Annotated in this window: 43 protein-coding genes and 2 pseudogenes; 18 read left to right on the forward strand and 27 right to left on the reverse strand. The window is 62.3% G+C overall.

Annotated elements, in window-relative coordinates; translation table 11 throughout:
- Window positions 1-167: 167 nt before the first annotated feature.
- A complete protein-coding gene (locus tag AC3A5O_RS22140; RefSeq protein WP_487753719.1) occupies window positions 168-1,724 on the reverse strand; it encodes a carbohydrate porin in 1,557 nt (518 codons plus the stop codon).
- A 169-nt stretch (window positions 1,725-1,893) separates the two neighbouring features.
- Here AC3A5O_RS22140 and AC3A5O_RS22145 point away from each other — a divergent pair, with 169 nt between their 5' ends.
- The 6 genes from AC3A5O_RS22145 to AC3A5O_RS22170 all read left to right on the forward strand — a co-directional run bounded on the left by AC3A5O_RS22145 (window position 1,894) and on the right by AC3A5O_RS22170 (window position 8,729).
- Window positions 1,894-3,168 carry an ABC transporter substrate-binding protein gene (locus AC3A5O_RS22145; protein WP_487753720.1) on the forward strand — a complete coding sequence of 425 codons (1,275 nt, stop codon included), beginning with the start codon at window positions 1,894-1,896 and terminating at the stop codon, window positions 3,166-3,168.
- A gap of 21 nt (window positions 3,169-3,189) precedes the next feature.
- Window positions 3,190-4,152, forward strand: coding sequence for a carbohydrate ABC transporter permease (locus AC3A5O_RS22150; RefSeq protein ID WP_305470657.1), 963 nt, complete (start codon window positions 3,190-3,192; stop codon window positions 4,150-4,152).
- On the forward strand, window positions 4,149-4,991 hold the full coding sequence (locus tag AC3A5O_RS22155) for a carbohydrate ABC transporter permease (RefSeq protein WP_305470656.1): 843 nt from the start codon (window positions 4,149-4,151) through the stop codon (window positions 4,989-4,991). The genes AC3A5O_RS22150 and AC3A5O_RS22155 overlap by 4 nt, the downstream gene beginning before the upstream one ends.
- 31 nt (window positions 4,992-5,022) lie before the next feature.
- Window positions 5,023-6,162 carry an ABC transporter ATP-binding protein gene (locus AC3A5O_RS22160; protein ID WP_122566354.1) on the forward strand — a complete coding sequence of 380 codons (1,140 nt, stop codon included), beginning with the start codon at window positions 5,023-5,025 and terminating at the stop codon, window positions 6,160-6,162.
- A gap of 29 nt (window positions 6,163-6,191) precedes the next feature.
- Window positions 6,192-7,661: a glycoside hydrolase family 32 protein gene (locus AC3A5O_RS22165; protein ID WP_487753721.1), complete on the forward strand. Its 1,470-nt coding sequence runs from the start codon at window positions 6,192-6,194 to the stop codon at window positions 7,659-7,661.
- A gap of 75 nt (window positions 7,662-7,736) precedes the next feature.
- Window positions 7,737-8,729, forward strand: coding sequence for a LacI family DNA-binding transcriptional regulator (locus AC3A5O_RS22170; protein WP_122566352.1), 993 nt, complete (start codon window positions 7,737-7,739; stop codon window positions 8,727-8,729).
- Between the two features lie 16 nt (window positions 8,730-8,745).
- On the opposite strand, the gene AC3A5O_RS22175 is transcribed toward AC3A5O_RS22170, so the two are convergent.
- Window positions 8,746-9,333 (reverse strand): TetR/AcrR family transcriptional regulator, encoded by a 588-nt coding sequence (locus AC3A5O_RS22175; RefSeq protein WP_487753722.1) that lies wholly within the window; start codon window positions 9,331-9,333, stop codon window positions 8,746-8,748.
- A 166-nt stretch (window positions 9,334-9,499) separates the two neighbouring features.
- Between AC3A5O_RS22175 and AC3A5O_RS22180 the strand changes: the two genes are divergently transcribed.
- Window positions 9,500-10,288 (forward strand): SDR family NAD(P)-dependent oxidoreductase, encoded by a 789-nt coding sequence (locus tag AC3A5O_RS22180; protein WP_122566350.1) that lies wholly within the window; start codon window positions 9,500-9,502, stop codon window positions 10,286-10,288.
- A gap of 90 nt (window positions 10,289-10,378) precedes the next feature.
- A complete protein-coding gene (locus tag AC3A5O_RS22185; RefSeq protein WP_487753723.1) occupies window positions 10,379-11,395 on the forward strand; it encodes an NADP-dependent oxidoreductase in 1,017 nt (338 codons plus the stop codon).
- A gap of 9 nt (window positions 11,396-11,404) precedes the next feature.
- Here the strand turns inward: AC3A5O_RS22185 and AC3A5O_RS22190 are convergent, their stop codons facing one another.
- The 15 genes from AC3A5O_RS22190 to AC3A5O_RS22260 form a co-directional block, all read right to left on the reverse strand.
- Window positions 11,405-13,015 carry a gamma-glutamyltransferase family protein gene (locus AC3A5O_RS22190; protein WP_122566348.1) on the reverse strand — a complete coding sequence of 537 codons (1,611 nt, stop codon included), beginning with the start codon at window positions 13,013-13,015 and terminating at the stop codon, window positions 11,405-11,407.
- A 42-nt stretch (window positions 13,016-13,057) separates the two neighbouring features.
- Window positions 13,058-13,837, reverse strand: a complete 780-nt coding sequence (locus tag AC3A5O_RS22195) for an amino acid ABC transporter ATP-binding protein (RefSeq protein WP_122566347.1) — start codon at window positions 13,835-13,837, stop codon at window positions 13,058-13,060.
- Window positions 13,838-13,839: 2 nt separating this feature from the next.
- Window positions 13,840-14,616, reverse strand: coding sequence for an amino acid ABC transporter permease (locus tag AC3A5O_RS22200; RefSeq protein WP_053179085.1), 777 nt, complete (start codon window positions 14,614-14,616; stop codon window positions 13,840-13,842).
- Between the two features lie 12 nt (window positions 14,617-14,628).
- Window positions 14,629-15,435, reverse strand: coding sequence for an ABC transporter substrate-binding protein (locus tag AC3A5O_RS22205; RefSeq protein WP_305470652.1), 807 nt, complete (start codon window positions 15,433-15,435; stop codon window positions 14,629-14,631).
- An 80-nt stretch (window positions 15,436-15,515) separates the two neighbouring features.
- Complete coding sequence (locus AC3A5O_RS22210) at window positions 15,516-16,184, reverse strand: GntR family transcriptional regulator (protein WP_305470651.1); 669 nt, start codon at window positions 16,182-16,184, stop codon at window positions 15,516-15,518.
- Between the two features lie 227 nt (window positions 16,185-16,411).
- Window positions 16,412-17,353, reverse strand: coding sequence for a helix-turn-helix domain-containing protein (locus AC3A5O_RS22215; RefSeq protein ID WP_122566516.1), 942 nt, complete (start codon window positions 17,351-17,353; stop codon window positions 16,412-16,414).
- Between the two features lie 204 nt (window positions 17,354-17,557).
- Window positions 17,558-18,340, reverse strand: a complete 783-nt coding sequence (locus tag AC3A5O_RS22220) for a 2-keto-4-pentenoate hydratase (protein ID WP_305470649.1) — start codon at window positions 18,338-18,340, stop codon at window positions 17,558-17,560.
- Window positions 18,337-19,944 carry a bifunctional 3-(3-hydroxy-phenyl)propionate/3-hydroxycinnamic acid hydroxylase gene (locus AC3A5O_RS22225; RefSeq protein ID WP_305470648.1) on the reverse strand — a complete coding sequence of 536 codons (1,608 nt, stop codon included), beginning with the start codon at window positions 19,942-19,944 and terminating at the stop codon, window positions 18,337-18,339. Before AC3A5O_RS22225 ends, AC3A5O_RS22220 begins: the two co-directional genes overlap by 4 nt.
- Before the next feature lie 2 nt (window positions 19,945-19,946).
- The gene (locus AC3A5O_RS22230) at window positions 19,947-20,810 is read right to left on the reverse strand and encodes an alpha/beta fold hydrolase (protein ID WP_122566342.1); all 864 of its coding nucleotides are present in this window, start codon (window positions 20,808-20,810) and stop codon (window positions 19,947-19,949) included.
- Between the two features lie 27 nt (window positions 20,811-20,837).
- The gene (locus tag AC3A5O_RS22235; RefSeq protein WP_122566341.1) at window positions 20,838-21,440 is read right to left on the reverse strand and encodes an amino acid synthesis family protein; all 603 of its coding nucleotides are present in this window, start codon (window positions 21,438-21,440) and stop codon (window positions 20,838-20,840) included.
- A gap of 14 nt (window positions 21,441-21,454) precedes the next feature.
- Window positions 21,455-21,904 carry a VOC family protein gene (locus tag AC3A5O_RS22240; RefSeq protein ID WP_109753211.1) on the reverse strand — a complete coding sequence of 150 codons (450 nt, stop codon included), beginning with the start codon at window positions 21,902-21,904 and terminating at the stop codon, window positions 21,455-21,457.
- An 11-nt stretch (window positions 21,905-21,915) separates the two neighbouring features.
- Window positions 21,916-22,956, reverse strand: coding sequence for a VPS10 domain-containing protein (locus tag AC3A5O_RS22245; RefSeq protein ID WP_122566340.1), 1,041 nt, complete (start codon window positions 22,954-22,956; stop codon window positions 21,916-21,918).
- Between the two features lie 12 nt (window positions 22,957-22,968).
- Entirely contained in the window at window positions 22,969-23,763 is a 795-nt protein-coding gene (locus AC3A5O_RS22250) for an SDR family NAD(P)-dependent oxidoreductase (RefSeq protein WP_122566339.1), read from the reverse strand.
- Window positions 23,764-23,789: 26 nt separating this feature from the next.
- Window positions 23,790-25,280, reverse strand: coding sequence for an aldehyde dehydrogenase family protein (locus AC3A5O_RS22255; protein WP_122566338.1), 1,491 nt, complete (start codon window positions 25,278-25,280; stop codon window positions 23,790-23,792).
- A 10-nt stretch (window positions 25,281-25,290) separates the two neighbouring features.
- A complete protein-coding gene (locus AC3A5O_RS22260) occupies window positions 25,291-26,832 on the reverse strand; it encodes an acetolactate synthase large subunit (protein ID WP_122566337.1) in 1,542 nt (513 codons plus the stop codon).
- A 273-nt stretch (window positions 26,833-27,105) separates the two neighbouring features.
- Here AC3A5O_RS22260 and AC3A5O_RS22265 point away from each other — a divergent pair, with 273 nt between their 5' ends.
- On the forward strand, window positions 27,106-27,858 hold the full coding sequence (locus AC3A5O_RS22265; RefSeq protein WP_305481406.1) for an IclR family transcriptional regulator: 753 nt from the start codon (window positions 27,106-27,108) through the stop codon (window positions 27,856-27,858).
- A gap of 142 nt (window positions 27,859-28,000) precedes the next feature.
- On the opposite strand, the gene AC3A5O_RS22270 is transcribed toward AC3A5O_RS22265, so the two are convergent.
- From AC3A5O_RS22270 to AC3A5O_RS22285, 4 genes are all read right to left on the reverse strand, one after another.
- Window positions 28,001-29,326 carry an alginate export family protein gene (locus AC3A5O_RS22270; protein WP_487753724.1) on the reverse strand — a complete coding sequence of 442 codons (1,326 nt, stop codon included), beginning with the start codon at window positions 29,324-29,326 and terminating at the stop codon, window positions 28,001-28,003.
- Window positions 29,327-29,408: 82 nt separating this feature from the next.
- Entirely contained in the window at window positions 29,409-30,758 is a 1,350-nt protein-coding gene (locus AC3A5O_RS22275) for an aminotransferase class III-fold pyridoxal phosphate-dependent enzyme (protein ID WP_305470645.1), read from the reverse strand.
- Between the two features lie 11 nt (window positions 30,759-30,769).
- Complete coding sequence (locus tag AC3A5O_RS22280) at window positions 30,770-32,191, reverse strand: aldehyde dehydrogenase family protein (protein WP_487753725.1); 1,422 nt, start codon at window positions 32,189-32,191, stop codon at window positions 30,770-30,772.
- An 82-nt stretch (window positions 32,192-32,273) separates the two neighbouring features.
- Window positions 32,274-33,722 carry an APC family permease gene (locus AC3A5O_RS22285; RefSeq protein WP_122566332.1) on the reverse strand — a complete coding sequence of 483 codons (1,449 nt, stop codon included), beginning with the start codon at window positions 33,720-33,722 and terminating at the stop codon, window positions 32,274-32,276.
- Window positions 33,723-34,202: 480 nt separating this feature from the next.
- On the opposite strand from AC3A5O_RS22285, the pseudogene AC3A5O_RS22290 reads away from it, so the two are divergent.
- The 4 genes and pseudogenes from AC3A5O_RS22290 to AC3A5O_RS22305 form a co-directional block, all read left to right on the forward strand.
- A pseudogene (locus AC3A5O_RS22290) lies at window positions 34,203-35,396 on the forward strand (PDC sensor domain-containing protein); the annotation flags it as partial.
- A 261-nt stretch (window positions 35,397-35,657) separates the two neighbouring features.
- Window positions 35,658-36,254: pseudogene (locus AC3A5O_RS22295) on the forward strand (methyl-accepting chemotaxis protein); the annotation flags it as partial.
- 95 nt (window positions 36,255-36,349) lie between these two features.
- On the forward strand, window positions 36,350-37,519 hold the full coding sequence (locus tag AC3A5O_RS22300) for an efflux RND transporter periplasmic adaptor subunit (RefSeq protein WP_122566329.1): 1,170 nt from the start codon (window positions 36,350-36,352) through the stop codon (window positions 37,517-37,519).
- A gap of 3 nt (window positions 37,520-37,522) precedes the next feature.
- Window positions 37,523-40,618, forward strand: coding sequence for a multidrug efflux RND transporter permease subunit (locus tag AC3A5O_RS22305; RefSeq protein ID WP_122566328.1), 3,096 nt, complete (start codon window positions 37,523-37,525; stop codon window positions 40,616-40,618).
- A 636-nt stretch (window positions 40,619-41,254) separates the two neighbouring features.
- On the opposite strand, the gene AC3A5O_RS22310 is transcribed toward AC3A5O_RS22305, so the two are convergent.
- The 4 genes from AC3A5O_RS22310 to AC3A5O_RS22325 all read right to left on the reverse strand — a co-directional run bounded on the left by AC3A5O_RS22310 (window position 41,255) and on the right by AC3A5O_RS22325 (window position 45,514).
- Window positions 41,255-42,103, reverse strand: coding sequence for an ureidoglycolate lyase (locus AC3A5O_RS22310; protein ID WP_487753726.1), 849 nt, complete (start codon window positions 42,101-42,103; stop codon window positions 41,255-41,257).
- Window positions 42,104-42,128: 25 nt separating this feature from the next.
- Window positions 42,129-42,869: an SDR family oxidoreductase gene (locus tag AC3A5O_RS22315; protein ID WP_487753727.1), complete on the reverse strand. Its 741-nt coding sequence runs from the start codon at window positions 42,867-42,869 to the stop codon at window positions 42,129-42,131.
- The gene (locus AC3A5O_RS22320; RefSeq protein WP_122568392.1) at window positions 42,866-44,248 is read right to left on the reverse strand and encodes an MFS transporter; all 1,383 of its coding nucleotides are present in this window, start codon (window positions 44,246-44,248) and stop codon (window positions 42,866-42,868) included. Before AC3A5O_RS22320 ends, AC3A5O_RS22315 begins: the two co-directional genes overlap by 4 nt.
- Window positions 44,249-44,575: 327 nt before the next feature.
- On the reverse strand, window positions 44,576-45,514 hold the full coding sequence (locus AC3A5O_RS22325) for a LysR family transcriptional regulator (protein ID WP_122568391.1): 939 nt from the start codon (window positions 45,512-45,514) through the stop codon (window positions 44,576-44,578).
- Window positions 45,515-45,628: 114 nt separating this feature from the next.
- On the opposite strand from AC3A5O_RS22325, the gene AC3A5O_RS22330 reads away from it, so the two are divergent.
- Window positions 45,629-46,810: a fumarylacetoacetate hydrolase family protein gene (locus AC3A5O_RS22330; protein ID WP_487753728.1), complete on the forward strand. Its 1,182-nt coding sequence runs from the start codon at window positions 45,629-45,631 to the stop codon at window positions 46,808-46,810.
- A 46-nt stretch (window positions 46,811-46,856) separates the two neighbouring features.
- On the forward strand, window positions 46,857-48,641 hold the full coding sequence (locus AC3A5O_RS22335; RefSeq protein WP_487753729.1) for an IlvD/Edd family dehydratase: 1,785 nt from the start codon (window positions 46,857-46,859) through the stop codon (window positions 48,639-48,641).
- A gap of 530 nt (window positions 48,642-49,171) precedes the next feature.
- Here AC3A5O_RS22335 and AC3A5O_RS22340 read toward each other — a convergent pair.
- On the reverse strand, window positions 49,172-49,639 hold the full coding sequence (locus tag AC3A5O_RS22340; RefSeq protein WP_305470636.1) for a DUF1203 domain-containing protein: 468 nt from the start codon (window positions 49,637-49,639) through the stop codon (window positions 49,172-49,174).
- Window positions 49,640-49,897: 258 nt separating this feature from the next.
- Here AC3A5O_RS22340 and AC3A5O_RS22345 point away from each other — a divergent pair, with 258 nt between their 5' ends.
- Both AC3A5O_RS22345 and AC3A5O_RS22350 read left to right on the forward strand, forming a co-directional pair.
- Window positions 49,898-50,116, forward strand: a complete 219-nt coding sequence (locus AC3A5O_RS22345) for a tautomerase family protein (protein WP_122568387.1) — start codon at window positions 49,898-49,900, stop codon at window positions 50,114-50,116.
- A 98-nt stretch (window positions 50,117-50,214) separates the two neighbouring features.
- Complete coding sequence (locus tag AC3A5O_RS22350; RefSeq protein WP_487753730.1) at window positions 50,215-50,697, forward strand: DoxX family protein; 483 nt, start codon at window positions 50,215-50,217, stop codon at window positions 50,695-50,697.
- A 51-nt stretch (window positions 50,698-50,748) separates the two neighbouring features.
- On the opposite strand, the gene AC3A5O_RS22355 is transcribed toward AC3A5O_RS22350, so the two are convergent.
- The gene (locus AC3A5O_RS22355) at window positions 50,749-52,974 is read right to left on the reverse strand and encodes a TonB-dependent receptor (protein WP_487753731.1); all 2,226 of its coding nucleotides are present in this window, start codon (window positions 52,972-52,974) and stop codon (window positions 50,749-50,751) included.
- 246 nt (window positions 52,975-53,220) lie between these two features.
- Between AC3A5O_RS22355 and AC3A5O_RS22360 the strand changes: the two genes are divergently transcribed.
- A complete protein-coding gene (locus tag AC3A5O_RS22360; protein ID WP_354336581.1) occupies window positions 53,221-54,465 on the forward strand; it encodes an MFS transporter in 1,245 nt (414 codons plus the stop codon).
- Window positions 54,466-55,121 lie beyond the last annotated feature (656 nt).

Here is a 55,121-nt window from a genome sequence, read left to right on the forward strand (position 1 = left end):
TTTCAACGGACCGGGTAATCAAGGCCGCCAAAACGAAAAGACCTTGAAAGGGATGGCCGTAAGGGCGGAACCCTAAGTAGCGGTTACCGCAGCAACGGATATGTACCCAGTCAACAAAATCCATGTCGACTGACACCCCGCCATCTTCAGGTTTCAACGAGCTGGCGTCAGAACCAGGTTTCCATCTGAATGCCGTACTGCCAAGTGCCGCCGGCGTTGAAGTCGGTCTTGCCGAAGGAGTCCGTGCTGCTGTACCTGTCCAGGTCCGACGACCAGTTCATGACGCTGGCGAACAGACGCAGCTCAGGACGCGTGAGCAGATCGCCCAAGTCGGGCTTGAAGGTCGGGGCGACCGTGAACTTCCAGAAGTTACCGTCGACCGCATTGCGTTGCAGGTAACCCTTGGGATCGAGCTGCATGGTTTGCCAGCTCATCTCGTAGGCCATCTCGAAATTGCTGTTGATTTCGTTGGCCAACCGCACGTTCAGGGTCATCCAACGGTAGTCGTCGCCCTTGACGTAGCGATCCTTGCTTTGCTCGGCCAGCAAGCTCGGGCCGATGCGCCAGTTGGGCGCCAGAGGCGTTTCACCGTACAACGCCACACGCAACGCACGGGCATCGTCGATCAATTCGCCATCGGCGCCGACGTTCTTGACCTCAGCCCCCAACCCCTGGCCATAGAGCAGCGCCGTCTTGAAGAAGCCTTCGCGACCGAAAAAGTTGTTCTGGTGATTGGCGACCATGCTGTGCAAACCGGAATCGGCCGGCGCCAGTCCCGCTTCATTGACGCGAGTGCCGAAGTCGTTTTTCTTCGAGCCGATGGCGTTGAACATCCACTGCCACTGCCCACCGTCGAAAAACTGGTTGGACGTCAGGATGTAGCTTTCCACATCGGCATTGACGCCGCCCTCGCTGAAATCCCCGTAGTTGCGACCGATCAACGAATAGTTCGAGCGCCAGTCCTTGGTCATCTGCACGTCGTAGATGCCACCCCCGGTGCCGGCCAGATAGACCACGTCAGAGTCCAACCAGTGGATGTCGAAATTGTCCCTGTCGAAGCGCTTGCCAGCCCACAGGGTGGAGTTTTCGAACATCGCGTTGCCCTTGAATGCCGCCAGGTGATCGAGCTCGGTGAACACCTGGCGCACGTTCAGGTTGCTTTCCTCGGCGGTCCAATCGTTGGAGCTCTCCACGCCATCGGCGATGGACACCGTGAATTTGGAGCGGGTGCCGTTCTGCGCGTACAGCTCTTTCGACAGGTCGATGCGCATGTAGGTGTCGTCCTCGTTACCGAGTCGCCCGACAGCGCCACCGACGGAACCGGCCGGGGTGGTGTACGGACCGCCGCGCCCACCGCCCAGCCCATCGTTGATCAGCAAGCCGGAGCGGGCGTAGCCCTTGAAGCTGAAACCGTCGGTAAGGTGCGCACCACTGCCCTGCTTTTCCGTGCTTTGCTGGCGGGCTTCGAGTTTTGCCAGACGAGCATCGAGTGTGGGTGTCGCAACGGCGGACACTGTCGGTTGCGGGGCGGGCGTGGCGAGTTTGAGTTGCTGCAGTTCCCTGGCGAGTGCCTGGGTTTGTTGTTCGGCGGCGGCTGCACGTTTTTCCGCTGCGCTGGCACGGGCCTCGAAGGCGGCCATGCGCTCTTCCAGCGTCGCGGCCTGAGAAGTGGTCGCCGAGACGCCGAGCACGCTTGCGAGTAGCCAGCTTGATGCTTTCTGCATGTGGATTTCCCTGTTTTGTTTTTATTGTTCTGCTGCCGCGACCGGCCTTTTTCGCCCTGGTTCTGAATTGTCAAACCAGAGGAAAAAAAGGATGCCTCATCGCAAATACACTGCTACATTTGGCGATGTTAACGTTAACTTTTCTAAAAACAAAAATAAAGAGGGCTTTATGAAACAGCTCAAATCGCTCCTTCCAGCGGCGCTGCTCGGCCTTTGCGTCGGGTTTCCAGCCCTGTCGACGGCCGCCAACCTGACGATTTCCTGCGGTGCCGTGGGTGCCGAATTGCAACTGTGCAAAGAGGCCGTCGAGGCGTGGTCGAAGCAGACCGGCAATAGCGTCGAAGTGGTTTCCACGCCGAACTCCGCGACCGAACGGTTATCGTTCTACCAACAGATCCTCAGTGCCCAATCCAGCGACATCGACATCATCCAGATCGACATGGTGTGGCCGGGCATGCTGGCCAAGCATTTGATGGACCTGCGCGAGGTACTTCCTGCCGATGCCACCCAGGGTTACTTCCAGGCCCAGGTGGATAACGCCACGGTGAACGGACGCCTGGTGACCATGCCGTGGTTCACCGACTCGGGCCTGTTGTACTACCGCAAGGACTTGCTCGAGAAATACAACAAGCCCGTGCCCCAGACCTGGGAAGAAATGACCACCACCGCCAAGGCTGTCCAGCAAGCCGAGCGCGATGCCGGGAACGCCAATGCCTGGGGTTATGTATTCCAGGGCCGCGCCTATGAAGGCCTGACGTGCAATGCCTTGGAGTGGATCAGCAGCCAACCGCAAGGTGGGCTGGTCAACGCGCAAGGCGATATCGTCGTCAACAGCCAGGCCTCAAGGACGGCGTTGACCCTGGCCAAAAGCTGGGTCGGAGACATCGCCCCCCGTGGCGTGCTCAATTACACCGAGGAAGAAGGACGTGGCGTCTTCCAGTCCGGCAACGCGCTGTTCATGCGTAACTGGCCGTATGTCTGGGCCCTGGTGCAGAGCCAGGACAGCGCCGTCAAAGACAAGGTCGGCGTCGCGCCCCTGCCCCGCGGCGGCGCGACCGGCACCCACGCGTCCACCCTCGGCGGCTGGGGCCTGGCGGTGTCGCGCTACAGCGCCAACCCCAAGCTCGCCGCGGAACTGGTGAGCTACCTGAGCAGCGCCCAACAGCAGAAACACCGCGCCCTGGTTGGCGCCTACAACCCGGTGATCGAGTCGCTCTACCAGGATCCCGAACTGCTCGCAGCCATGCCTTACTACAGCCAACTGCACAGCATTCTCAACGATGGGGTCATGCGCCCCGCCTCGATCACCGCCGATCGCTATCCACGGGTCTCCAATGCCTTCTTCGATCAAGTGCACGGCGTGCTGGCGGGCGAGCGGCCAGTGGATCAGGCCCTGGCCGAGCTGGAAAGCGAACTGACGCGGATCAAACGCCGGAACTGGTAAGCCACACGGAAGGAAATCACCATGTCTGTCTCCACCACACTCGTCCCCGACGACGAGTACCTGCTCACCCGGGAAACGCCGGTACAGCGCCGTCGCGTTCGCGCCGCCTGGCTGTTCCTGACCCCGATGCTGCTGTGCCTGGCGCTGGTGGCGGCCTGGCCGCTGTTGCGCACCTTCTGGTTCAGCCTGACCGACGCCAGCCTGGCCGACACCGGCGATGCGACCTTTGTCGGTTTGAGCAATTATCTGTTTCACAGCAGTGCCGGTTGGTCAGGCCTGCTCGTCGATCCACAGTGGTGGAATGCGGTGCGCAACACCTTGCATTTCACCGTGGTGTCGGTGGGGCTGGAAATCGTCCTGGGGCTGCTGGTGGCGTTGCTGCTCAACGTCCAGTTCAGCGGACGCGCCCTGGTGCGAGCGTTGATCCTGATTCCCTGGGCGATCCCGACCATCGTCTCGGCGAAAATCTGGTCATGGATGCTCAACGACCAGTTCGGCATCATCAATCACCTGATGCTCGGCCTCGGCCTGATCGACGCGCCCCTGGCCTGGACCGCCGACGCGGACCTGTCGATGTGGGCGGTGATCATCGTCGACGTCTGGAAGACCGTGCCTTTCGTCACCCTGCTGATGCTGGCGGCCTTGCAGATGCTGCCCAGCGATTGCTACGAAGCCGCCAGGGTCGATGGCATTCACCCGGTGAAAGTGTTCTGGCGGGTCACCCTGCCGCTGCTGATGCCGGCCTTGTTGGTGGCGGCGATCTTCCGGATCCTCGACTCCTTGCGGGTGTTCGACGTCATCTACGTGCTGACCTCGAACTCGTCGAGCACCATGAGCATGTCGGTCTATGCCCGCCAGCACCTGGTGGAATTCCAGGACGTCGGTTACGGCAGCGCCGCCTCGACCTTGCTGTTCCTGGTCGTTGCGGTGATCGCCATGGTTTATCTGTACCTCGGACGTCGTCAGCTGGAGGTCCGCTCATGAGCCCGCGCCTGCTGAAAAAAGCCCTGTTGCGCCTCGGGTTCTGGTGCCTGATCGGGATCTTGCTGGTGTATGCAGTCTTCCCGTTCTACTACGCCATCGTGACGTCGCTCAAACCGTCCAGCGCCTTGTTCCAGGTGAGCTACTGGATCGATAAACCGGACTTCTCCAACTATGCCGCCGTGCTCAACCAAGCCTCGTTCCTGCGGGCCATCGGCAACTCGCTGGTGGTGGCGCTGTGCGTGGTCACGCTGGCGCTGTTCCTCAGCCTGACCGCCGCGTATGCCTTGGGCCGGGTGAAGTTCCGCGGACGCGGCCCGGTGTTGATGATGGTCCTCGGTGTCTCGATGTTTCCCCAAGTCGCGGTGCTGTCGGGATTGTTCGAGGTGATCCGTGCCCTGGGCCTGTACAACACCTCCTGGGCGTTGATCCTGAGCTACACGATTTTCACCCTGCCCTTCACCGTCTGGGTGCTGACCACCTTCATGGGGCAGTTACCTCATGAGCTGGAAGAGGCCGCCATCATGGACGGTGCGTCACCCTGGGTCACGCTGACCCGCGTGCTGTTGCCGCTGCTCTGGCCGGCACTGGTCACCACTGGCCTTCTGGCCTTCATCGCCGCGTGGAACGAGTTCCTCTTCGCCCTGACCTTCACCCTGACCGACTCGCAACGCACGGTCCCGGTTGCCATCGCGCTGATTTCCGGTGGCAGCCCCCATGAGTTGCCTTGGGGCCTGTTGATGGCGGCGTCGGTGCTGGTCACGGTGCCATTGGTGATTCTGGTGCTGATCTTCCAGCGCCGCATCGTTTCCGGCCTCACTGCCGGTGCGTTAAAGGGTTGAGGCCCAACACAGACAAGAAAGGAACAGCATCGTGATCAAGTTGAAGCTGGACAACGTGAACAAACAATTGGGCGGCGCACGCATTCTTCGTGACGTCAGCCTGGAAATCTCGGCCGGCGAATTCGTGGTCTTCGTCGGCCCTTCGGGCTGCGGAAAGTCGACCCTGCTGCGGCTGATTGCCGGGCTGGATTCGATCTGTGGCGGCGACCTGCTGATCGACGGACGTCGGGTCAACGACTTGGAGCCGCGCGAGCGTGGTGTCGGCATGGTGTTCCAGTCCTATGCGCTGTACCCGCACATGAGCGTCTACGACAACATCAGCTTTGGCCTCAAGCTGGCCAAGACCGAAAAAACCAGCCTGCGCGAACGGGTGCTGAAAACCGCGCAGATCCTGCAATTGGACAAACTGCTGCAACGCAAGCCACGGGAACTGTCGGGCGGCCAGCGCCAGCGCGTGGCCATGGGCCGGGCCATGGCGCGGGAGCCGGACATCCTGTTGTTCGACGAGCCACTGTCCAACCTCGACGCCTCCTTGCGCGTGCAGATGCGCAACGAAATCGCCCGGCTGCACGGGCGACTGGGCTCGACCATGATCTACGTGACCCACGATCAGGTCGAAGCGATGACCCTGGCCGACAAGATTGTCGTGCTCAATGGCGGTCGCATCGAGCAGGTCGGCTCGCCGCGGGAACTCTATGAGCGTCCGGCCAGCCGTTTTGTCGCCGGTTTCCTGGGCTCACCGAGGATGAATTTCATCGCTGCATTCCTGCATACGCCAGGCGAAACCAGCCAGGTTGAGAGCCTGGTGTTGGGCATGACATCCCTACCCTTCGACAGCTCGGGTCTGGCAGAGAATGCGCAACTGAGCCTGGGGATTCGTCCGGAACATGTCGCCCTCAAGCCGGCACAGGGAACGGCCGGCCTCGTGGTGAGCGGGGTCGAATACCTCGGGAGTGAGACCTATGTGCACCTCGATACCGGCCAGGACGACCCCATGGTCTGTCGTTGCGAGGTCAACGCCGGATGGCGGGTGGGCGATCGGGTCGAACTGCAACTGGATATCGACAACCTGCACCTGTTCGACGCGCACGGCACGGCGTTGAAGCGCCACGCCATCGACAGCCTGCCCGATGACATCGCCCCGCGCCCGGCACATGCGGGCGCCCTATGACTGTGTCTTTGAATACCCTGAGCAATCCCATGCCCGCCTCTCTTGAACGTGCGCAGCAGGCCCTGAGTGATGGCCTGTCTCGTCTGATCCACGATTATCGACCCGACTATCATCTAGCCCCGCCCACGGGATGGATGAACGACCCTAACGGAGTCGTGTTTTTTCGGGGCGAGTACCACGTGTTCTACCAACACCACCCCTTCGACGCCAAATGGGGCCCGATGTACTGGGGCCACGCCAAGAGCGCCGACCTGGTGCATTGGCAGCACCTGCCCATTGCCCTCGCGCCGGGCGACGACTTCGACCGCGACGGCTGTTTTTCCGGTAGCGCGGTGGTGTGTGGCGACACCCTGGCGCTGATCTACACCGGCCACGCCTGGTTGGGAGAGGTGGGTGACGAACGCTTCATCCGCCAGGTCCAGTGCCTGGCCACCAGTGTCGACGGCGTCCGGTTCGCCAAGCAGGGCGCGGTCATCGAGGACGCACCGCAAGCTGCGATCATGCACTTTCGCGACCCCAAGGTCTGGCAGGAGGATGGTTATTGGTACCTGATTGCCGGGGCACGCCTGGGCGACACGCCGCTGCTGCCGCTGTACCGCTCCACCGACCTGCGCGCCTGGGAGTTCCTCGACTACGTGTCCAGCGGCACTGACGGCGATGGCTACATGTGGGAATGCCCGGACCTGTTTCGCCTCGATGGACGCGACATACTGCTGTACTCCCCCCAGGGCATGCAATCGGCGGGTTACGAACGACTCAACAAGTACCAGACCGGTTATCGCATTGGCCACCTCGACAGCGAATGGCACTTCAGCGGCGGGCCGTTCATCGAACTGGATAACGGTCACGATTTCTATGCCGCGCAGACCTTGGTGGCCGCTGACGGTCGGCGCCTGGTGTGGGCCTGGCTGGACATGTGGGAAAGCCCGATGCCGAGCCAGGCCCATCACTGGTGCGGCATGCTCGGCTTGCCCCGCGAGCTGGAACTGCAGGGTGATCGCCTTGGCGTGTTTCCGGCGCGGGAACTGGTTGCGCTGCGCCAGGCGCCCTTGCCGAGCGTCGCGCCATGGGCCGAGTCCGGCAGTCGCCGGGTGCCGCAAGTGACGGGCGACCGGCTGGAAATCCATGTGCAGCTGGACCTGCTCGGTTGCACCGAAGGTCAGTTGGGCATCGCCTTGCGCTGCAGTGCCGATGAGCAAGAACAAACCCTGCTGTACTACGACGCGTCACTGCAGCGCCTGGTGCTCGATCGCAGCCGCTCGGGTGCGCAAGTGAGCGGCCAGCGCAGTGTGTCGATCGAGCAGGCGCAAACGCAATTGCACCTGCGGGTGTTTCTCGATCGGTCATCCATCGAGGTATTTGAAGAAAGCGGCCGCTTCAGCCTCAGCAGTCGCCTCTATCCGCGGCCCGATAGCCTCGGGGTGAAGCTGCTGGCGAGCGGGACTGGCGGGCGCGTCGCCATTGCCAACGCCTGGCCCCTGGGCTCGGGTTGGCTGTGAGTCACGTCATTCGAGTCGCGAGAAGCCCGGGCGCTGTGTCATGATTCTGCGTCAACCTGACTGGCCGCACTTCGCATGACTTCCGTGAAAGACGTTGCACAGCTGGCCGGCGTATCCCTGATGACGGTTTCGCGCGCGCTCAACACGCCGGAAAAACTGAGCCCCGAAACCCTTCAGCGGGTACGTCGCGCCATTGATGAACTGCAATTCGTACCGAGCCTGTCGGCGCGCCGAATGCGCGGCGACAACCTGCAGGCGCGCACCATCGGTGTGTTCGCACTGGACACCGCCACCACGCCATTCGCCGTTGAGTTGCTGCTGTCCATCGAACAGACTGCGCAGCAGGCTGGCTGGAACGTCTTCATCCTCAACCTGCTGAGCAACCCGCCCACCGACCAGAACATCGACCTGATGCTGTCGCACCGCCCCGACGGCTTGATCTTCAGTGCCATGGGGTTGCGCCAGGTGAGCATTCCCGAGCGTCTCAAGAGCAAGCCGCTGGTACTCGCCAATTGCCTGGCCGATGACCGCCAACTGGTCAGTTATGTACCGGATGATGAGGCCGGGCAGTATCGCGCCGTGCATCATGCCTTGAGCCAAGGCTATCGGCGCCCGCTGTGTATCAATTTACCCAGGAAGAGTGTTGCCTGGCGCCTGCGCCAACAAGGCCTGCAACGCGCCTGCCAGGCATTCGGGCTGGCGCCTGAAGCACTTTTGCAATACGACCTTTCCGATCACGATGCCTACGGTGAAACCGCCGCCATTCTCGACCGGCATATCGTCGACGGCCGTCCGCAATTCGACATCCTGGTCTGCGGCAACGACCGCATTGCCTTTTGTGCCTATCAACTGCTGTTGGGCCGTGGCTTGAAAATCCCTGATGATGTCGCGGTGCTGGGCTATGACAACATGATCGGCATCGCCGAACTGTTCATGCCGCCGCTGACCACGGTCCAACTGCCGTACTACGAGATCGGTCGCCAGGCGGCCCGACATCTGATCGAGAGCCTTGAAGTGTCGGGCGCCCAGCCGGTGGATTGCCCGTTGGTGGTCAGGGCATCGCTATAAGGCCAACCGTTATCCGTCAAGGCTGCTGCGCGGGCGATGGCGGCAGCGAGGCGATGATCCGGGCGCGGCAAATCTCGAGGATTTCATCGGCCAGCGCGGAATCGTCCGGGCAGGCCCGCGACAACATGATCGCGCCGACGGCATGGGCCAACATGTCGAGCATCTTCGCCCTGACCTCTTCCTGCGCCACATCTTGCCCGGTCTCGTACCGGCTTTCGAGCGCCGCCAGCATATTTTCGATGCCGCTGGCAAACGTCACCTTCAGCTCGGGCGATTGACGGGCAGCGTCCCCGCACAGTGCCGCCAGGGTGCAACCGCCGCCCGGGGCGTCACGGTGATTCCTGGACACGTAAAGATTGACGAACGCAGGCACGTCGATGTCCGCGCTGTCGGTCAGCGATTGCGCAAGGCTGCTCGCCGCCGCTTCGGCCATCAGGTCAGCCTTGGACCCAAAATGTTTGTAGAAGCCGCCATGGGTGAACCCAGCGGCCGCCATCAGGTCCGCAACACCCACACCGTCAAAGCCGCGCTCGCGAAACAAGACAGAGGCCGTCTCGACGATGTGCTCCCGATTTGCCTGGGCCTGGGCCTTGGTTACCCGCATTTTTTCACTCCTTGGTGCTGCTCAAAATCATGCTCACATCATACATAGATGTCGAGCATAATCAAATTCGTTGACAGTTTAGATTTCGATCATCATCCTAATAACAAGCCACGAGCAATCCAGTGCGCATGACTGACCCATCCATCCTTGAAGAAGAGAATCACCCATGGACACTCGCACAACCGTTCTTATCACTGGCGCTTCCACCGGCATCGGCGCGGTCTATGCCCAGCGCTTTGCTCAACGCGGACACAACCTCGTCCTGGTGGCCCGCGACGGCGCGCGCCTGCAAGCCCTGGCCGCCAAGCTGCGCAGCGAACACAGCGTTACCGTCGACATTCTCCAGGCCGACCTGACCCAGATCAGCGATCTGACAACCGTCGAAGCCCGACTGCGGGACGACGCCAGCATCGGCATCCTGGTCAACAACGCCGGCGCCGCCCAGTCCGGCAGCTTCATCGAGCAGTCCACCGACAGCGTCGCGCACCTTGTCTCGCTCAATACCACCGCGCTGGTCCGGCTGGCGAGCGCCATCGCCCCGCGCCTGGTCAAAGCGGGTGACGGCGCGATCATCAACATCGGTTCCGTGGTCGGCCTGGCACCGGAATTCGGCATGTCGGTCTATGGCGCGACCAAGGCGTTCGTGTTGTTTCTCTCCCAGGGCCTCAGCCTGGAACTGTCGCCTAAGGGCGTCTACGTACAAGCCGTCCTGCCGGCCGCCACCCGTACCGAGATCTGGGAGCGCGCGGGCATCGATATCAACACCCTGAGCGAAGTCATGGAAGTCGGTGACCTGGTCGACGCCGCGCTGGTCGGTTTTGATCGCCGCGAGCCGGTGACCATCCCGCCGTTGCAGGAAGAGGCACGCTGGGATGCCTTGCAGGCCGCACGCCAAGGCCTGCTTGGGCAAATCAAGCAGTCCCATGTTGCCGAGCGCTATCAAGACCTGGCGTGATGGATGTTTAGCCGGCGCCGGCGCGAAGGACAGCGCCGGATGTCTCGATGCCTGGCCAGCCTGCTGCTCCCCTTATGAGAACAAAGCACCATGAAGGCATTTTTAATCGACCGCTACGGCAAGCACAGTGGACGGATCGGCGAGGTAGCGGCCCCTGAAGTGGCTGACCACGACGTCCTGGTTCGCGTGCACGCCGCCAGCGTCAACGTCCTGGACGCAAAGATCCGCAAAGGCGAATTCAAGCTGATCCTGCCCTACTCGTTTCCTTTGGTATTGGGGCATGACGTGGCCGGGGTCGTGATGCGAGTGGGATCCCGTGTCCAGCATTTCAAACCGGGGGATGAAGTCTATGCCCGCGCCCCGGATGGGCACATCGGCACTTTCGCCGAACAGATTGCAGTGAACGAAAACGCCCTGGCCCTGAAACCCGCAAACACCAGCATGGAAGAGGCCGCCGCCCTGCCCTTGGTCGCCCTGACAGCCTGGCAGGTACTGGTTGAAACCGCCCAGTTGAAGAAAGGCCAAAAGGTGTTCATCCAGGCCGGTTCCGGTGGCGTGGGCACCCTTGCCATCCAGCTTGCCAAGCACCTCGGCGCCTTCGTTGCGACCACCACCAGCACCGCCAATGTGCCCTGGGTCAAAGCGCTGGGAGCGGACGTTGTCATCGATTACAAGCAGCAGGATTTCTCAAGCGTTCTGCAGGACTATGAGGTCGTATTGAACAGCCTGGGCGCCGATGAACTGGAGAAGTCGCTGAAGATCCTCAAACCCGGCGGCCAACTCATTTCCATTTCGGGGCCACCCACCGCGCAGTTCGCCCAGGCCCAGGGGTTCTCCTGGCCGCTGCGGCTGATCACGGGCCTGCTGAGCAGCGGTATACGCCGCAAGGCCCGCCGAAAAGGTGTGAGCTACACCTTCGTGTTCATGCGCGCCAGTGGTCCACAACTGAGTGAGATCGCCACGCTCGTCGAGTCCGGCAGCCTCAAGCCGGTGGTCGACCGATCCTTCCCCTTCGACGCGACGACCGATGCCCTGGGCTACGTCGAACAAGGACGGGCCAAAGGCAAGGTCGTCATCAAGGTTCACTCAGGAATGGCCGATGAGTGAAGCCGGTCATCACCACACAGCAATATGGGAATCCGCCCGGGGTTCGGTCCCTCCGCACAGCACACCGCTGACCGGGTCGCGCAGGATGATCTGGCCACGGCCATAGTCGGTCAGGTCGCTGGCGACCTGGACCTCATGCCCCCGTCGCGCCAGGGCATTGGCCAGGTCCCGTGAAGCGCCGTGCTCAATCCCGACCTTCATGTCCCCCAACCATTGCCAACGCGGTGCGTCGAGGGCCGCTTGCGGGTTCAGGCCGAAATCCACCAGGTTCATGACCATCTGCACATGCCCCTGGGGCTGCATGTAGCCGCCCATCACGCCGAAGGGGCCAAGGGCCTCGCCATTGCGGGTCAGGAACCCGGGAATGATGGTGTGAAAGGTTTTCTTGCCCGGGGCCAGGCAGTTGGCATGGGTTGGATCGAGACTGAACTCCTGCCCGCGATTCTGCAGGGCGATACCGCTGTCGGGCAGCACCACGCCGGAGCCGAACCCGTGGTAGTTGCTCTGGATGAACGAGACCATGTTGCCCTCGCCATCCGCGGTCGCCAGGTAAACCGTGCCGCTGGCGTGGGGGTCGCCGGGTTTGGGCGGTTGGGCCTGTTCGCTGATCTGCCCGCGCCGGCGGGCGCTGTAGTCATCGCTGAGCAGGTCCGCCACCGCCACGCGCATGTGCAGGGGGTCGGTGATGTAGTGCAGGCCGTCGCTGTAGGCCAACTTCATCGCCTCCAGTTGGCGATGCCAGGTCTGTTGGCTGTCACGCTGATCGAAATCGAAACCTTCCAGGATCTTCAGGGCCATCAAGGCCACCAGACCCTGCCCGCTCGGCGGGATTTCCCAGACATCCACGCCTCGGTAATTGACGTGGATGGGGTCGACCCACTGGGCGCGATAGTCCCTGAGGTCCGAAGCCCGCAGGTAACCGCCGCTGGCCCGGGAATGGGCGTCCAGGCGCTCGGCCAATGCACCGCGATAAAGGCTTTCGCAGCCAGTGTCGGCCAGTTCCTGAAGCGTGCGTGCCTGGGCCGGGTTGCGGAAAATCTCCCCGGCCCGTGGCGCCCGGCCTTCGATCAGAAAGGTATCGAACCAGGCCTCCAGGACGGCATCGCGATGGGGCGTGAACTCGTTCACCGCGATCTGCCATTGATGGGCAACCACTGGCGACAGCGCAAAGCCGTCCCGGGCCAGGCTGATGGCCGGTTGCAGCAGCTCGGCAAAGGGCAGCTTGCCAAAGCGTCGGGATAACTCGGCCCAAGCCGACGGGCAGCCCGGGACGGTCACCGGTGTCCAGCCATAGATCGGCATCTGCTCATGACCGGCGGCCTTGACCGCCTCGATGCTCAGGGCGGCCGGTGCGTGACCGTTGCCGTTGAGGCCGTGTAACTGGCCCTTGCACCAGACCAGGGCGAAGGCGTCACCGCCAATGCCGCAGCCCGTGGGCTCCACCACCGTCAGCGCCGCTGCCGTGGCGATGGCGGCGTCGATGGCATTGCCGCCTTTTTGCATGATCTCGATGCCCGCCTGGGCCGCCAGGGGCTGGGACGCGGCGACCATGCCCCGACGGGCGAAGACGCTCTGGCGTTGCGATGGATAAGGGTATTCGTGGGCAGAAAATGTCAGCATGGCAAAAACTCTTCAATACAGGAATTCGGTGGCCGGGAACCGTCACAACACGCGGCTGAGAAAAGCCCGGGTGCGCGGGTGAATGGGGTGACAGAAGATCTGCTCCGGTGGCCCTTGCTCGATAAGCTCGCCTTGATCCAGGACCACCACACGGTCGGCCACTTCCCGGGCGAAGCCCATTTCATGGGTCACCACGACCATGGTCATCCCCTCCTCGGCCAACTCCTTCATCACTTCCAAAACCTCGCCAACGGTTTCCGGATCGAGGGCGCTGGTGGGTTCGTCGAACAGCATGGCCTGGGGTTTCATGGCCAGGGCCCGGGCAATCGCCACCCGCTGTTGCTGGCCGCCGGAGAGCATCGAGGGGTAGTGATCGGCCTTGTCCGCCAGGCCGACCCGCTCCAGCAATCCACGGGCCTGTTCCAACGCGGCGGCGCGAGTCACACCGAGCACTTGGATCGGCGCCTCGATGATGTTCTCCAGGGCGGTCATGTGGGGGAACAGGTTGAAGCGCTGGAACACCATGCCGATGTCCCGCCGCTGCCGGGCGATGTTGCGCTCTGACTCACGCACCAGGCTGCCATCGGCCCGTTCGCGATAGCCCATGGGCTGGCCATTGACACGGATGCGCCCGCCCTGGATATCCTCCAATAGATTGATGCAACGGATGAAGGTGGTCTTGCCGGAGCCCGACGCACCGATCAGCACCACCACTTCGCCGCGCCGCACTTGCAGGGAGATGCCCTTGAGAATCTGCAGCTCACCGAAGGACTTATGAACGTCCAGCGCCTCGATGATCAGCTCTTCGCTTTTATGCGCCATGGTTAACGTGCCCTCAGCAGGTTCAGGGTGCTGCGACCGAACATCCGCATCGACGCCGGCGGTGGTGACGAGGGCCGGTCCGATTGGCCGAAACGGGCCTCCAGCCAGCGCTGGAAAAAGCCCCACAGCGTGGTCAGCAACAGGAAGTAGATCGCCACCACCAGGTACAACTCGAACACCCGGAACGTCGCCGACGTGACCATCTGGGTACTGAGCAACAGTTCCTGGACGCCGATCACGCTGACCAGCGTGGTGTTCTTGAGCATCACGTTGAACTCGTTGCCCAGCGGCGGAACGATGACCCGGAACGCCTGGGGCAGGACAATACGGCGCATCAGTTTGGCGAAGGTCATGCCCAGGGAGCGTCCGGCCTCGTATTGGCCCTTGTCCACCGCGCCGATGCCGGCGCGGATGATCTCGGCCATGTAGGCACCCTCATTGAGGCCCAGGGCAATGATCGCCGCCTGGATGTTACCGGGGATCACCAGGCCGAACAGGTCGATGTCTTCGAAGCGGAAAATCCCGCCGGCGGCCAGCGCGGTGTAGAGAAAGACGATCTGCACCAGCAACGGCGTGCCGCGCATCAGCCACACGTAAAAGCGAACGGGCAAATGCAGCAATGGGTTTTTCGACAATCGCAACAGCGCGGCGGCCAGCCCCAGGGCACAGCCCAGCAGCATCGCCAACACACTGATCAGGCAGGTCAGCCAGAGCCCGGTGAGGTATACCCCACTGGGCTGCAGCAGGTACTGCCAGAACACATCCCAATTGAAATTCATCGATGGTTCACCTCAATCAAGTGTGTCACTGGCGACATGCCATTTGCCCAACAGCTGGCTGTAGCTGCCATCGCTGCGCATATCGTCGATCACCTGCTGCACGGCGGCGGTCAGTTGCGGATCGTCCTTGCGAATGCCCAGGCCGGTGAGAATCCGGCTGAAGGCCGGCACCCCTTCCTCGAACAGGTCGGGGGCCATGGTGGCGTAGTAACCGGTGGTTTCCACGGTGGTGCCGTAGGCGTCGACCTGGCTGATGCGCAGGGCCTGGAACGCATCGGTGTCGGTGTTGTAGACCACCAGCTTCATCGGCGGCTTGCCGGCCTTGGCCAGGGTTGCGTTCTCGGCGTCGAGCAGGGTCTTGATAGTGGAACCGTTGAGCACCGCGACTTTGTGCCCGGAGAGCGCCTGCAGCGTCTTGAGCCCCTTCGGATTGCCCTTGGGCACCACCACCGCCTGGCTGGAATACATGTAGTTGACGATGTCGATCACCTCGCGGCGCTCGGGTTTGTCAAACAGTTGGTCGACGATCATGTCGCACTGTCGGGCCAGCAACGCGGGGAGCAACCCGGAAAAGGGAATGACCCGCCACTCCACCTTCTTGTCGCCCAGGCGCTTGGCGATTTCCAGCCCCAGGTCCACGGTCAATCCCTTGGGTTTCTGTGCTTCATCAAAGGCCACCAGCGGCGGCGAATCCATGCCTGAGCAGTAGACGAGTTTGTCGACCTTGAGCAAACGCTCCGGAACAACGGGCGCGGCAACCGCCCACTGCGCACAGAAACCCAAGGATAAAGCGGCAACCAACAGGCGAGGCTTATGCATGACCAGACACTCCAGTTCAGTAATTAACGGGCAGTACTCAAAGTCAAAACACCGGCAGGATTTAGTGACTCCTGCTCTGGTTATTTTTTCGATTGCAGGAACTCGATCAACTCAGGAACGGTGCCTTCGATGTGCGCACGCACCACCGCCTCGGCCTTCTCGGCATCGCCCGCACGCAGGGCATCGAGGATCAGCATGTGCTCCTGACGCGCACTCAGGGGCTTTTCAACGTGCTGCAGCCATAGGCGCATGGGCGCTTCGATCAGGGAGTAAAGCGCGCTGATCTGCTTGAGCAAGCGCGGGCGACCGCTGAGGCTGCACAGGTATTCATGGAAGGCGCGATGGCGGCTGACCCACTCGGCGCTCTCCTCACGGTAATCGTCCATCTCGTCCAGCAAGCGCTCCAGGGCAGCCAGCTGGCGCTCACCAATTCTTGCTGCCGCGACACGGACCGCCAGGCCTTCCAGGGCGCTGCGCATTTCGAAGACTTCGTGCAGCTCGTCGATGTCCAGGCCGCTGACCACCGCCCCGCGATTGGGCCGCAAGGTCACCAGGCCCTGGGCATCCAGACGGCGAAAGGCCTCGCGCACCGGCATCCGGCTCATGCCGATCTCGTTGGCAATATCCTCGGCAATCAGTCGGTCGCCCTTGCGTAACCGACCGCCACAAATGGCATCGAGCAGGAAGTTGTAGGCCTCCTCCTCGGCGGTCATGGGCGGACGTTCAGCGTACGTCGGGGCAAATTGCATGGCAGCACCTTCTGCATTTTTGTATCCAATTATCCACGGATTCAAAAAAGCAGAATGCGTGCCAACCTCATGCGCAATCGTGCAAGCGATTGATTTGAAGGAATTTGCCGAGGAAAACGACTGCCAGCCTTAAGACCTGCGTCGCGCAGGTGTGCTACCAAACAGCTCAGCGGCTGCCTTTTATAGGTGCAACAGGGCGCTTCGGTAACACCGCAAACGGCGGCTCATCATGCCGGTGCCCGGGGCGTATCCGAGGGTGACTCGCCAAACAATGCCCGGTAATGGACCGCAAAATGACTCAGGTGGAAAAACCCCATGGCCATGGCGATCTCACTGACGTTCAGCGCGGCCGCACGGGTCGTGATCAGCCGGCGGCGCACGGCATTGAGCCGCAGGTTGCGCAAGTACTCCACCGGACGCATGCCGGTGACCGCCTGGAAACTGTTCTGCAGGGTCCTGCGGCTGACCCGCAGTTGCTCGCACAAGTCGAGGATGCTCAAGGGCACATCGGCGCTGGCCACCACCAGTTCCTGGCAACGCTTGACCAGGTAGGCACTGACGGCGAAGTTGCCGCGCCGGCCACGCACCTCGTCCGAGGCGTGGCTGAACAGGTCGAGAAAGGCGTTGAGCAGAACGTCTTCGAGGATTTTTTCCGAGGCGGGATTGACCGCGTCGGCCTGTTCCAAAAGGTGACGAAACAGGGGGTGGATCCGTTGTTGCACCCGCCGCAGCACCACCTCATCCACACTGACTTGGGACGCGCTTTTCAAGCGCTTGAGCTGTTCGCTCGACAGCTCGTAGGCCGCCAGCCTGGCGAACCGCGCCGTGTCGACATTGGCCGCGAAGAAGTGCGTACCTTCCGGGGCGTGCAGGACGAAATCTTCGCCATCGCGCAACAGCACGACGCTGTGGGCGCCCACCTGATGCCCCTGGACCACCGGCGCACCGCCCAGCGACATGGCAATGCACAAGCGCCCTTTTGGCGCGCAACCGCGCTGCACCACCCGTTTGTCGAGCACCTCCTGGAAGATCTGGAAGCGCTCGGCGCACACCTGGCGCAGCTCGCTGGACAGGCATCCACGCCCGAGCTGGTCATAGACTTGTTGCCAGCCCAGGATCGAACCGGCGTGTTGCTGAGGATCATTGAAGGTACGGACTTCGGCGAACATGATCATTGTTCCTCGGTGGCCCTGCGCTTATTGCCTGATACGGTCATGCAAGCAAGTCGATAACCCCGTGGCGAGGGAGCTTGCTCCCGCTGGGCTGCGCAGCAGACCCATTTTGGTGAGCGCTTCGCACTGGAGCGCCAGCCCGGTCAAGCGGGAGCAAGCTCCCTCGCCACGAGTGCATCATTTCACTTGCGTAAACAGTTCTTACTGCCGACCGTCTTCACCCGCCTGGAAAACCAAAGCCAGTTCCATGCCAAGCATGTACAACCGATACTCGGCGGCCTTGATCTCCAGGGGCGCCAACAAAGAGCCGGACAGCACCACCTGGCCCGCTTCAACGCACTGCCCATCAGCCAACAAGCGCCGGACCAGCCAGCACAGGTTGGCCTGGGGCGTGTCCTCGCGTGCTTGGGCATTGCCCTCGCCACAGGGCACCCCGTCGCATTCCAGGCGATAGTGCACGTGGGTCAATTGCTCGGGATGGAACCTGACCCGCGACCCCAGGCAATACAGCCCCGCCGCGGCATTGTCGGCAAGAAACGCGCCGACGCCGAAACGCCAGCCCTGCCAACGGCAATCGGCAATTTCGAACGCCGGCGCGACTTCGGAGATGGCGGCGAGGATGTCCTCGTCGCTGTAGAAACCGGGCACCAGCGTACGCCCCAGGACAAACGCCAGCTCGATTTCCAACTTCGGCTGGATCAGCCGTGCAAGCGGCACCGCACTGCCGGGCTCCACGGCCATGGCATCGGTCAACGCACCCAATACCGGCTCATAAATACCGAAACGGTCCTGGGCGGCGCGGCCGGCAAAGGCCACTTTCCATCCGGTCAACCGCTCACCACCGGCCTGGCGCCGGCGCAGCGCCTCACGCTGCAAGGTATAACCCATCGGCAGATCGACGGCCTCCGGCTCCAACGAAGGCAAACCGTGTACGGCCTGCGCGGCATCGTGAAGCCGGACCAGCAGATCATCTTCGCGCCTCATGAAAGTTGCTCCGCCAGTTTGCGCAATACGCCTTCGAGCCGCTCGGGTGTGGTGATCGCGGCAACGAACCGATCCGGTCGCACCACCACGACGCAGTCACGCACCTTGGCAAACCATTCGCCCAGGCGGTTATCGACATCCTCAACGCAAATGGCCCCGCTGACAGACAAGGGTTGGTTGCGCCCCACGCCACTGCGCGAGCGATTGATCTGGATGAACCGCGTCTCCCAGCGCGCCCACCAGGCGGCGGTTTCTTCACTGAGCTGTTCGCTCGGGTTGACCCGATACCCCAGCACCGCATAGGAATGCCCCAGCACCTCGTCCAGGCGTCGACGCTGGCCCTGGGCATCTTCGATGGACGGTTGGATGAACAACTGCCCGACCAGATCATCCTCATGCAGCTCGGCGCGCTCGTGGTACACCAGGCCTTTGGTGATGGTAGCCTTGGGTTTGAACTTGAATTCCAGCAAGTGCGAACGCAGGTTGTCGACGCTGTTGACGGCCTGGAACAGCCAGTCCCGCACACCGGCCATCAACGGGTTGGTCAGCCCCAGGACGGCGCCCATGTTGTCGGCCAGCGCGATGAGATCGGTCGCATGCCCGCGACGCTCCTGGTCGTAACTGGCCAGAATCGCCGGCGACGCCCTGCCCTGGAGAATCGCGGCGAGCTTCCAGCTGACGTTGGCGACATCACGCAGGCCTGAGTTGAGCCCCTGCCCGGCCCAAGGCGGGGAAATATGCGCCGCATCCCCCACCAGTGCCACCCGGCCCTGGACAAAGCGCGCCGCGACTCGGGAGTTATGGGTGTAGGCGCGGATCCGGATGATTTCCAGTTGATCGACCGCATCGCCGATATGCCCACGGATCAAGTCCCGGATCGTTGCTTCTTCGCACATCCGGGTCTCGTCTTCGCCCTCCAGGAGCATGAACTCCCAACGCCGTTGTTGATACGGCAGGTAGATGCAGACGAAAGGTCGCTGAGGGTCGGCATGCAAGGCGGTATACGGTGCGTCGAGGGTGTCGTTGGCCGTATCGATCACCACCCACTTGCGCGGATGGGTCAGCCCCAGCAGTTCAATACCGAGTTTCTTGCGCACGCTGGAACGTCCGCCATCGGCGCCGATCACGTACTGCGCCTGCAACTGATACAGCTCGCCCTGGGCATCGCGCACCTGCAAGGTCACGCCCTCGGCATCCTGCTCCAGATCGAGCATTTCATGGCCCTGGCGCAACGCGACACTGGCGTGCTTGCCCATCTGCTCGCGCAATGTCGTTTCAAGCAACTGTTGCATGAAGATGTTGCGCATCGGCCAGCCATAGTTCGCCGTGCTCGGCTTGACCTCGGCAAAACAGACGCCTCGCGCATTGTAGTAACGCAGGGGCACGTTGCAGATCATGTCGCGCACGGCCAGTTCAGCGATGCCGATGCCCTGCAACACTCGCAGCGCCTCGTCATCCATGCCCACCGCACGGGGATACGGCAGGACGCCGTCGGCCAATTCAAGGACGATGCAGTCGATACCGTACAGCCCCATGTAATGAGCGGCCGTGATCCCGTTCGGGCCACCGCCCACGATGACAACCTGGGTTTTCTCCTGCTTCATCGCTATTCACCGCTTTGTTGTTGTGGTTGTAGGCATTGGTCATATAAATAGTCCATGACGACGAGGTTGAACATTTCGCTCTGGTCATCATGGACATAATGGCTGGCGTCGGCGATTTCCTCTGTCCGCACCCACGCATTGGCCTGCTTGATCGACTCAAGGGTCGCCAACGGCAGGAAATCGGAACGGGCGCCACGAATGAACAGCGTCGGGCAATCCAGCGCCCGGACCGCCGGCCACAAGTCTGTCGGGGTAATACTCAGGCGCGCCTGGGCAATACCTTGCTGGTCGTGACGCCATTCGATGCCAGCCAGGGTTTCCTTCATGGAGTGCATCAATCTGGAAGCCAGCCCCTCCAGAGACAGGCCAGGTCGCGCTTGCCGCCAGAACTGGGCGGCGCTCTCCCAGTCAGGAAACAACAGCGGCGTCTGGCTCATCTCGCGTCGAATGCGCTCGGCGCCATCACCGCTGACCGAAGAGCCAGGGCCGATGTCCTCGATCACCAACGCTTGCAGGCGTCCCGGATTGAGCCGGGCATACTCCAGTGCATTGGTGCCACCAAGGGAGTGCCCCACCAGGACGAAACGCTGCAATCCCAAATGCGCCACCAAATCTTCAAGGTCATTGACGTAGACCTCGGTCCGGTAACTGGAGGCATCCGCCCAGTCACTGTATCCACGACCGCGCTGGTCAAGGGCATAGCAGCAGTACCGCTCGCCCAGCGCATTGGCCAAACCATCCCAGGTCTGGGCATAGGATCGCAGCCCGTGCAGCAGCACCACCGCAATGCCCGACGGGTTGCCCCACGACAAATAGTGCAGGCGCATCCCCGAACGATTGGTGAAGAACTGGCTGTTTGCAGACATTCGTTGGCTTCCCACGATCAGCGCACCTCAATACAGGCCGTCATTGCCCTTGACGTCGGCAGCCTGGAGACCACCCAGGCGGGCATGCAAACGCCCACGCGTGGCGAAGGCCCAGATAATGACCAACTCGTCGGCCGAGGGGCCATCGCCGAACGACAGGGAAATGCTGTCGTAGTGCGAACGGACATACAACGCATCCTTGTGGGCCAGCGGCACATCGATGGTCACGCCAGGCCCGCCACGCTTGCCGGTGGAAGGCACCCAGGACTTGCCCCCGCCCAACGCGACACGGATCGGATCCGCCGCCGGATTGGTCAGCAGCGCATTGCCATGCTCGTACTCGCCCTGGCTGCCCACCAGGCACGCCTTGCCGTAGCTGACAATCTCACGCTCGCCGGCCAACGCCTGGATGCGCCGACCAAACTCCTGGCCCAGCAAGGGTGACGGCTCTATCAGCTCGGCCAGGCTTTCGCTGAAACGGCCGGCGTAAGGGTTGGCGATCACCGCGCCAATGGCGTATTTGAACAGCGGCTCGCCATCGGCTAACTGGCCGGTTTCGTTGGCCAGGGTTTCCTCGACGAAGCTGTACCATTTGCGGATGTGATAACTGGCGAAATTCGCGGTTTTCATAAGAAAAGTCTCATTCAAAGTGGGTCGAGATCGAAATGCCGGCTGGGAGCCCCAGCGGCCTTGAAGCGGGCCTTGCCGCGCGCGTCGTCGTGTTCGGACTCGAGGAAAAATTCCATGCGATTGCCATCGGGGTCGTTGAAATACACGCCGTTGCCGATCTCGTGGTCGGTGATCTTTACCACCTCAACGCCCTTTTTCAGCAACATGCCGTAGAGCTTGCGCAGGGTGGTCATGTCGCCCGCGATCTCCAGCCCGTAGTGCTGCAACCCCAGGCCGCCCTGGTGGGCTCCGGGTTCCGCGCGGAGCAACGCGATGTCGTGATGCTTGGCACCAAACGCCATCATGATCCAGCTTTCACCCCGGGCGCTTTCATGCATGCCCAGCACATCGGCGTACCAACGTGCCGACACTTCAGGGTCGCTCACGAACAACGACAGGTGCGTACGAACGACTTCGACTTTCATCGCGCGATCCCTCAGTTCTTCTTGATGATGGATTGATGCCCGGACTTGATTTGCGCCACGGCGGGCGTCCAGAGCACATCAGCGATTTCACTGAATTCACGCCACTGCTTCTGCCAGCCGTCACCACCGTTCTCGGACGTGAACAGATGCCCGTACTTGGTACCGGCGACGATCTGGCGAGGGTCGGCAGGGTTCAAGGCAATCGCCCAGACACAGGAATTGGGTTGTTGCGGCAGCGGCAGCACTTCCCAACTGAGGGCGGCATCCCGGGAGACCAGCACCTTGCTGGTGGTGCCGGGGGTGCCGTCGGAGATGCTCAGGTAGAGCGTATCCTCACTGCCCAATGCGGCATTCATGGCGCGCACGTAGTACAGGCCGAAGGTTTCCCGGGCAACGATGCCGGTCCAGGTCTGCCCCTCGTCGAGGCTGCGGTACACGGCGTTGACGCACACCACGACGATGACCTTCTGTCCATGGTTGGGCAGGACCACGATGTTATGCACGTCCGAGTTGTAGTCCCACAGCAGTCGGTCATCGACGCGGGTCCAGCTATCGCCACCGTCACGACTGTGGAACAGCCCGCCCTCCTCCAGGCCGAACCAGAGCTGGTTGCGGTCCGTCGGGTCGTAGGCGAACGCCAGCAAGCGTGGACGACTGACGCCGTCGCAGAACTCCGGGATCTCCACGGGGGCGCGATCCCAGCTCTGGCCACCGTCAAGGGTGCGCCACAGTACCGCGCGCGAAGGCGCACCGGTGCCGACGAAAATGCGCTGCGCATCCTGCGGATCCACGGCCACCTTCCACACGGTTTGCCCGTTGAACGGCGAATCCACCCGCTGCCAATGGCCGCCAGTGTCATGGCTGATGCACAGGCCGACGTCGGTGCCGGCATAGATCACCTCAGGCGTACCCGGGTGGAAACTCAGGGATCGGGTGATCGCATCGAACTCCAGATCCTGGCCCAGGCCCAGGCGATGCCAGGTACGGCCATCGTCGGCGCTGCGGATCACCGCTTGCCCTACGGTGGCGACCAAAAGGGTTCCGTTACTCATCACTGCTGCTCCTCAAATGAAGATGCCGCGGGTCAAGCCGCCATCGATGCCAATGGATTCCCCGGTCACGGCGCCCGCCTTGGGCGATGCGAGGAAACCGATCAGCCAGCCCATTTCGATGGGCGCCAGGGTGCGTCGGATCGGCGTCGCATCGATGTAGGCCTGCTCCACCTGCTCGGGCGTCTTGCCCTGCTTGACCCCTTCGCGCTCGTACAGCTCCTGGATGTGCGGGGTGTCGACCACGCCGGGGTGGATCAGGTTGACCGTGATGCCGGAGGGGCCGAGTTGGTCGGAGAGGGTCTTGGTCATGTGGGCGATGGCCAGGTTGCGCATGCCCGAAAGGACTTTGCTGCCACGCCCGGTCAGGCCACCGATGTTGATGATGCGACCGAAGCCACCGGCCTTCATGTGCGGGGTCACCGCCTTGGCGCAGCGGAAATAGCCGATCACCTTGGTGTTGAGGTCCGAGAGCAATTCGTCGTCGCCGGCATGCTCGATGTCGTTGCGCACCACGCCGGACGGTGCCGCGGCGCCGTTGACCAGGATGTCGATGCGGCCAAAGTGCTTGTGGGCCGCCTCGACCATGTCGGATACCGCCGACATCTGGTTGGTGTCACAGAACAACGGCAGCACTTCGTTGCCGGTCTCTGCGGTGATTTCCTCGGCGGCTTGCTGGAGAAACTCCATGCGCCGCGCGCAGATCACCACCTTGCAACCTTCCTGGGACAAAAAGCGCGCGACTTCCTTGCCGATGCCCATACCACCGCCGGTGACGATCGCCACGCGGCCTTGCAATTCCAGATCCATAGCAGTTCCTCTTGTGATTATTCGGCTCAGGCCAGATCGACGAAGACACTTTTGGTTTCGGTGTAGGCATCGATCACGTTCTTACTCATTTCCCGACCCCAGCCGGATTGCTTGTAGCCGCCAAATGGCGAGGCCGGGTCGACGACGTTCCAGCAGTTGATCCACACCGAGCCGGCCTTCAACTGCGCCGCCACGCGATGGGCGGAACGCAAGTCGCGGGTCCAGAGCCCGGCCGCCAGGCCGTAAGGCGAGTCATTGGCGCGCAGCACCAGTTCATCGATTTCGGTCCAGCTCATGACGGTCAGCACCGGGCCGAAGATTTCTTCCCGGGCGACACAGGCGCGCTCGGCGCGGTCGAGAAACACGCTGGGGCGGATGAAGTGGCCGCGCTCCAGGTGGGCCGGCCGGTCACCGCCGCAGATCAGTTCGGCGCCTTCCTCCTGACCCCGTTGCAGGTAGCCACGCACCGTGCCCAGTTGCCGGGCCGAGACCAGCGGGCCCATGCTGCTGGCCGGATCCAGGCCTGGCCCCAACACATGGGCGGTCGCGTGGCGCTGGAGTTCTTCAAGCACCTGATCGAGGACGCTGGCGTGCACGTACAAACGTGATCCGGCGGTGCAAACCTGGCCCTGGTTGTAGAAAATGCCATCGGCGGCGCCTTTGGCGGCCCGGACGATATCGGCGTCCGGCAGGATGATGTTGGGGGACTTGCCACCCAGTTCCAGCGACACCTTCTTCATGTTGCCGGTGGCCGCTTGGGCGATCAGGCGGCCCACCTGGGTCGAGCCGGTGAAGGCGATCTTGTCCACGTCCGAGTGCTGGGCCAGCGGCGCGCCAGTCTGCGCACCCAGGCCAGTCAGCAGGTTGACCACCCCGGCCGGGAAACCGGCGGCCTCGATCAGTTGCACCAGGCGAATGGCAACCAGGGGCGTCTGCTCGGCGGGCTTGAGCACCGCGACACAACCGGTCGCCAGCACCGGGCCGAGCTTCCACACGCACATGGTCAACGGGAAGTTCCACGGCACGATCAAGGCGCAGACGCCCACCGGCTCGCGCAAGGTGTAGTTGAGCATCGGCGCGCCGCTGGAGGGCGACACCGGATGCGTGCTGCCTTCGATCTTGGTCGGCCAACCGGCGAAGTAACGAATGATGTTGGCCGCGCTGGCCGCTTCCCCGCGGGCCGCGGCGATCGGCTTGCCGTTTTCCAAAGTGATCAGTTGCGCCAGTTCTTCGCGATGCTGGTCGAGCAGTTCCGCCAGGCGAAACAGCAACAACCCGCGCTGGGCCGGCGACTGTTGTGCCCAGGTCCCCGTGAAGGCCGCACGGGCAGCAGCGACGGCGGCATCCACGTCGCGCTCGCCGCCTTCGGCGACTTCAGCCAGGATGGATTCGCTGGCCGGGTTTTCCACGGCAAACCGGCGACCATCGGCGGCGTCCTGCCAGGTGCCACCGATAAACAGGCGCCCGGGTTGCGACAGGAACTTCTCGACCGCAGGTAACAATTGAATCTGATTCATATCCGCTCCTTCACAGCGCCATTTCAATCAGGCAAGGACCGCCGTCGGCCTTGGCATTGGCCAGGGCGCGGTGCAGCTCACCATTGGTGTGCACGGTGCTGGCCGGCAAGCCGTAGCCCTTGGCCAGGGCCTTCCAATCGATGCGTGGGCGATCCAGCACCGTCAGGCTCAGGGCCTCGGGGCCCAGCTCGGTCATGCCGAAGCGACGCAGTTCGTTTTGCAGGATGGCGTAGCGATGGTTGGCCGCGATCAGGATCACCACCGGCAGTTGCTCGCGGGCGATGCTCCACAAGGTCTGGATGGTGTACTGGGCACTGCCGTCCGACTGCAGGCAAAACACCTTGTTGCCAGGCTCGGCCATGGCAGCACCAAAACCCACCGGGATACCCTGGCCGATGGCCCCACCGGTGTTGGTCAACACCCGATGCCGTGCGGCATGGGCCGAGGCGGTGAAGAACGGATAGCCGCACGTCCCGCCTTCCACCGAAACGATGCAGTCGTCCGGCAGCGACGCGGCCAGCACCTGGCCCACCGACTGCGGCGTCAACGTGGCTTCGCCGGGCGGCAGTTCGATACCAGTTGGCGTGGGCACGTAAGCCGGCGCTTCAAGGGCATCGGCCAGCGCAGTGAGCGCCCCGGCAACGTCGTCCCCCACCTCAGCCAGGCACAGCAGACGGTCACGCTCTGCCAGCCGGGAGGCAATGCCTTCGTAGCCGAAGTAGCTGATGGGCTCCGGGACGCCGGCGCAGACCACCGCGTCGTATTGGTCAAGGATCTCGATGGCCACTTCGGGGAAGTACGGCAGGCGATCCAGGTCTGGCAGGCCACCGCCGCGATAACTCATGCGTGGAAAGGTTTCGGCGAACAGGCGCACGCCCGGCAGTTGCGCCAGGCGCCCCGCCGCTTCCAGGCCGGCGACGGACAAGCCATGGTCGCCAACGATAAACACCAGGCGCCGACCCTCGCGCAATGCCTGAGCGACCGCCTCGATGCGATCACCAGCAAAACGCCGGACCGGAGCCTGCAATGCCGTGAAGGCTTTCTCGTGCTGCACGGTGTTGGCTTGCAAGTCCATTGGCAGGATCAGGCTGGCGATCTGGCCGTTGGCTTGCCAGGCGGCACGCACCGCCTCCTGGAAATCCTCACCAACGCCCGATGCGGTGCGCGAGGTCCGTACCCACTTGGAAACGCTGCCGGCCAACGCCTGGATGTCACTGGCCAGGGGTGGATCGTAATTGACGTGCCAGGACGCGTGATCGCCGATCACGTTGACGATCGGGGTGTTGGCGCGACGCGCGTTGTGCAGGTTGGCAATGCCATTGGCAAAGCCTGGGCCGAGGTGCGTCAGGGTCATCGCCGGCTTGCCGGCAATCCGGCCGTAGCCGTCCGCCGCGCCGGTGCACACGCCTTCGAACAAGGACAACACTGGCTTGAGGGCTGGCGCGCTGGCCATGGCTGCCACCAGGGGAATTTCAGTCGTTCCGGGATTGGCGAAGCAGTATTCGATACCGCTTGCCACCGCCGCCTTCACTATCAGTTGCGCACCATTCATTTCCAGCCCTCTTCATCGAGCGTTTGCAGTGGCTGAGATTTATCACACAGCACAACCGACAAAACAAGCTATTTTTCTGCATTAAAATCATATTTTGAGATTAATGCATATTTTAAAAGAGTAAACGGCTGAAAATACGCTTGTATTTCTCAAGCATTGGGTTACCGTGGCAACGCGCTCCTGAGCGAGCCCGCGGGCTTTTCATCGCCGCCGTGGCTACCTATAGTGCTCACCCAACGACCCCCTACGCGCCATTCCCCCTTTAGGAGCGAAATGAGCAGTCTGAGCAAAATGCTGAGTGTGCTGGACCTTTTCGGCCCGGCATCGCTGAAGATCGACCCCGATACCATCGCCGAGCACATGGGCCTGTCACGGGCGACCGTGTACCGCTACGTCAAGGATTTGTGCGACGCCGGCCTGCTGGTGCGGGTGGATGCCGGCAGCTACGGCCTGGGGCCACGCATCATTGAGCTGGACTGGATGATGCGGCAGTACGACCCGATCCTCGTGGCCGGCCGCGAGTTGATGCACGAGCTGTCCGACGCCACTGGCCTGGCGGTGTTCGCCAGCGTTTTCTACGACGGTCGCATCATCAACACCTACATTGCCGAACCCAGTGACACCTACCAGTTTTCATTCGGCCGTGGCCAACCGCTGCCGTTTTTTCGCGGTGCGCAATCCAAGGTGTTGATCGCCTTTCAGAAGGGTCGGCGCCTGCAACGCCTGTTCGAAGAACACCTGGCCAACGACCCCGACAGCGGCCATGACTGGACAAGTTTTTCCAAGGCCGCGAAAAAGATCCGCAAGGACGGCTATTGCATGACCCACGACGAACTCAACCTGGGCCTCACCGGTATCGCGGCGCCGATCGTCAACCCGGAGCTCGACGAAGTGGTGGGCAGTCTCTCGGCCGTCGGCAGCACCGACAGCTTCAAGCTGCTGCGCCAGGAAACCGTGGTTGAAATGGTGATGGACACCACCCGGCGGATTGCCGAGCGGATGCAACATCCGCCCGCCGTCGGCTAGAAACCGGAGGTGCGGCCATACCGGTGCCCTGTGGGAGCGAGCTTGCTCGCGATAGCGGTGGATCAGTTGAGATGGGTGTTGATTGGGCCGCCATCATCGCGAGCAAGCTCGCTCCCACAGGGCTTACTGAACACCCCCCTGCTTAGAACGGCACGGCCACCGTCACCTGGCTGTACACGTTGGTGCCATTGCCCGCCACTTGATTGCCCCCCGTCGTTGCATCCCGATCAGGTTTGTAGAGACCGATCAGCGGAGTGATGATCAAGTGCTCGTTCACGGCCCACTCGGCATACAGGTCCAGCTCACGGGCATCCAGGTTCAGGGCGTTGTCTTTACGCACGGTGTTGTAATCGAAGTACAACGCACCGAGGGTCAGGTTCTCCAACGGCGTGGCGGTCAGGCCGACATGATGAATGCCCGTGTTGCTGTTGAAGGGTCCGGCATAATTGCCCGCGACTTCGCCCTGGAACCAGGTGCCATAACCCGTGCTCTGCCCGGTGAACAGCGAATCCCACTTCTGCGAGTAGCGGGTGTAGCGGTACGTCAGCTTGGGGGCCCAGGCCAGATCGGCAAAGGTGTAGCCGGCCTCGGCGTACCAGGCGCTCTGCGGGCCGGCGTCCTTGTCCTGCCAGGCGTATTCAAATGCCAGGCTGGCGTTCTCGATGCCCGCGTCGCCTTCCCCACGAATGCTGTAGACGTCCATGCCCTCGCGTTGCTTCTGCAAATCGCTGGCCCAGCGATCATTCACATCAAGGCCATGGATCCAGGTCAAGCCCAATGTCCCGGCCTTGGCGGTGTAGTCCAGCGTGCCGGCGGTCAGTTCGGTTTCGGCCTGGGCGCGGTTGTCGGACTTGAGCCAGACCACACTGCCATGCAGCCCGTCCTGCCCACCCAAGCGCAACACCGCGGTCTGATCGAACGCGTGCCGGGCGGCCAGGTAATAGGCACCACCGCGATTCAAGCGACCATCGGCCGGCCCTTTGCCCAGGTTCGGCCCGTCATCGTTGATCAAGAAACCCCGGCCCAGCTTGACCACCTGGCGACCGCCGGAAATATCGACACCGTCCTGCCCCAGCACGGGGAACAGGTCGGCGGAGCGCCAGCCCAGGTAAGCGTCTTCGATCTTGGTGGTGCGTTCGGACCCAAGGGAATTACCGGCCGAATCGCCATCGCCCCAGGTGGCGGAACTGACCAGGCTGAACGCCCCGTAGGCGGTGCCATGGCCGGCCAGGCCCTGGTCGCCGCTGACGCCATACTTGATAAAGCCTTCGCGCCAGGTTGAACCGCCGGGCCTGCCATCGTAGTTCTTGCGACTGTTGAAGTGGCCGAACACCGCCAGCATGTCGGCGTTGAGGTGCGTGTCGTCATCGGCATACAACGCATAGGCCTGGACCTGACTCGCGGCGCAAAGCGCCAGCGTACAGGCCAGACCACTGCCGAAAAATTCCATACAGGATAGGTTCCGCATGGCTGGAGCTCCTTGTGGTGCGCCTTTGAAGGCTGTCTTTATATTCAGGAGCCGGCGCAGCAGGCTGCGCCGGCTGGCTGGGCTAGCGGCAGTCGGCGAGCGCGCTGTCCAACACACCGACCATCAGGGCGGCCTCGTCGCAGGTGAGGGTCAGCGGTGGCGACATCACGATTTTGTTACCGATCGGGCGCAGCAATACGCCGGCGCGCCGCGCTTGCTCGGCGATACGCGAGGCCAGGCCGTTGGCCGGGTCCAGCGGCTCGCGGGTGACCTTGTCCGCCACCAGGTCCACGGCGATCATCAAGCCCTTGCCCCGCACTTCGCCCACCACCGCATAGCGCTCGGTCAGCGGCTGCAGCTGCTCCAGCAATTGGGCACCGACTTTCCCGGCATTGCCCGGCAAGTCCTCGGCCTCGACGATGTCCAGCACCGCCAGGGCCGCCGCACAGGCGGTCGGGTGTCCGCTGTAGGTGTAGCCGTGCATGATCACGTTGCTGAAGCCCGGGCCGTTCTCGATGACATCGACGATGCGCTGGTTGAAGACCGTGGCGCCCATGGGGATGTAGCCGGCGGTGATGCCCTTGGCCAGGCACAGCACGTCGGGGGCGACGCCCCAGCCCCGACTACCGAGCATGCAGCCGGTGCGGCCGAACCCGGTGACCACTTCATCGGCGATCAACAGGATGCCGTGGCGGTCGCAGACTTCCCGCAGCTTCGTCCAGTAATGTGCCGGCGGCACGATCACGCCACCGGCACCTTGCACCGGCTCGGCGATCAGCGCGGCAATGGTCTGCGGACCGAGCAGCGCAATCTGGTCTTCCAATTGACGAATGCAGTGAGCGGTCAGTTCGTCTGGATCGCGGCAGTCCCAGGGATTGCGGTACAGCCACGGTGTATCGAGCAGATGACAGCCGGCCAATAGCGGCCCGTGGTTGTAGTGATAGACCCCATTGCCACCCACGGAAGTGCCGCCCACGTGCACGCCATGGTAGCCATTGCGCAACGATAGAAAGCGCGTGCGCCCGGGTTCGCCGCTGGCGATCCAGTATTGGCGGGCCATTTTCAGGGCTGTCTCCACCGCATCGGAACCGCCGGAACTGAACAGCACCCGCGCCATGTTCTCCTGGGCGAACATCGACGTCAGCCGCTCGGCCAGGTCGAACACCCGCGGATGGGCGATGCCGTCGAAGGTCTGGTAATAGGCCAGTTCGTCCAGTTGCGCGGCGATGGCCGCCTTCACCGAAGGCCGGTTATGACCCACGTTCACGTTCCACAGGCCGCCGACACCATCGAGCATGCGATGACCTTCGATATCGGTGATGTAGTTACCGTCGCCACGGGCGATGATCAACGTCTTGGAGCGATTGGCGGGCGCCGAAGAACTCATCGGGTGCCAGAATTTCTTCTGGGCTGTCTTGTAGTGCTCGTACATGGTTGCCGTCCTCACTTTGTTTCACGCTTGCGTACGTACAGCAGCTGCTGGCCGGTAAACTCCAGCAACCCTTCAAGGCCGAACTCGACGCCGAACCCGGACATCTTGCTGCCGCCAAACGGCGTATTCGGCTGGATCTGCGCATGGCAGTTGACCCAGGCCATGCCACATTCCAAGCGACTGGCCAGTGCCTGTGCCTGCTCGCTGTCGCCGCCCCAGACCGATCCACCCAGGCCCATGTCACCGGCATTGGCGCGGCGCAGGACGTCCTCGACATCCTCATAGGCGATCAGGGGCAACACCGGGCCGAACTGTTCCTCGTCCACCAGGCGCTGCCCGTCGGTCACATCGGCCACCAGCGTCGGCGGATAGAAAAAGCCCGGGCGGTCCAGACGGGCACCGCCGCACAACACCCGCGCTCCATGGGCACGGGCATCGGCCACCAGGTCCTCAACCAGCTTCAACTGCTCGAGGTTCTGCACCGGGCCAAACGTGACCCCAGGCGTCAGGCCGTCACCCACCACCTGACGCTGGGCGATCTTGGCCAGGGCCTCGGCAAAGGCCTCGTACTGGGATTGGTGGATGTACAAGCGCTTGAGGGCGGCGCAGGTCTGCCCCATGTTCAGGAACGCCGCCTGGAAAATGTCTTCGACCACCGCCTCGACCGGCGTGCCGGGCAGCACGATGGCGGCATCGTTACCGCCCAGTTCCAGGGTCAGGCGCTTGAGGTTGCCAGCGGCGCCGCGCATCACGCTTTGGCCGGTGGCGGTCGAGCCGGTGAAGACGATTTTCTGGATGCCGGCATGGGCAGTGATCGCGCTACCGAAACCTTGTTCGCCGGTCACGCTATTGATCACGCCCCGCGGGACATGGCGCGCGATGATCTCCACCAGGCGCAGGGTGCTCAAGGGGGTCAGGCTGGACGGCTTGCTGATCACGCAGTTGCCGGCCCGCAACGCCGGCATGATGTGCCAGACGGCGATCATGAATGGCCAGTTCCAGGGCGTGATCGACGCGACGACGCCCAACGGCTTGCGGTGCAGTTCAATGCGCTGGCTCGGGGTCTCCTCCACCAACTCCACGGGAATCTGTTGTTCGGCGGCGTAACGCGTCCAGGCCACCGCGCCCATCACTTCGGAGAACGCCAGTTCCAGCGGTTTGCCCTGCTCCAGGACAATCAGCCGGGCCAACGACTCGGCGTCCTGTTCGATGTCCGCCGCGATGCTCAGCAGGCGCTGGCGGCGATCTTCATGGGTGCTGTGGCGCCACTCGACAAAGGCCGATTGCGCCGCTTCGACGGCAAGGTCCAGTTGCGCCAGGGAACCGGCCGCGCAGCGGGCGCACACCGTAGCGGTCGCCGGATTGACCACATTGAAGTGACCGTTTTCGCCGTCGACCCGGGCCCCATTGATGAGCATTTGATAATCGTGCATAGCTTCTTCCTTTCGCGCGCTGCCGGACCGTCCCGAACGACAGCGCAGTTTTTTTGTGTGGTTTGACGTGGCCCGTGGCGCCCTAGAGCTTGTGGCTACCCAACGCCATGAACCGCTCAGGCGATGCCTTGCGCAATCGGGCGGCGAGGAACACACCGACGATCAGCGCGGCGGGAATGACGGCGCAAAGGCCGTAGGACAACAGCTGGCTGGCGCCGGTCAGCACGTCGAAATGAATCACTGCAAGGACCAGGACCGCCAGCAATGCCAGGCACGAAAAGCCCGGAAGAATCCGACCGCGCCAGAGCCCCAGCTTCAACTCCGGGTGCGAGCGGAAATAGACGAATACCGCCGCCGAGGTCAAGGCCATGAGCAGGATCACGCACAACGTCGCCAGGTTGGAGAACCAGGCGAACAATTGCAGGATCGGGTCGGCATCCAACGCGGCAAAGATCAACACCACCACCGCCGCGATCAGGCTTTGCAGGACCGAGCCCATGTGCGGGCTCTGGTGCACGCGATGGGTGGTGCCCAACCGGCTGTGCAACAAACCGTCACGTCCGATGGCATAGAAGTAACGCGCCGCGGCGTTGTGGAACGCCAGCAGCCCGGCGTAGATGCTGACCATGAACAGCACGCGGATGATCTGGGTCAGCTGCGGGCCGACAAAGTGATCGGACATACCGTAGATGAACGTGGTGGGATCCTGGAGCGCCTGCAAGGTCGGCACGATCTTGTCCGCCCCTACACCAATCACCATCGCCCAGACCGACAGGGCATAGAAACCACCGATCAACAGCACCGAACTGTAGGTGGCGATGGGAATCGTACGGTGCGGGTTCCTGGCCTCCTCACCATAGATGGTGGTGGCCTCGAAGCCGATGAACGCTGCGAAGCAGAACAGCAAGCCGATGGACGGCGTGCCGCTGAATACATGGCTGCGATCGAACGAATCGAGATTGATGCCACTGTCGCCACCGGTCTTGAGGATGGCGAAATCCAGCGTCAGGATCGCCAGGTATTCGGCAATGACCACCACCGACAGCACCCGGGCCGACAGGTCGATCTTGCGATAACCAAGAATCGCGATGCTCGCCATCGCCAGGAGCGAATACGTCCACCACGGCAAATCCAGGCCAAAGACGCTGGCCATCGTGCCGCTGACCACACCGCCGAACATGCCGTACAGGCCGACCTGGAGAATGTTGTAGGCAAACATCGCCAACACCCCCGCCGCACCACCGGCCAGGCCACCCAAACCGCGAGCGGTAAATGCATAGAAACCACCGGCGTTGGTCATGTGTCGGGACATGGCGGTGTAGCCCGCCGAGAACGCCAATAACACCAGCAAGGCCAGGATCAGCAACGCCGGTGTGCCGGCGCCGTTGCCCAGCATGATGCCAATGGGGAAGCCGCCGGCGATGACGCTCAAAGGGCTCGCCGCCGAAATCACAAAGAAGATGATGAAGCCGACACCCAGGGCGCCACGCTTCAACTCCGTCGAGCTGCTGATCGGGAAAGATACGCTCATTGTTCTTGACCTTATTGTATGAGGCAGTTGTTGCTGGATCGGAGACGGCCCGCTTCACCGACTTCCAAAAGCTTATTGTTCTGCTTGCACGCTGGATTCGATGCTAGGCCCTGGCCGAAACCCTTCGCTATCCCAAAACGGCAGCATCCGAGGCGGTGCCCCAAAACAGGTCAGCCCTTGTGGCGAGGGGATTTATCCCCGCTGGGCTGCGAAGCGGCCCCCAAACCATGCTGCTCGGTGTGCCAGGAAGGTTGAGTTCGCTGTCTTAGGGCTGCTGCGCAGCCCAGCGGGGATAAATCCCCTCACCACAGGGACGTCGTCGCCCTACTAAGTGAACCGCATTGGCCCCATGCCAGCGCACAACGGCTGCCGATTCGGGATAACGGGAAAATGCCTCCTGCCGCAAGATAACCTCGCCCACCGCTCAGACAGCGCCGGGCCCAAAACAATAAAAGCCCCTAAGCGCAGGAAACTCTCAGCATGTTCTTCGCTCGTCTCTCTATCCAATGGCGGATCACGCTCCTGAGTGGGCTGTGCCTGCTGGCCGTCGTCGGGGCACTGACCGGAGCCTCCCTGTATCAGAACGAGCAAGGCGCCACCCTGCTCAAGCAGCAAAGCAGTCAACTGCTCGGGCGCTCGGCCCTGGAAGGTCTGCAGGCACAGGGCCTGGCACACGGTCAGCGGGTGGAACGGTTTTTCAGCGAAACGGCGATCTATGGGGAAGGCTTTGCCCAACAGGTCCTGCAACTGCGTACCCAGGCGTGGAACGGGCGACTGACGCCAGGGCAACTGCGCCGGGACCTGATCGCCGCGACCCGCCAGGCCCTTCAGAACCGCGAAAAAGTCCTCGGTTTCTACGTGGTGCTGCTTCCCGACGCACTGGTCGGTGAAGATGCCGGTTTCGCTGGACAACGCGATCTGGCCGGCAATGAAAAAGGTCGCTTCGCCCTGTACTGGTCGCAAAGCCAACCCGGGCATCTGGTACAAGAGGTGCTCAGCGAAGCCCAGATCAGCGCCAACACCGCCCCACCAGGCAGCGAGCCAGCCAACGCCTGGTACGTCTGCCCGCAGACCCAGGGGCGCACCTGCGTGACAGAGCCCTACGCGATCGAAGTCGAAGGCCAGAAGACGTTGATGAGCAGCATCTCCATACCGTTGCTGGACCAGGGCAAAGTCATCGGCGTGGTGGGCATGGACATCAGCCTCGATACCCTCCAGCAACTCGCCGCCAGCCTTGCCAACGACCTGTATCCCGGCCACAGCGAGATCAACATTCTTTCCCCGTCAGGACAAATTGCCGGCCATAGCGGCGAGGTTGACGGCACCTCCATCGACGTTCGCCAAGCCGTGCAAACCACTCCCGCCAATACCCCCTGGCAATTGCAGATACGCGTGCCACAAGCGCTTGTGCAAGCGCCAGCCCTGCACATGCAGGCGCAGTTGGACGACAAGCATCGCCAGGCCAATTGGTTCAACCTCAGCCTGGGCTTGCTGGCTGCCGGCCTGGGACTGTTACTCATCTGGCTCACCGCTTACGGCGTGACTCGGCCGCTGCTGCGGGTGGCGCAGATGCTCGATGCGATTGTCGACGGCGACGGCGATCTCACCCAGCGCCTGCCCAACGACCGCCACGATGAGCTGGGCCATCTGGCGAGGGGGTTCAACCGTTTCCTCGACAAACTGCAACCCATCATCCGCGATATCCAGCAAGCCTCCCTGGACACCCGCGACACCGCCGATACGTCGGCGCAAGTGGCCCGGGAAGTCAGCGCGGGCATGCACACGCAGTACCGGGAAGTCGAGCTGGCAGCAACCGCCCTGCATGAAATGAGCACCAGCGCCCAGGAAGTGGCTCGCCATTCCAACCAGGCGGCCGATGCCGCCACCGTCGCTGAGAACGCAAGCCGATCGGGACGGGAATTGTTCGCCAACGCGGTCACCAGCATCGACAGCCTAGACCGGCGCCTGGAAACCACCCTCGAGCAAGTGCAGGCGCTGGCCGGCAACAGCCAGCACATCGACCAGGTGCTGGACGTGATCTGTGCCATTGCCCAACAGACCAACCTGCTGGCCTTGAATGCCGCCATCGAAGCAGCCAGGGCGGGTGAACAAGGGCGCGGCTTCGCCGTGGTGGCCGACGAAGTTCGCCATTTGGCCAGCAACACCCAGAACTCGGTCGAGCAGATACGCACGGTGATCGAAGCACTACAACAGTTGAGCCAGGAGGTCGTGCACAGCACCCAACTGAGCCGCGAACAGGCCAGGGACAGCGTCGCTCAAGTCGAAAAGACCCATGTGGCGCTGCAACACATCACCGACGCCGTGGAAGTGATCGAACACATGAACCAGCAGATCGCCAGCGCCGCTCTGGAGCAAAGCGCTGTCGTGGAAGACATCAGTCATCGCGTCAGCGACATTCGCGGGATCAGCGAGACCTTGACCAGCCGGATGGAAGAAGCCTCGCAGGCCAGCCACTCGCTGCATGCCATGGCCAACCATCAGCAAAAGTTGGTGGGTCACTTTCGGACTTAAGGGGGATTACACAATTTCACAGAGCGCCTACAAAGCTTCACCCCTGGCACTGGCTTCGATCCCTACCATGGGCGGCTCAATAGTGGGGAAGCACCATGTCCAAGATTCCTTTTGTCACACTGAGCCTGTTGGTCGGCGCGCTGCTGCTCAGTGGCTGTGATAGCGCCTCGACTCCGCAAGCCTCCGCCCCGCTGGCAAGCGTGCGTGTCGAAACCGTCCAGGCCCGGCCACTGTCGATCAGCAACGAGCTGAGCGGCCGGATCGCCGCGCCACGGGTCGCCGAAGTCCGGGCACGGGTGGCCGGCGTGGTCTTGCAGCGGGTGTTTCATGAGGGTCGCGACGTCAAACAGGGTGAGGTGCTGTTTCGCATCGATCCGGCACCGTTCAAGGCCGACCTGGACAGTGCCGAGGCGGCGTTGCGCAAGGCCGAGGCCAATGCGTTCCAGGCCCGTTTGCAGGCACAACGTTACGCCCAGTTGATCGACGACAAGGCGATCAGTGGCCAGGATTACGACAACGCCCGGGCCAGCGTACGTCAGACGGCCGCGGACGTCGCCGCCAACAAGGCCGCGGTGGAACGGGCGAAGCTGAACCTGGGGTACGCCACGGTGACCGCGCCGATTTCCGGACGCATCGGGCGCGCCCTGGTGACTGAAGGCGCCTTGGTGGGGCAGAACGAAAGCACGCCATTGGCGTTGATCCAGCAACTGGACCCGATCCACGCCGACCTCACGCAATCGACCCGCGAACTCAACGACCTGCGCCGCGCCTTTCGCGCGGGGCTTTTGCAAGCGGTCGGCCAGGACCAGGCCAAGGCCACCTTGATCCAGGACGACGGCAGCCCTTATCCGTTGCCCGGCAAGTTGCTGTTCACCGATCTCAGCGTTGATCCGAGCACCGGCCAGATCACCCTGCGCAGCGAGTTCCCCAACCCGGACCTGGACCTGCTGCCGGGCAGTTTCATCCGCGTGCGCCTCGAACAAGCAGTCAACAGCCAGGGCATCACCGTGCCGCAACGGGCCATCCTGCGCGACAGCGCCGGAGTTGCCCAGGTCTTGCTGCTGGACGCCGAGCAGAAGGTCAGCCAGCAACCGGTGCAACTGGGCGCTGCGCAAAACGATCGCTGGGTCGTCACCCACGGTTTGAAACCCGGCGACCGCATCGTCATCGAGGGTCTGCAACACGCCCGTCCCGGCGAGCAGGTCCGAGTCGACGATTCCCCTCTTCCCCTCGCCCAGGTTCCCGGGCCACAGGCAGGACACTAAGCCATGCCGCAATTTTTCATCGACCGTCCGGTATTCGCCTGGGTCGTCGCGCTGTTCATTCTGTTGTCTGGTGTCTTGGCCATTCCACAGCTGCCGGTGGCGCAATACCCGGTCGTGGCCCCGCCACAGATCGAGATCTATACCGTGTACCCGGGCGCCTCGGCGCAAACCGTGGACGAAAGCGTGGTCAGCCTGATCGAGGAAGAACTCAACGGCGCCGACAACCTGCTGTATTTCGAATCCCAAAGCAGCCTGGGCAGCGCCACCATCACCGCGACCTTCCAACCCGGGACCAACCCGGAACTGGCCCAGGTCGACGTGCAGAACCGCCTCAAAGCGGTGGAGTCGCGCCTGCCGCAAGCGGTCACGCAGCAGGGCTTGCAGGTGGACAAAGTCTCCGCCGGCTTCCTGCTGCTGATCACCCTCACCTCCAGCGACGGCAAGCTCGACGACGTGGCCCTCAGCGATTACCTGGCGCGCAACGTGATGAACGAGATCAAGCGCCTGGACGGTGTCGGCAAGGCCCAGCTGTACGGGGCCGAGCGAGCCATGCGGATCTGGATCGACCCGCAGAAACTCGTCGGTTTCAACCTGACCCCGGCCGACGTCAATGCCGCCATCGTCGCGCAGAACGCCCAGGTATCGGCCGGCAGCCTGGGGGATTTGCCGAGCCGCAGCACCCAGGAAATCACCGCGACCATCGTCGTCAAAGGCCAGCTCAACACGCCTCAAGAGTTTGCCGACATTGTGCTCAAGGCCAACCCCGATGGCTCGACGGTGCGCATCGCCGACGTGGCCCGGGTGGAAATCGGCAGCCAGGAATACCAGTTTTCCACGCGACTGAACGGCAAGCCGTCCACCGCGGTGGCGGTGCAACTGTCGCCGGGCGCCAATGCCTTGAACACCGCGACCCTGGTGCGCAACAAGATGGACGAGCTGTCGCGCTACTTCCCGGCTGGCGTGGAATACAAGATTCCCTACGACACCTCCCCCTTCGTCAAAGTCTCGATCACCAAAGTGATCTATACCCTCGGCGAAGCGATGCTGCTGGTATTCGCGGTGATGTTCCTGTTCCTGCAGAACATCCGCTACACCCTGATCCCGACCCTGGTGGTGCCGGTGGCGTTGATGGGCACCTTCGCGACGATGCTCGCGCTGGGGTTCTCGATCAACGTACTGACCATGTTCGGCATGGTGCTGGCCATCGGCATCCTGGTGGACGATGCCATCGTGGTGGTGGAGAACGTCGAGCGGATCATGGCCCAGGAAGGCTTGTCGCCCAAAGAGGCCACGCGCAAGGCCATGGGGCAGATCACCGGTGCCATCATCGGCATCACCCTGGTGCTGGTGGCGGTGTTCCTTCCGATGGCGTTCATGCAGGGCTCGGTGGGGGTGATTTATCAGCAGTTCTCGCTGTCCATGGCGACGTCGATCCTGTTCTCGGCCTTTCTCGCCCTGACCTTGACCCCGGCGCTTTGCGCGACCTTGCTCAAGCCGGTCGCCCCGGGTGACCACCACGCCAAAAGCGGTTTCTTCGGCTGGTTCAACCGTGGCTTCGACCGATTCGGCGACCGCTATCAGGGTTGGGTGGCCTATGCGCTGAAACGCAGCGGCCGTTATCTGCTGATCTACGGCGTGCTGCTGGTGGGCATGGGCCTGCTGTTCAGTCGCCTGCCCTCCTCGTTCCTGCCGGTGGAAGACCAGGGCTACACCATCACCGACATCCAGTTGCCACCGGGCGCGAGTAAAAACCGGACGGTGCAGGTGGTGGAGCAGATCGAAGCCCACAACGCCGGCGAGCCGGGGGTCGGCGACAGCACGATCATTCTCGGTTTCAGCTTCTCCGGCAGTGGGCAGAACGCGGCCCTGGCCTTCACCACCCTGAAGGACTGGTCGCAGCGCGGTGCCGAGGATTCGGCGGCGTCGATCGCCGACCGTGCCAATCTGGCGCTGGGTCAAATCAAGGACGCCATGGCGTTCTCGGTGCTGCCACCACCCGTGGATGGCCTGGGCACTTCCAGCGGTTTCGAGTTCCGTTTGCAGGACCGGGGTGGCCTCGGTCATGCCACCTTGATGCAGGCACGCAGCGAATTGCTCGCCGCCGCCGAAAAAAGCCCGATGCTGATGAATGTGCGCGAAAGCGCCCTGGCCGAAGCGCCGCAGGTACAATTGGAGGTCGACCGCAAGCAAGCCAATGCCCTGGGCATTTCCTTTGCCGATGTTGGCAGCGTGTTGTCCACGGCGGTGGGTTCGGCCTACATCAACGACTTCCCCAACCAGGGACGCATGCAGCGGGTGGTGGTCCAGGCCGAGGGCGACCAGCGCAGCCAGGTCGAAGACTTATTGAAGATCCACGTGCGCAACAACAGCGGGAAAATGGTTCCGTTGTCGGCATTCGTCCAGGCCCGCTGGACCCAGGGGCCGGCGCAACTGACTCGCTATAACGGTTATCCGGCGGTGAGCATTTCCGGCGAACCGGCACCGGGCTACAGCACCGGGCAAGCCATGGCCGAAATCGAACGGCTGGTGGCCCAGGGGCCGACGGGCCTGGGCCAGGAATGGACCGGGTTGTCCTTGCAGGAACGCTTGTCCGGCAGCCAGGCGCCGATCCTGTTGGGGCTGTCGCTGCTGGTGGTGTTCCTGTGCCTGGCGGCGCTGTACGAGAGCTGGTCGATTCCGACCTCGGTGTTGCTGGTGGTGCCGCTGGGGGTGCTGGGTGCGGTATTGGCCGTGTCGTTGCGCGGCATGCCCAACGATGTGTTCTTCAAGATCGGGCTGATCACCATCATCGGTCTGTCGGCGAAGAACGCGATCCTGATCATTGAGTTCGCCAAGAGCCTGTACGACGACGGCCACGATCTGATCGACGCAACGCTTGAGGCCGCCCGCCTGCGCTTGCGACCGATCATCATGACTTCGCTGGCGTTCATCCTTGGCGTGGTGCCGCTGGCGATTGCCACCGGGGCCAGCTCGGCGAGCCAGCAGGCCATCGGCACCGGGGTGATCGGCGGGATGATCAGCGCCACGCTGGCGGTGGTGTTCGTGCCGGTGTTTTTTGTGGTGGTGATGAAGCGTGTCAGGCGTGTTGATGCCAAGTGAGGCTAGGCCTTATAGCCGGCCTGGTTCTCCCGGTCGTACTCTGTTCCCATTGTGGGAGCGAGCTTGCTCGCGATGGCGGCCTCGCGGCTGGCCTGGATGTTGGTGATTGAGTACATATCCATTGCTGCGGTAACGGCTGCTTAGGGTTCCGCTTTTACAGCGGGTCACTTTTGAAGAGCCCGGAAGCCGGCCCAGTCAAAAGTAACCAAAACGCTTCTGCCCCACCACTCGGCACCTCGCCTAGGCTCGGTGTGCCCGAACGAAGGCATTGCTCCGTGGGCCCGCCGCGAAGGGCCATCCATGGCCCAGCGCGGCTATCCCGGCATCCATGCCGGGATGCCCACTGCACAATGCCTGCGTTCGGCCAGCGTGGTTAACGGGGCGCCGAGATCAACGTCCACCACGAGGCGGCCTGATAGCCGACCTGGTTCTTGGTGAGACCGCGTTCCCCCTGTGGGAGCGGGCTTGCTCGCGAAGGCGGCCTTACAGCCGACCTGTTTCTCCGGCCATGCCCTGATCCATTGTGGGAGCGAGCCTGCTCGCGAAGGCAGTCTTACAGCCGACCTGTTTCTTGGTGAGACCGCGCTCCCCCTGTGGGAGCGAGCTTGCTCGCGAAGGCGGCAGCAAGCCCAACCATCAGTCCGCCTGCACCGTGACCTGGCGCTGTTCGCCCAACCCCTCGATCCCCAGGCGAATGGTCTGGCCCGGCCGCAGGAACACCGGGTTGGGCTTGATGCCCAGGCCAACACCCGGTGGTGTGCCGGTCGAGATGACGTCGCCGGGTTGCAGGCTCATGCACCGGCTCAGGTAGGCAATCAGCTGCGGCACGCTGAAGATCAGCGTCCGGGTATTGCCGTTCTGATAGCGGTGTCCGTCAACCTCCAGCCACAGGTCCAGCGTATGGGGGTCGGCGATTTCGTCCTGGGTCACCAACCAGGGCCCGAGAGGACCGAAGGTGTCGAAACCCTTACCCTTGTCCCAGGTGCCGCCGCGCTCCAACTGCCACTCGCGCTCGGACACATCGTTAATGACGCAGTAGCCAGCGACATGCTCCATGGCATTGGCTTCGTCGATGTAGCGCCCGCCTTTACCGATGACCACGCCCAGTTCGACTTCCCAATCGGTCTTGAGCGACCCACGGGGGATCTGGATGTCGTCGTTCGGCCCGCAAATGGCACTGGTCCATTTGTTGAAGATGATCGGCTCGTTCGGCACCTCCATGTTCGACTCGGCGGCATGGTCGGCATAGTTCAGGCCGATACAGATGAATTTGCCGACCTGGCCGACACAAGCACCGATGCGCGGCTGGCCGACCACGAGCGGCAAGCTGCGCGGGTCCAGGGCGGCGAGCGCTGCCAAGCTCTCCGCGCCCAGGACCTGTCCGGCGATGTCCGGCACATGGCCCGAGAGGTCGCGGATTTGATTGTCATCATCCAGCAGCCCGGGTTTTTCCGAACCTTTTTCGCCGTAACGCAACAGTTTCATGAAGTGCTCCTGCTCAATTGAAAATTCAGAGGCTCATGCCGCCATCAATCACGTGCACCGCCCCGGTGGTGTAGGCGGACGCATCGCTGCCCAGGTACACCGCCAATTGCGCGATTTCCTCGGTGCTGCCGATACGCCCCATCGGCTGGCGGTCGAGAAATTGCCGGTAGACCTGCGCCTCATCGACGCCCTGTTGCGCGGCCTGGTCGGCGATGCGCTGGCGCAGCGAAGGCGAATCCACGGTGCCCGGGCATATCGCGTTGCAACGGATGCCCTGGCTGACGAAGTCGATGGCGACGGATTTGGTCAGCCCCACCACCGCCGCCTTGCTGGTCGCATAGGCGAAGCGATTGGGCACGCCCTTGATACTGGAGGCCACCGACGACATGTTGATGATCGAGCCACCGCCACGGGCCAGCATGCCCGGCAGGAATACGCGGATCATCCGGTACATGGCCGTGACATTGAGGTCCATCGAACGCGCCCAGGCCGCTTCATCACACTCGAGAATATTGCCGCTGTGCACAAAGCCTGCGCAGTTGAACAGCACATCGAGCCCGCCGATACGTTCGCAAGCGGCGCTGATGGCAGCGGTCGACGTGACGTCCAGGGGCATGGCGGTGATCCCTTCGATCCCCGCCAGTGCATGGATATCGATGTCAGTGGCGAACACCTCGGCCCCGGCCCGGGCGAAGGCAAGGGCGCTGGCCAAGCCAATGCCCTGCCCCGCAGCCGTCACCAGCACGCGCTTGTTTTGTAGACTCATGCGGTCTCCAGTTGCGCTGCCGTGATGGCCTGCTTAGGGGTCCTGCCAAGCATCGAGGCAGGGATGGCCAAGATCAACCCGCCGCTGACCAAAAGACACAAGGCGAGCACATAAGTGCCGTTGTTGATGTTGCCCGTGAGGGTTTCGGCCACAGCGGTGATCATCGAGCCGGTAAAGCCGGACAGGTTGCCGATGGCGTTGATCATGCCAATGCCGGCTGCGGCGGCGACGCCCGACAGCACGGTACCCGGCAGGGTCCAGAAAATCGGCATCAGGCTGAGGATCCCCGAAGCGGAGACGCTGAGGAAGAGCACGGACAACACCAGGTTGTCAGCGAAAAAGGCACTGAGGATCAGGCCGACGCCACCAATAAACGCCGGAATCGCCGCATGCAAGCGCCGCTCACCGGTGCGGTTGGAGTGCCGGGCATTAAGCAGCATCGCCACCACCGCCACCGAGTAAGGGATGGCGGTCAGCAGACCGATGTGCAAGCTGTTGGTGATGCCGGTGCTCTTGATGATCGACGGCATCCAGAACGCCAGGCCATAGAAACCGGTGTTGAAGGTCAGCAGGATCAACACCAGCAACCACACCCGAGGGTTGAAGAACACTTCGCTCAAGCGCGTGGCCTTGCCCTGGTTGTCGGTTTGCAGATTGGCCTTGAGCAGGGCTTTTTCCGCGACGGTCAGCCATTTGGCTTTGTCGATGTTGTCGGCCAGACAGACGATCACCACGAACGCCATGATGATCGACGGAATGCCTTCGATGAGCAGCATCCATTGCCAGCCAGACAAACCATGCACCCCTTGCATGCTGTTCATCAGCCAACCGGAGAGTATGCCGCCCAAGGTCAGGCTGACCGGCAGCGCCAGCAGGAACCCGGACATCACCCGGCTCTGGCGGTGGGTCGGGAACCAGTAGTTGAGGTAGAGGATCACGCCAGGGAAGAAGCCCGCTTCACAGATGCCCAAGAGGAAGCGCAGCACATAGAACATCGTGCTCGATTCGAGGTGGAAGAAAGCCGCCAGCGGTACGGTGTAGGCCACGGCCATGGAGATCACCGCCCAACTGAGCATGATCCGGGCGATCCAGAACCTTGCGCCAAAGCGATGCAGCAACAGGTTGCTGGGCACTTCGAAGAGGAAATAGCCCCAGAAAAACATACTGGCGCCCAAGGCATACACGGTGTTGCTGAATTGCAGCTCGTTGAGCATGTCGAGCTTGGCGAACCCGATGTTCACCCGATCGAGGTATGCCGCCATGTAGCACAACAGCAACACGGGCAGGATCCGCCAGATGACCTTGCGGTAGGTCCGGTCTTCAAAATCGAGCTCGCCGGCTTGCGCCTGAGCGGGCAACTGCTCGGAGATGGTTTGCATGAGGTAACCCCTGATTGTTTTTATTGGGTCACGTCGAATGAACGAATCATCCGGCGATTGAACGAGGACTCTACTGTCGGGAATCGATTCTTTCCCAATGGCATTTTTGGATTAGTCGATAACGTATTGTTATCGAGACTTGGGTTTGGCAAGGGGGCTACTGCGTAGCCCAGCGGGAGCAAGCTCCCTCGCCACAGGGTTCGGTGCAGGCTGATCCTCCGCCATCGCGAGCAAGCTCGCTCCCACAGATGTTTCGTGTTGGCTGAGAGATTCGCGACACTCCCGTCCCCTGTGGGAGCGAACTTGCTCGCGATGGCGGCGGCACATTCAACGGCTCAGACGGGCGTTGTCCTTGAGGATATCGGCAAACTCCAGCGCCGCGCCCACCAATGGCTCATCCTTTCGCGTGAGGATGCCGTAGTCCTGCGGCACCAGGTGCAGCGGAGTATCGAGGGTCTTGAGTTGACCGCTTTCGAGCAGCGGATCGACCATGGCATTGGGCAGCATGCCGATCATGGGCCCGCGTTGCAGGACCTGGAGAAAGGTCTGCATGGAAATGGTATCGATGGTGTTGCGCGGCATCCCCACTCCGGCTTCGGCAAAGGCCAGTTCCATGCGTGCGCGGATCGGCGTACCGATCGGGTAGAGAATCCACGGCAGGTCCACCAGTTGCTGCAAGGATGTCGGCCCGGCATTCGCCAGCGGATGGCGGTCATTGACCACGATGCAGAACGGTTCCGGGGCCAGGGGTTGGAAGTCGTAGCGCTGGTGCTGGCTTTGCTCGGTAAACCGGGCCACCGCCAGATCGAGCTTTTTCTCTTCAAGCATCTTCATCAAATGGTTGCTGGTCTGCTCCACCACCTCGATGGACAGCAAGGGCCAGCGTTGCTTGATCTGCAGGATCGCCTCGGGCAAGGCCACCGCCGTTGCGGCAAAGATACCGCCGACCTTGAGGTAGCCATGGCCACCTTCGCGCAGGCTGCTGATTTGCTCGACGAACGAACGTGCGTCGTTCAAGGCGATCTGCGCGTAACGCAACACATGTTCGCCCAGTGCGGTGGGCGGCATGCTCCGGGGTCGGCGTTCGAACAGGGCGAAGCCGAGCAGGCTTTCGATTTCCTTGAGCATCTTGCTCACGGCCGGCTGGCTGAGGTTCATCTGCTCGGCCGCCAAATGCATGTTGCAGGTGCGCCCCAAGGTATCGATCAGCAGCAGATGGCGGAATTTGAGCCAGCCGCAGAAGCTGGAGAAAGACAGATCGGACATGGGCAATCCTCGACGATGCAATAACCGGACGTTATCAGATACTGAATATATCTCATTGGAGTTCATCAACTGCGCGCCCTAGCTTGAAAGCTTTACGAACCAGGAAGACTGCCCATGTCGCTGATGCTTACTCCCGAGAACACCCTGCCCGTCGATGGCGTCGCCGGCACCCTGATTGGTCGTGCCTGGGTGCCTGGCCGTATCGCCGGACCTTCCCCCGTGGTGCTGCGCAGTGACGGGGTGTTCGACCTGTCAGAACGTTTTGCGACATTGAGTGACTTGCTGGAAACAGAGTCCCCCCTGGCCGCCGTCAGGCAGACACCCGGCACTTTCATCGCCAGCGTCGAAGCGCTGCTGGCCAACACCGGCGTTCATGCCGACCCGACCAAACCGTATCTGTTGCCGCCACTGGACTTGCAAGTGATCAAGGCCGCCGGTGTGACCTTCGCCGCCAGCATGATTGAGCGGGTGATCGAGGAACAGGCCGGCGGCGACGCGGCAAGAGCCGAGGCCGTACGCGCCACCGTACACGGCGTGATCGGCGACAACCTGCGCGCCATCGTGCCGGGTTCCGAGCAAGCCATGCGCCTCAAAGCCTTGCTCATCGAACAAGGCATGTGGTCGCAGTACCTGGAAGTCGGCATCGGCCCGGATGCGGAGATCTTCACCAAGGCGCCGGTCCTGGCCGCCGTGGGCAGCGGCAGCCGCATCGGCATTCATCCGATATCGCAATGGAACAACCCGGAACCGGAAGTGGTGCTGGCGGTGAACAGCCGTGGCCAGATCCACGGCGCCACCCTGGGCAACGACGTCAACCTGCGAGACATCGAAGGTCGCAGCGCGCTGTTGCTGAGCAAGGCCAAGGACAACAACGCGTCCTGCGCCATCGGGCCGTTCATTCGCCTGTTTGACGAACGCTTCAGCCTGGATGACGTCCGCGCCTGCGTGGTCGATCTCCAGGTACAAGGCGAAGATGGCTACCGCCTGCACGGTTCGAGTTCCATGAGCCAGATCAGCCGTGACCCGCAGGACCTGGTAGGCCAGACGCTCAACGCCAACCACCAATATCCGGATGGTTTTGTGCTGTTTCTCGGTACCCTGTTCGCCCCCACCGAAGACCGCGACCATCCCGGCAGCGGTTTCACCCACAAGCGCGGGGACCGGGTCAGCATCAGCAGCCCGTTGCTCGGCAGCCTGCATAACCAGGTGACACACAGCTGCGACGCGGCCCCCTGGACCTTTGGCGTCAGTGCCTTGTTGCGCAACCTCTCCGCCCGCGGACTGCTGGGGCGCTGAACCACGACCGTGACCGATTCATCCCATTACAAGAGAGACCTGAATCATGAGTGACACGCCAAAACGCCGCCTGCGCAGTGAGCAATGGTTCAATGACCCGGCCCATGCGGACATGACCGCCCTGTATGTCGAACGCTACATGAACTACGGCATGACCCGCGAAGAGCTGCAGTCGGGACGACCGATCATCGGCATCGCCCAAACCGGCAGCGACCTGACTCCCTGCAACCGTCATCACCTGGAACTGGCCCAACGGGTCAAGGCCGGCATCCGTGACGCCGGTGGCATCCCCATGGAATTCCCGGTGCACCCGATCGCCGAACAGTCGCGGCGCCCCACCGCTGCCCTGGACCGCAACCTGGCCTACCTGGGGCTGGTGGAAATCCTCCACGGCTACCCGTTGGACGGCGTGGTGCTCACCACCGGTTGCGACAAGACCACGCCCGCCTGCCTGATGGCGGCGGCGACCACCGATTTGCCCGCCATTGTCCTGTCTGGCGGGCCGATGCTCGACGGCCATCACAAGGGCGAACTGATCGGCTCGGGCACCGTGCTCTGGCACGCGCGCAACCTGATGGCCGCCGGCGAGATCGACTACGAAGGCTTCATGGAAATGACCACCGCGGCATCGCCATCGGTGGGTCACTGCAACACCATGGGCACCGCCTTGTCGATGAACGCCCTGGCCGAGGCCCTGGGCATGTCGCTGCCGGGTTGCGCGAGCATTCCGGCGCCCTATCGCGAGCGCGGGCAAATGGCCTATGCCACCGGCAAGCGCATCTGCGAGCTGGTGCTGCAAGACATACGTCCGTCACAGATCATGACCCGCCAGGCCTTCGAGAACGCCATCGCCGTCGCCTCGGCCCTGGGTGCTTCGAGTAACTGCCCGCCGCACCTGATCGCCATCGCTCGGCACATGGGCGTCGAGCTGAGCCTGGATGACTGGCAACGGATTGGCGAAGACGTGCCGCTGCTGGTCAATTGCATGCCGGCGGGCAAGTACCTGGGCGAAGGGTTCCATCGGGCCGGCGGCGTGCCCTCGGTCATGCATGAACTGCAAAAAGCCGGACGCCTGCACGAAGACTGCGCCACGGTCAGCGGCAAGACCATCGGCGAAATCGTCAGCAACAGCCTGACCAGCAACGCCGATGTGATCCATCCCTTCGACACCCCGCTCAAGCACCGCGCCGGTTTCATCGTGCTCAGTGGCAACTTCTTCGACAGCGCGATCATGAAGATGTCGGTGGTGGGCGAGGCATTTCGCAAGACCTACCTCTCCGAGCCCGGCGCCGAGAACAGTTTTGAAGCCCGGGCCATCGTGTTCGAAGGACCGGAGGATTACCACACCCGCATCGACGACCCGGCGCTGGACATCGACGAACGCTGCATCCTGGTCATCCGCGGCGTTGGCACGGTGGGCTACCCCGGCAGCGCCGAGGTGGTGAACATGGCCCCGCCGGCCGCACTGATCAAACAAGGCATCGACTCCCTGCCCTGCCTGGGTGACGGCCGCCAGAGCGGCACCTCGGCGAGCCCATCGATCCTCAACATGTCCCCTGAAGCGGCCGTGGGTGGCGGCCTGGCGTTGCTGCAAACCAACGACCGGCTGAAAGTGGACCTGAACACACGCACCGTGAACCTGCTGATCGACGACGAAGAGATGGCCCGGCGCCGACTCGAATGGACGCCGAACATCGCGCCTTCGCAAACGCCCTGGCAGGAACTGTACCGGCAACTGGTGGGGCAACTGTCCACCGGGGGGTGCCTGGAGCCGGCAACGTTGCATCTGCGGGTGATTGCTCGTAGTGGTGAGCCGCGTCATTCGCACTGACAAGGTTGCGAGGGAGTCAATCGAATCCAAGACTGTTGAGAATGGAAAAAGAGGCCGAAGCCTAATGCCGACCAGTTAAGTGGACGCCACGAGGAAACACACAAACCGTGGCGAGGGAGCTTGCTCCCGCTGGGCTACGCAGCAGCCCCAAAACAGGGCCGCTTCGCGACCCAGCGGGAGCAAGCTCCCTTGCCACAGGATGATTGCCCGGCTTTATTTCAACTAACTGACGTCAGTCAAGGCTGGGCCGTGTAATTGCCCCGCCCACCGTATGCACGTTCAATGTTTATCCAGTAGATGTTGGTAGTCATCCGCCAGCTTGGCGACGATGGGCAGCGTTTTTCGCAGGCTTGCGACCTGGCTCCGTGCCGACTGAATGTCGGCTTGTTGCTGAGCAATCTCACAGCGTCAACAGTGAGAGGCAGGACCATCGGCAAAATCGTCTGCAGCAGCCTGACCAACATCACCGATGTGCTCCAGCCATTTGACACTCCGCTTAAACCAAGCTCTGCAAACATCGGCTCCCCTTTCTACGCCCGATCTATCCGCCCCGAGTAACACCCTTGCTTCGCATTATGAACGTGGATGTAACTGACCTCAGGATTGGCAAACAGCCGGGTGATCACAGGTTCTATTGCCTGTCCGTCCACCACATCGGCGTCGAGCAGCATCCCCTCTTCGGAAAAAGCACGCAGGGACAGTAGTCGAATGCGCATGACCTCAGGCACCTGGTTGACGGCATCGTAAGCCTGGCTCGCGCCCTCCCGGATGAAAACCGCATGAGAGGCACGGTACGGCGAGTTGGCCGGCTGGCTGACATGGTTCAGTAACAGCATGCGTTGCCCCAGCTCCGCGTCTTTCATTTCTATGCGGTCAGGAAAGCCTGGCTGACGGTCAACGACATAACGCCTCACCCCCCGCGATGCAAGTGCTTCATCGGACAATCCAAACAGTGCGCGGAATGGATCGGGGGCAAGGCCTGTGATGCGAAAGTTCATGATGGGCACCTCTTGATGTGAGTGCCTAGAAGAGAACACCTGGGCAGTACCCGCTATCCGGTTCTTGCGGCGAAAATCAATGACGCTGCGAATCCGTAGGGAGACTGGCACGTGAAAGTGATCCGCAGTACCGATTGTTCTCGGTTATTGAATTCAGATGGCAACTCAACAGGGTTTATCTCCCGGGCCCAAACAAGAAAAATGCGCGCCATGGGTTCTTCGCCCGCCCAATCTGTTTCACACCCACGGAGCAAACCGATGCCATTCGCCAACTACAAATTCCCCGAAGGAATCCTGGACCACGCCCGCAAGGAGGAGATCATCCATCGCACCACGCAGATGTTCGTCGAGTACTTCGGCGAGCAGGTGCGACCGTTCACCATGGTCCTTGTCGAAGAGGTCGCCGACGGTGGTTGGGGCCGCGCCGATGAGACATTGACGTTGGCGAAGATGGGATTGCCGGCGAAAGGACAATAACGCCTGCGGATCATCAGCGACGCATCGACCCCGCATCGCCGGGGTCGTTATCGACGTCACGCATCAGCGCTTCAAGCCACCCTGCCAGGGATTCCCCAATGCCAACTCAAGACGTATCCTCGCCGCGCTCCCCGTTGGCGACCGTGACTGCACGGGTCGCCGGTTTCGAACCGTATCTGTACGCCTTGCTGCGAATCATCTTCGCCGTCGTCCTGTTTACCCACGGCTTGCCAAAGGTTCTGCGCACCGCCCATGGCTCGATGGCCGATCCAATGGCCGCGTCTATCAACCTCATCCAGAACGTGATGGGACTGCCTTTCGCTGGGCAGCTGGCCTTTCTGGTCATGCTCCTGGAAACGGCTGGGGCGTTGATGCTGGCGACAGGGCTCGGCACGCGGCTCGTCGCTCTGCTGATCGCCATTCAAATGGTTGCCATCAGCTACGCGTTGGGGCCGACATGGCCCTGGATAGACCGAGGCATCGAGTTTCCGGTGCTGATGGGATTTCTGGCGCTCTACATCGTCGCGCGCGGCGGCGGAGTCTATTCATTGGACGCGCGCTTGGGCACGCGTCTGCGATAGAAACGGCTTAGGCGCGGGTGGCCCTTTGTTTGAACCACCCTTGCCCTATGCTCAGAAGTCGACCGTGGCCGACAACTGCAAGGTACGCGGCGAGCCTGGAGAGAAGGCCCCATACGAGGCAACACCCGACCAGTACTCGCGGTCAAAGACGTTCTGGACCGTGGCCCTGAACGTCGTCGGTCGACCTTCGATCTTGGTGGCATAGCGAGCCCCCGCATCGAAGCGGGTCCAGGCATCCAACTCCTGGGTGTTGGCTTGGTTCACGTATTGGCTGCTGGTGTAGATCGCGCCGCTGGTGAGGGTAAAGCCTTCCACCCATGGGGTGTCCCATTCAGCCCACAAGTTGGCTTGTACGTCTGGCACGCCCACCGGCTTGTTGCCACGGTTGGCCGCCGTCGCGGAATCCGTCAGCTCGCCGTCGAGCAGTGTCACGCCGCCCATCAGGCGTGTGCCGGGGGCCACTTCGCCGAACACGCTCAGTTCCACGCCACGGTTGCGCTGTTCAGCCTGTACCGAGAACACGTTGTTCGCACCGATTTCGCCGCTGGGCTTCTCGATCTGGAACAGCGCCAGGGTGGTCATGAACGTGCCGTGCTCGTACTTGACCCCAATCTCATGCTGTTTGGATTCATAAGGAGCAAACGTTTCGCCCGCATTGCTCGCTGTGCCTGGCGCGACGTCACCTTTACTCAACCCCTCGACATAGTTGTAGTAGAGCGACACGTCCTCCCAGGGCTTGACCACCACGCCGACCAGCGGGGTCGTGGCGCTGTCGTCATAACGAGAACTGACCGAGCCGGCGGCATTGTAATTGCGCGACTCGATATTCTGCCGACGCAGCCCCAGGGTCAGTTGCAGACGTTCATCCAGTACCGACAAGGTGTCGCTCAAGGCGAAGCCGGTCAGCTGCGATTCGGAAACCCGCAGCACCTTGGGCGCATTGATGGCCGGCTTGGGCACGTCCACCGGGTGATAGATGTTCGAGCCGACCACCGGCCCGTTGTTGATCCCCCGGGACAGTTCATCCTGGTAAGTCGTCGCCATCAGCGTGGTCGTGTGGCTGACAGGACCGGTGTCGAACACCCCACGAACCCCCACGTCGGCTGTCGAACGGTCCACGTTGAATTTGTAATACCCCGGCGTGTTGCTGATATCGCCGGCGTCGTTGAGGATTCTTGGTACCTGGTCGGACATCCGCTTGACGTCCGACCGACCACCACCGGCGTGGGCAAACACCGTGACCGCGTCCGTCAGGTCATATTCGCCACCCAGCAAGGCCGACTGCTCCTTGGTGTCCGACCAACCCCATTTCTGTGATGCGTTGGTACGACCGTTGGGGGCTGATGGAATTTCAACGCCAGGCGCGACAGTGAAGGGTCGCGAGGCGCCATCGAAGCTTTCTTTCTGGCTGATGAAGTCGAGGTTCAAGCGCAAACGCTCGCCCCGATAATCAAGGGCGATGGCGCCGATGTCGAGTTCGCGCTCCTGATCATCGATGGCCGTGTCGCCACCTTGGAGACTGCCGTTGAAGCGCACGCCGAACTGGTTTTCCGAGCCGAATCGACGGCTGACATCCAGGTGCCCACCCACGTAGGAATCGGAGGCATAGCTGCCGGTAAAGCGCGTCAGGTCATCCTCCAACGGACGCTTGGGAACGATGTTGATCACCCCGCCCACTCCGCTGTTCGGAGAAATACCGTACATCAACGCACCCGGCCCCTTGAGCACTTCGACCCGTTCGGCGTAATCGGTGAACACTCGGTAGTTGGGTGCCACGCCGTAGACGCCGTCATAGGCCAGCTCGCCGAGGTTGCCCTCGCCGATGGGAAAACCACGGATGAAAAACGAATCGACGATGCCGCCCACCTGGCCAGTGGAGCGCACCGAAGGGTCTCGTTGCAGGGCGTCGGCCACGGTCACGGTCTGCAGGTCGGCCAGGGTCTTTTCGGTGTAGCTGGTCACGCTGAACGGCGTGTCCATCACGTCCTTGTTGCCCATCATTCCCAAGCGCGCACCGCGTGCCACCTGACCGCCGGCCAGCACGGGCGGCATTGCGCTAGGGTTGTTGTGGGTGCCGGTGATGTTGGTCGCGTCAAGGGTCAAGCCTTGACCGTTGTCGACCGCAGGGACGTCCGAGGTTCTATCGGTGGAGGGCTTTTGCCCGGGGGTTTGCGCCCAGGCGGTGGCGCTTCCTGCGACCAGAATGAAACTCAGGGTGGCGGTACGAATCGCGAGGGATAACGCAGACTCACCACAAGGTCGACGTGCAACAGACATGGCTTAAGGATCCTTTCCAGCGAGAGAAAATGGTAATCACTCCTATTGCCAGTCGACCTGCGGAAAAGTATCACCTCCCGGGGTTTATTTTTTCAGGTTGCGCTGGATCCATCAGGCATACAGAGGCTGCTGCGGTATCGACAGCTTGCAACCTCTCGTACAGCCGGGCATCTTGCCGACCGTGTCGTCGCCTGCAGCACATGCTGATCTACCCGCTTGCGAGCGTTTAACCACCGAGGCTGAGTCATGTCCCACGCAGGTGCCATCCAGGGTTCGAACGTCAGAATCCTGATTTACCTTCTATTCGCGATCCAGCTCATCTCCATGGGCGCGATGGAAATGAGCGGGCCGTTCTGGCCGGTCCACCTGCGCGGGCTGACGTCCTCGGAGTCGGTCTTCAGCTTCGCCAGCATCGCCGTGTATGTCGGGCCGATGCTGGGCATCATTCTGACCAGCGCCTTCTGGGGTCGTATCGGCGATCGCTACGGTCATAAGTTGATGATGATCCGCGCCCTGGCGGGCCTGTCATTGACTCAGTTGGGGCTGGCGCTGTGCAGCGATATCTGGGCCATCCTGGTGCTGCGCTTTTTGCAGGGTGCCTTTGCCGGGTACATCGCCCCGGCGCAAGCCTATGGCGTCAGCATCGAAGCCCCGTCGCGACGGGCGCGGCTGTTCGCGATCCTGCAAATATCCACCAACGTCGGTTCATTGCTCGGCGCGGTGGTCGGGGGCCTGATCCTCGATCACGCCACCTTCTTCTGGATCAACATCATCGCCTCGGCCTTGTGCGCGGTGTGCACGGTGGTGGCCGCCGTGACCTTGCCGGACGTGCCGCCGGTGAAGAAACCCGCGATCAGCCAGGCCCCGGCGACAACAAGCCGTACCGACAGCGTCTGGCAAGGATCGCCCTTGCTGTCGTTGCTGTGCGTCATGGGCATCCTGCTGTTGGCGCGGATGCTGCCACAGACCTCATTCTCCTTGTACGTGAGTTCGGTATTCGACGTCAGCAACTCGGTGGTCGGCCTGTGCTACGGCTTGCTGGCGCTGGGTTTCATCCTCTCGGCCACGGCCTGGTCGCGCTATTTCGAGCACCGTACCCAGCAGGACACCTTGCATCGCATCATCTACGTCGTGCTCGGCTGCATCGCCCTGACCGCCCTGGCTGGGGTCACGCGTAATGCCATCGTATTTGTCGTCGTCTACTTCATTTGGGGGGTGCTGCTGGGGGCTACCACGCCGGTGCTGATGGCGCTGATCTCGAAATCCGCCGACAGCGCACGGCAAGGCCACGTGCTGGGCATTGCCCAAGGCACCGCGCAGTTCGCTTCGATCGCAGGCATCTCGGCTGGTGGATTGCTCAGCCAGGTCTACGGCTTGCAGTACACCTACCTGTTCGTTTGCCTGGCTTATGGGTTGGCACTGATTCCCGTTGTCGTCTTGCGCTACTGGCCCGCGAGCCTGCAAGCCAGTCCCGCCCCGCCTGGGGACTGATCGAGGAGGGAGCGAGCTTGCTCGCGATGACGCCGGTACAGTCAACATCCCTGCAAGCTGACATACCACTATCGCGAGCAAGCTCGGCTCCCACACTGATCTCGGGTGTTCATGGAATCGGTGTTCACCGCAGATTTTGTGGGAGCGAGCTTGTTCGCGATGACGCCGGTACAGTCAACATCCCTGCAAGCTGACATACCGCTATCGCGAGCAAGCTCGGCTCCCACACTGATCTCGGGTGTTCATGGAATCGGTGTTCACCGCAGATCTTTGTGGGAGCGAGCTTGCTCGCGATGACGCCGGTACAGTCAACATCCCTGCAAGCTGACATACCGCTATCGCGAGCAAGCTCGGCTCCCACACTGATCTCGGGTGTTCATGGAAGCGGTGTTCACCGCAGATCTTTGTGGGAGCGAGCTTGCTCGCGATGGCGCCGGTACAGTCAACATCCCTGCAAGCTGACATACCACTATCGCGAGCAAGCTCGGCTCCACACTGATCTCGGGTGTTCATGGAATCGGTGTTCACCGCAGATCATTGTGGGAGCGAGCTTGCTCGCGATGGCGCCGGTACAGTCCACATCCCTGCAAGCTGACATACCACTATCGCGAGCAAGCTCGGCTCCACACTGATCTCGGGTGTTCATGGAATCGGTG

This window comes from Pseudomonas sp. Soil_N_39 (genome assembly GCF_057655955.1).

Excerpts from the sequence above, each read along its gene's own strand:
- AC3A5O_RS22200 (WP_053179085.1), bottom strand. The coding sequence starts at position 14,616 with ATGAATTTCAATTGGGATGTGTTCTGGCAGTACCTGCTGCAGCCCAGT.
- AC3A5O_RS22255 (WP_122566338.1), bottom strand. The coding sequence starts at position 25,280 with ATGAATCAGATTCAATTGTTACCTGCGGTCGAGAAGTTCCTGTCGCAA.
- AC3A5O_RS22165 (WP_487753721.1), top strand. The coding sequence starts at position 6,192 with ATGCCCGCCTCTCTTGAACGTGCGCAGCAGGCCCTGAGTGATGGCCTG.
- AC3A5O_RS22270 (WP_487753724.1), bottom strand. The coding sequence starts at position 29,326 with ATGCGGAACCTATCCTGTATGGAATTTTTCGGCAGTGGTCTGGCCTGT.
- AC3A5O_RS22240 (WP_109753211.1), bottom strand. The coding sequence starts at position 21,904 with ATGAAAGTCGAAGTCGTTCGTACGCACCTGTCGTTGTTCGTGAGCGAC.
- AC3A5O_RS22250 (WP_122566339.1), bottom strand. The coding sequence starts at position 23,763 with ATGGATCTGGAATTGCAAGGCCGCGTGGCGATCGTCACCGGCGGTGGT.
- AC3A5O_RS22150 (WP_305470657.1), top strand. The coding sequence starts at position 3,190 with ATGTCTGTCTCCACCACACTCGTCCCCGACGACGAGTACCTGCTCACC.
- AC3A5O_RS22350 (WP_487753730.1), top strand. The coding sequence starts at position 50,215 with ATGCCAACTCAAGACGTATCCTCGCCGCGCTCCCCGTTGGCGACCGTG.
- AC3A5O_RS22220 (WP_305470649.1), bottom strand. The coding sequence starts at position 18,340 with ATGAGGCGCGAAGATGATCTGCTGGTCCGGCTTCACGATGCCGCGCAG.
- AC3A5O_RS22310 (WP_487753726.1), bottom strand. The coding sequence starts at position 42,103 with ATGAAACTGTTGCGTTACGGCGAAAAAGGTTCGGAAAAACCCGGGCTG.
- AC3A5O_RS22195 (WP_122566347.1), bottom strand. The coding sequence starts at position 13,837 with ATGGCGCATAAAAGCGAAGAGCTGATCATCGAGGCGCTGGACGTTCAT.
- AC3A5O_RS22345 (WP_122568387.1), top strand. The coding sequence starts at position 49,898 with ATGCCATTCGCCAACTACAAATTCCCCGAAGGAATCCTGGACCACGCC.
- AC3A5O_RS22360 (WP_354336581.1), top strand. The coding sequence starts at position 53,221 with ATGTCCCACGCAGGTGCCATCCAGGGTTCGAACGTCAGAATCCTGATT.
- AC3A5O_RS22170 (WP_122566352.1), top strand. The coding sequence starts at position 7,737 with ATGACTTCCGTGAAAGACGTTGCACAGCTGGCCGGCGTATCCCTGATG.
- AC3A5O_RS22205 (WP_305470652.1), bottom strand. The coding sequence starts at position 15,435 with ATGCATAAGCCTCGCCTGTTGGTTGCCGCTTTATCCTTGGGTTTCTGT.
- AC3A5O_RS22320 (WP_122568392.1), bottom strand. The coding sequence starts at position 44,248 with ATGCAAACCATCTCCGAGCAGTTGCCCGCTCAGGCGCAAGCCGGCGAG.
- AC3A5O_RS22145 (WP_487753720.1), top strand. The coding sequence starts at position 1,894 with ATGAAACAGCTCAAATCGCTCCTTCCAGCGGCGCTGCTCGGCCTTTGC.
- AC3A5O_RS22140 (WP_487753719.1), bottom strand. The coding sequence starts at position 1,724 with ATGCAGAAAGCATCAAGCTGGCTACTCGCAAGCGTGCTCGGCGTCTCG.
- AC3A5O_RS22330 (WP_487753728.1), top strand. The coding sequence starts at position 45,629 with ATGTCGCTGATGCTTACTCCCGAGAACACCCTGCCCGTCGATGGCGTC.
- AC3A5O_RS22315 (WP_487753727.1), bottom strand. The coding sequence starts at position 42,869 with ATGAGTCTACAAAACAAGCGCGTGCTGGTGACGGCTGCGGGGCAGGGC.
- AC3A5O_RS22235 (WP_122566341.1), bottom strand. The coding sequence starts at position 21,440 with ATGAAAACCGCGAATTTCGCCAGTTATCACATCCGCAAATGGTACAGC.
- AC3A5O_RS22185 (WP_487753723.1), top strand. The coding sequence starts at position 10,379 with ATGAAGGCATTTTTAATCGACCGCTACGGCAAGCACAGTGGACGGATC.
- AC3A5O_RS22300 (WP_122566329.1), top strand. The coding sequence starts at position 36,350 with ATGTCCAAGATTCCTTTTGTCACACTGAGCCTGTTGGTCGGCGCGCTG.
- AC3A5O_RS22325 (WP_122568391.1), bottom strand. The coding sequence starts at position 45,514 with ATGTCCGATCTGTCTTTCTCCAGCTTCTGCGGCTGGCTCAAATTCCGC.
- AC3A5O_RS22260 (WP_122566337.1), bottom strand. The coding sequence starts at position 26,832 with ATGAATGGTGCGCAACTGATAGTGAAGGCGGCGGTGGCAAGCGGTATC.
- AC3A5O_RS22210 (WP_305470651.1), bottom strand. The coding sequence starts at position 16,184 with ATGCAATTTGCCCCGACGTACGCTGAACGTCCGCCCATGACCGCCGAG.
- AC3A5O_RS22280 (WP_487753725.1), bottom strand. The coding sequence starts at position 32,191 with ATGCACGATTATCAAATGCTCATCAATGGGGCCCGGGTCGACGGCGAA.
- AC3A5O_RS22190 (WP_122566348.1), bottom strand. The coding sequence starts at position 13,015 with ATGCTGACATTTTCTGCCCACGAATACCCTTATCCATCGCAACGCCAG.
- AC3A5O_RS22175 (WP_487753722.1), bottom strand. The coding sequence starts at position 9,333 with ATGCGGGTAACCAAGGCCCAGGCCCAGGCAAATCGGGAGCACATCGTC.
- AC3A5O_RS22155 (WP_305470656.1), top strand. The coding sequence starts at position 4,149 with ATGAGCCCGCGCCTGCTGAAAAAAGCCCTGTTGCGCCTCGGGTTCTGG.
- AC3A5O_RS22355 (WP_487753731.1), bottom strand. The coding sequence starts at position 52,974 with ATGTCTGTTGCACGTCGACCTTGTGGTGAGTCTGCGTTATCCCTCGCG.
- AC3A5O_RS22285 (WP_122566332.1), bottom strand. The coding sequence starts at position 33,722 with ATGAGCGTATCTTTCCCGATCAGCAGCTCGACGGAGTTGAAGCGTGGC.
- AC3A5O_RS22245 (WP_122566340.1), bottom strand. The coding sequence starts at position 22,956 with ATGAGTAACGGAACCCTTTTGGTCGCCACCGTAGGGCAAGCGGTGATC.
- AC3A5O_RS22335 (WP_487753729.1), top strand. The coding sequence starts at position 46,857 with ATGAGTGACACGCCAAAACGCCGCCTGCGCAGTGAGCAATGGTTCAAT.
- AC3A5O_RS22340 (WP_305470636.1), bottom strand. The coding sequence starts at position 49,639 with ATGAACTTTCGCATCACAGGCCTTGCCCCCGATCCATTCCGCGCACTG.
- AC3A5O_RS22275 (WP_305470645.1), bottom strand. The coding sequence starts at position 30,758 with ATGTACGAGCACTACAAGACAGCCCAGAAGAAATTCTGGCACCCGATG.
- AC3A5O_RS22230 (WP_122566342.1), bottom strand. The coding sequence starts at position 20,810 with ATGTCTGCAAACAGCCAGTTCTTCACCAATCGTTCGGGGATGCGCCTG.
- AC3A5O_RS22180 (WP_122566350.1), top strand. The coding sequence starts at position 9,500 with ATGGACACTCGCACAACCGTTCTTATCACTGGCGCTTCCACCGGCATC.
- AC3A5O_RS22265 (WP_305481406.1), top strand. The coding sequence starts at position 27,106 with ATGAGCAGTCTGAGCAAAATGCTGAGTGTGCTGGACCTTTTCGGCCCG.
- AC3A5O_RS22225 (WP_305470648.1), bottom strand. The coding sequence starts at position 19,944 with ATGAAGCAGGAGAAAACCCAGGTTGTCATCGTGGGCGGTGGCCCGAAC.
- AC3A5O_RS22215 (WP_122566516.1), bottom strand. The coding sequence starts at position 17,353 with ATGTTCGCCGAAGTCCGTACCTTCAATGATCCTCAGCAACACGCCGGT.
- AC3A5O_RS22305 (WP_122566328.1), top strand. The coding sequence starts at position 37,523 with ATGCCGCAATTTTTCATCGACCGTCCGGTATTCGCCTGGGTCGTCGCG.